General features: G+C 46.3%; 56 protein-coding genes and 1 pseudogene (2 of these 57 running past the window's edge). 45 read left to right on the top strand and 12 right to left on the bottom strand.

Annotated elements, in window-relative coordinates; all coding sequences use genetic code 11:
* The 6 genes from tuaD to ACW5MY_RS16920 all read left to right on the top strand — a co-directional run.
* Positions 1–824, top strand: the 3' portion of a protein-coding gene (tuaD, locus tag ACW5MY_RS16945; RefSeq protein ID WP_013353795.1) for a UDP-glucose 6-dehydrogenase TuaD. It extends 517 nt beyond the left edge of the window; the window shows 824 of its 1,341 coding nt (coding positions 518–1,341); its start codon lies off the left edge, out of view; its stop codon occupies positions 822–824.
* Between the two features lie 67 nt (positions 825–891).
* Positions 892–2,379, top strand: a complete 1,488-nt coding sequence (tuaE, locus tag ACW5MY_RS16940) for a teichuronic acid biosynthesis protein TuaE (RefSeq protein ID WP_013353794.1) — start codon at positions 892–894, stop codon at positions 2,377–2,379.
* Positions 2,376–3,056, top strand: coding sequence for a teichuronic acid biosynthesis protein TuaF (gene tuaF / locus ACW5MY_RS16935; protein WP_013353793.1), 681 nt, complete (start codon positions 2,376–2,378; stop codon positions 3,054–3,056). Before tuaE ends, tuaF begins: the two co-directional genes overlap by 4 nt.
* A gap of 23 nt (positions 3,057–3,079) precedes the next feature.
* Positions 3,080–3,838, top strand: a complete 759-nt coding sequence (tuaG, locus tag ACW5MY_RS16930) for a teichuronic acid biosynthesis protein TuaG (protein ID WP_013353792.1) — start codon at positions 3,080–3,082, stop codon at positions 3,836–3,838.
* Between the two features lie 19 nt (positions 3,839–3,857).
* A complete protein-coding gene (tuaH, locus tag ACW5MY_RS16925; protein WP_013353791.1) occupies positions 3,858–5,054 on the top strand; it encodes a teichuronic acid biosynthesis protein TuaH in 1,197 nt (398 codons plus the stop codon).
* Between the two features lie 132 nt (positions 5,055–5,186).
* On the top strand, positions 5,187–6,263 hold the full coding sequence (locus ACW5MY_RS16920; protein WP_013353790.1) for a glycosyltransferase family 4 protein: 1,077 nt from the start codon (positions 5,187–5,189) through the stop codon (positions 6,261–6,263).
* Positions 6,264–6,362: 99 nt separating this feature from the next.
* Here ACW5MY_RS16920 and ACW5MY_RS16915 read toward each other — a convergent pair whose 3' ends face one another.
* Both ACW5MY_RS16915 and ACW5MY_RS16910 read right to left on the bottom strand, forming a co-directional pair.
* Positions 6,363–7,637: an LCP family protein gene (locus ACW5MY_RS16915; RefSeq protein ID WP_013353789.1), complete on the bottom strand. Its 1,275-nt coding sequence runs from the start codon at positions 7,635–7,637 to the stop codon at positions 6,363–6,365.
* Positions 7,638–7,641: 4 nt separating this feature from the next.
* Entirely contained in the window at positions 7,642–8,289 is a 648-nt protein-coding gene (locus tag ACW5MY_RS16910; protein WP_013353788.1) for a YigZ family protein, read from the bottom strand.
* 222 nt (positions 8,290–8,511) lie between these two features.
* Between ACW5MY_RS16910 and degS the strand changes: the two genes are divergently transcribed.
* The 26 genes from degS to ftsX all read left to right on the top strand — a co-directional run bounded on the left by degS (position 8,512) and on the right by ftsX (position 30,905).
* Positions 8,512–9,675 (top strand): two-component sensor histidine kinase DegS, encoded by a 1,164-nt coding sequence (degS, locus tag ACW5MY_RS16905; protein WP_289393956.1) that lies wholly within the window; start codon positions 8,512–8,514, stop codon positions 9,673–9,675.
* 76 nt (positions 9,676–9,751) lie between these two features.
* Positions 9,752–10,441, top strand: a complete 690-nt coding sequence (gene degU / locus ACW5MY_RS16900) for a two-component system response regulator DegU (protein ID WP_003219701.1) — start codon at positions 9,752–9,754, stop codon at positions 10,439–10,441.
* Between the two features lie 96 nt (positions 10,442–10,537).
* Positions 10,538–11,386, top strand: a complete 849-nt coding sequence (locus ACW5MY_RS16895) for a DegV family protein (protein WP_013353786.1) — start codon at positions 10,538–10,540, stop codon at positions 11,384–11,386.
* Positions 11,387–11,492: 106 nt separating this feature from the next.
* The gene (locus ACW5MY_RS16890; RefSeq protein WP_289393955.1) at positions 11,493–12,878 is read left to right on the top strand and encodes a DEAD/DEAH box helicase; all 1,386 of its coding nucleotides are present in this window, start codon (positions 11,493–11,495) and stop codon (positions 12,876–12,878) included.
* Positions 12,879–12,936: 58 nt separating this feature from the next.
* Positions 12,937–13,221 carry a late competence protein ComFB gene (gene comFB, locus ACW5MY_RS16885; protein WP_013353784.1) on the top strand — a complete coding sequence of 95 codons (285 nt, stop codon included), beginning with the start codon at positions 12,937–12,939 and terminating at the stop codon, positions 13,219–13,221.
* Positions 13,222–13,226: 5 nt separating this feature from the next.
* Positions 13,227–13,916: a double zinc ribbon domain-containing protein gene (locus tag ACW5MY_RS16880; RefSeq protein ID WP_434534080.1), complete on the top strand. Its 690-nt coding sequence runs from the start codon at positions 13,227–13,229 to the stop codon at positions 13,914–13,916.
* Positions 13,917–13,989: 73 nt separating this feature from the next.
* Complete coding sequence (locus ACW5MY_RS16875) at positions 13,990–14,409, top strand: TIGR03826 family flagellar region protein (protein ID WP_013353782.1); 420 nt, start codon at positions 13,990–13,992, stop codon at positions 14,407–14,409.
* 69 nt (positions 14,410–14,478) lie between these two features.
* Positions 14,479–14,745 (top strand): flagellar biosynthesis anti-sigma factor FlgM, encoded by a 267-nt coding sequence (gene flgM / locus ACW5MY_RS16870; protein ID WP_013353781.1) that lies wholly within the window; start codon positions 14,479–14,481, stop codon positions 14,743–14,745.
* Positions 14,746–14,759: 14 nt separating this feature from the next.
* Positions 14,760–15,242: a flagellar protein FlgN gene (locus tag ACW5MY_RS16865; RefSeq protein WP_013353780.1), complete on the top strand. Its 483-nt coding sequence runs from the start codon at positions 14,760–14,762 to the stop codon at positions 15,240–15,242.
* A 15-nt stretch (positions 15,243–15,257) separates the two neighbouring features.
* Entirely contained in the window at positions 15,258–16,775 is a 1,518-nt protein-coding gene (flgK, locus tag ACW5MY_RS16860) for a flagellar hook-associated protein FlgK (protein WP_013353779.1), read from the top strand.
* Between the two features lie 11 nt (positions 16,776–16,786).
* Entirely contained in the window at positions 16,787–17,704 is a 918-nt protein-coding gene (gene flgL, locus ACW5MY_RS16855; protein WP_013353778.1) for a flagellar hook-associated protein FlgL, read from the top strand.
* Positions 17,705–17,795: 91 nt separating this feature from the next.
* Entirely contained in the window at positions 17,796–18,365 is a 570-nt protein-coding gene (locus ACW5MY_RS16850; protein WP_014471091.1) for a DUF6470 family protein, read from the top strand.
* A 29-nt stretch (positions 18,366–18,394) separates the two neighbouring features.
* Positions 18,395–18,826: a flagellar assembly protein FliW gene (gene fliW / locus ACW5MY_RS16845; protein ID WP_007407475.1), complete on the top strand. Its 432-nt coding sequence runs from the start codon at positions 18,395–18,397 to the stop codon at positions 18,824–18,826.
* Entirely contained in the window at positions 18,820–19,044 is a 225-nt protein-coding gene (gene csrA / locus ACW5MY_RS16840) for a carbon storage regulator CsrA (protein WP_003151402.1), read from the top strand. Before fliW ends, csrA begins: the two co-directional genes overlap by 7 nt.
* A gap of 143 nt (positions 19,045–19,187) precedes the next feature.
* A complete protein-coding gene (locus ACW5MY_RS16835; RefSeq protein WP_014471090.1) occupies positions 19,188–20,174 on the top strand; it encodes a flagellin N-terminal helical domain-containing protein in 987 nt (328 codons plus the stop codon).
* 246 nt (positions 20,175–20,420) lie between these two features.
* Positions 20,421–21,941 carry a flagellar hook-associated protein 2 gene (locus ACW5MY_RS16830; protein ID WP_289393954.1) on the top strand — a complete coding sequence of 507 codons (1,521 nt, stop codon included), beginning with the start codon at positions 20,421–20,423 and terminating at the stop codon, positions 21,939–21,941.
* A gap of 19 nt (positions 21,942–21,960) precedes the next feature.
* A complete protein-coding gene (gene fliS, locus ACW5MY_RS16825; RefSeq protein WP_013353774.1) occupies positions 21,961–22,362 on the top strand; it encodes a flagellar export chaperone FliS in 402 nt (133 codons plus the stop codon).
* Positions 22,362–22,706, top strand: a complete 345-nt coding sequence (locus ACW5MY_RS16820; RefSeq protein WP_013353773.1) for a flagellar protein FliT — start codon at positions 22,362–22,364, stop codon at positions 22,704–22,706. The genes fliS and ACW5MY_RS16820 overlap by 1 nt, the downstream gene beginning before the upstream one ends.
* A gap of 9 nt (positions 22,707–22,715) precedes the next feature.
* Positions 22,716–23,093 (top strand): hypothetical protein, encoded by a 378-nt coding sequence (locus ACW5MY_RS16815; RefSeq protein WP_013353772.1) that lies wholly within the window; start codon positions 22,716–22,718, stop codon positions 23,091–23,093.
* A 195-nt stretch (positions 23,094–23,288) separates the two neighbouring features.
* Entirely contained in the window at positions 23,289–23,852 is a 564-nt protein-coding gene (gene hpf / locus ACW5MY_RS16810; protein ID WP_013353771.1) for a ribosome hibernation-promoting factor, HPF/YfiA family, read from the top strand.
* A gap of 166 nt (positions 23,853–24,018) precedes the next feature.
* Complete coding sequence (gene secA / locus ACW5MY_RS16805) at positions 24,019–26,544, top strand: preprotein translocase subunit SecA (RefSeq protein WP_013353770.1); 2,526 nt, start codon at positions 24,019–24,021, stop codon at positions 26,542–26,544.
* A gap of 74 nt (positions 26,545–26,618) precedes the next feature.
* A protein-coding gene (gene prfB, locus ACW5MY_RS16800) for a peptide chain release factor 2 (RefSeq protein WP_115996803.1) occupies positions 26,619–27,720 on the top strand; the annotation gives its coding sequence in 2 pieces (ribosomal slippage) (positions 26,619–26,690 and positions 26,692–27,720; 1,101 coding nt in all).
* Between the two features lie 170 nt (positions 27,721–27,890).
* Positions 27,891–28,739 carry a YitT family protein gene (locus tag ACW5MY_RS16795; RefSeq protein WP_013353768.1) on the top strand — a complete coding sequence of 283 codons (849 nt, stop codon included), beginning with the start codon at positions 27,891–27,893 and terminating at the stop codon, positions 28,737–28,739.
* A 35-nt stretch (positions 28,740–28,774) separates the two neighbouring features.
* Positions 28,775–29,116 carry a cytochrome c551 gene (gene cccB / locus ACW5MY_RS16790; protein ID WP_013353767.1) on the top strand — a complete coding sequence of 114 codons (342 nt, stop codon included), beginning with the start codon at positions 28,775–28,777 and terminating at the stop codon, positions 29,114–29,116.
* Positions 29,117–29,335: 219 nt separating this feature from the next.
* Positions 29,336–30,022, top strand: coding sequence for a cell division ATP-binding protein FtsE (ftsE, locus tag ACW5MY_RS16785; RefSeq protein WP_003151418.1), 687 nt, complete (start codon positions 29,336–29,338; stop codon positions 30,020–30,022).
* Complete coding sequence (ftsX, locus tag ACW5MY_RS16780) at positions 30,015–30,905, top strand: permease-like cell division protein FtsX (protein ID WP_013353766.1); 891 nt, start codon at positions 30,015–30,017, stop codon at positions 30,903–30,905. The genes ftsE and ftsX overlap by 8 nt, the downstream gene beginning before the upstream one ends.
* Positions 30,906–30,953: 48 nt before the next feature.
* Here the strand turns inward: ftsX and ACW5MY_RS16775 are convergent, their stop codons facing one another.
* Positions 30,954–32,360 (bottom strand): right-handed parallel beta-helix repeat-containing protein, encoded by a 1,407-nt coding sequence (locus ACW5MY_RS16775; RefSeq protein WP_013353765.1) that lies wholly within the window; start codon positions 32,358–32,360, stop codon positions 30,954–30,956.
* Positions 32,361–32,567: 207 nt separating this feature from the next.
* Here ACW5MY_RS16775 and ctpB point away from each other — a divergent pair, with 207 nt between their 5' ends.
* The 3 genes from ctpB to ACW5MY_RS16760 all read left to right on the top strand — a co-directional run bounded on the left by ctpB (position 32,568) and on the right by ACW5MY_RS16760 (position 35,917).
* Entirely contained in the window at positions 32,568–33,926 is a 1,359-nt protein-coding gene (gene ctpB / locus ACW5MY_RS16770; protein WP_374107361.1) for a carboxy-terminal processing protease CtpB, read from the top strand.
* 372 nt (positions 33,927–34,298) lie between these two features.
* The gene (gene swrA, locus ACW5MY_RS16765; protein WP_013353763.1) at positions 34,299–34,652 is read left to right on the top strand and encodes a swarming motility protein SwrAA; all 354 of its coding nucleotides are present in this window, start codon (positions 34,299–34,301) and stop codon (positions 34,650–34,652) included.
* 74 nt (positions 34,653–34,726) lie between these two features.
* Entirely contained in the window at positions 34,727–35,917 is a 1,191-nt protein-coding gene (locus ACW5MY_RS16760; protein WP_013353762.1) for a S1C family serine protease, read from the top strand.
* 42 nt (positions 35,918–35,959) lie between these two features.
* Here the strand turns inward: ACW5MY_RS16760 and ACW5MY_RS16755 are convergent, their stop codons facing one another.
* The 5 genes and pseudogenes from ACW5MY_RS16755 to ACW5MY_RS16735 form a co-directional block, all read right to left on the bottom strand.
* Positions 35,960–36,703, bottom strand: coding sequence for a beta-propeller fold lactonase family protein (locus tag ACW5MY_RS16755; RefSeq protein WP_013353761.1), 744 nt, complete (start codon positions 36,701–36,703; stop codon positions 35,960–35,962).
* Between the two features lie 161 nt (positions 36,704–36,864).
* Positions 36,865–37,242, bottom strand: a pseudogene (locus ACW5MY_RS16750) (BslA/BslB family hydrophobin); the annotation flags it as partial.
* Between the two features lie 161 nt (positions 37,243–37,403).
* Positions 37,404–38,741 (bottom strand): MFS transporter, encoded by a 1,338-nt coding sequence (locus ACW5MY_RS16745; protein WP_013353760.1) that lies wholly within the window; start codon positions 38,739–38,741, stop codon positions 37,404–37,406.
* A gap of 27 nt (positions 38,742–38,768) precedes the next feature.
* Positions 38,769–39,338, bottom strand: a complete 570-nt coding sequence (locus ACW5MY_RS16740) for a TetR/AcrR family transcriptional regulator (protein ID WP_013353759.1) — start codon at positions 39,336–39,338, stop codon at positions 38,769–38,771.
* A 71-nt stretch (positions 39,339–39,409) separates the two neighbouring features.
* The gene (locus ACW5MY_RS16735; RefSeq protein ID WP_289393952.1) at positions 39,410–41,911 is read right to left on the bottom strand and encodes a PEP/pyruvate-binding domain-containing protein; all 2,502 of its coding nucleotides are present in this window, start codon (positions 41,909–41,911) and stop codon (positions 39,410–39,412) included.
* A 298-nt stretch (positions 41,912–42,209) separates the two neighbouring features.
* On the opposite strand from ACW5MY_RS16735, the gene ACW5MY_RS16730 reads away from it, so the two are divergent.
* The 3 genes from ACW5MY_RS16730 to uvrA all read left to right on the top strand — a co-directional run bounded on the left by ACW5MY_RS16730 (position 42,210) and on the right by uvrA (position 47,488).
* Positions 42,210–42,446 carry a CsbA family protein gene (locus ACW5MY_RS16730; protein WP_003151438.1) on the top strand — a complete coding sequence of 79 codons (237 nt, stop codon included), beginning with the start codon at positions 42,210–42,212 and terminating at the stop codon, positions 42,444–42,446.
* A 175-nt stretch (positions 42,447–42,621) separates the two neighbouring features.
* Entirely contained in the window at positions 42,622–44,607 is a 1,986-nt protein-coding gene (uvrB, locus tag ACW5MY_RS16725) for an excinuclease ABC subunit UvrB (protein WP_013353757.1), read from the top strand.
* 7 nt (positions 44,608–44,614) lie between these two features.
* Positions 44,615–47,488 carry an excinuclease ABC subunit UvrA gene (gene uvrA, locus ACW5MY_RS16720; RefSeq protein WP_289393951.1) on the top strand — a complete coding sequence of 958 codons (2,874 nt, stop codon included), beginning with the start codon at positions 44,615–44,617 and terminating at the stop codon, positions 47,486–47,488.
* A gap of 47 nt (positions 47,489–47,535) precedes the next feature.
* Here uvrA and ACW5MY_RS16715 read toward each other — a convergent pair whose 3' ends face one another.
* Entirely contained in the window at positions 47,536–47,775 is a 240-nt protein-coding gene (locus tag ACW5MY_RS16715) for a hypothetical protein (protein ID WP_014471080.1), read from the bottom strand.
* 197 nt (positions 47,776–47,972) lie between these two features.
* Here ACW5MY_RS16715 and ACW5MY_RS16710 point away from each other — a divergent pair, with 197 nt between their 5' ends.
* The 6 genes from ACW5MY_RS16710 (at position 47,973) to ACW5MY_RS16685 (ending at position 54,687) form a co-directional block, all read left to right on the top strand.
* The gene (locus ACW5MY_RS16710) at positions 47,973–48,299 is read left to right on the top strand and encodes a hypothetical protein (protein ID WP_025649342.1); all 327 of its coding nucleotides are present in this window, start codon (positions 47,973–47,975) and stop codon (positions 48,297–48,299) included.
* A gap of 24 nt (positions 48,300–48,323) precedes the next feature.
* On the top strand, positions 48,324–49,421 hold the full coding sequence (locus tag ACW5MY_RS16705) for a DUF4097 family beta strand repeat-containing protein (RefSeq protein WP_013353753.1): 1,098 nt from the start codon (positions 48,324–48,326) through the stop codon (positions 49,419–49,421).
* Between the two features lie 5 nt (positions 49,422–49,426).
* A complete protein-coding gene (locus ACW5MY_RS16700) occupies positions 49,427–49,621 on the top strand; it encodes a PspC domain-containing protein (protein WP_003151448.1) in 195 nt (64 codons plus the stop codon).
* Positions 49,622–49,981, top strand: a complete 360-nt coding sequence (locus ACW5MY_RS16695; protein WP_013353752.1) for a phage holin family protein — start codon at positions 49,622–49,624, stop codon at positions 49,979–49,981. It abuts the gene before it with no gap.
* 94 nt (positions 49,982–50,075) lie between these two features.
* Positions 50,076–53,945 carry a metallophosphoesterase gene (locus tag ACW5MY_RS16690; protein WP_289393950.1) on the top strand — a complete coding sequence of 1,290 codons (3,870 nt, stop codon included), beginning with the start codon at positions 50,076–50,078 and terminating at the stop codon, positions 53,943–53,945.
* A 166-nt stretch (positions 53,946–54,111) separates the two neighbouring features.
* Entirely contained in the window at positions 54,112–54,687 is a 576-nt protein-coding gene (locus tag ACW5MY_RS16685) for a TetR/AcrR family transcriptional regulator (RefSeq protein WP_013353750.1), read from the top strand.
* A gap of 133 nt (positions 54,688–54,820) precedes the next feature.
* Here ACW5MY_RS16685 and ACW5MY_RS16680 read toward each other — a convergent pair whose 3' ends face one another.
* Genes ACW5MY_RS16680 through nagA form a run of 3 tightly spaced genes read right to left on the bottom strand, consistent with a single transcriptional unit; the run spans position 54,821 to position 57,478 of the window.
* On the bottom strand, positions 54,821–55,552 hold the full coding sequence (locus tag ACW5MY_RS16680) for a GntR family transcriptional regulator (RefSeq protein WP_013353749.1): 732 nt from the start codon (positions 55,550–55,552) through the stop codon (positions 54,821–54,823).
* 13 nt (positions 55,553–55,565) lie between these two features.
* Complete coding sequence (gene nagB, locus ACW5MY_RS16675; protein ID WP_013353748.1) at positions 55,566–56,291, bottom strand: glucosamine-6-phosphate deaminase; 726 nt, start codon at positions 56,289–56,291, stop codon at positions 55,566–55,568.
* Entirely contained in the window at positions 56,288–57,478 is a 1,191-nt protein-coding gene (nagA, locus tag ACW5MY_RS16670; protein ID WP_014471078.1) for an N-acetylglucosamine-6-phosphate deacetylase, read from the bottom strand. The genes nagB and nagA overlap by 4 nt, the downstream gene beginning before the upstream one ends.
* A 169-nt stretch (positions 57,479–57,647) precedes the next feature.
* Here nagA and hprK point away from each other — a divergent pair, with 169 nt between their 5' ends.
* A protein-coding gene (hprK, locus tag ACW5MY_RS16665) for an HPr(Ser) kinase/phosphatase (RefSeq protein ID WP_013353746.1) crosses the window boundary here: on the top strand, positions 57,648–57,671 show its beginning. The gene runs 909 nt beyond the window's last position; only the first 24 of its 933 coding nucleotides appear in the window; its start codon is at positions 57,648–57,650; its stop codon lies off the right edge, out of view.

The raw sequence follows: 57,671 nt of genomic DNA, 5'->3' as shown, positions 1-57,671 counted from the left end.
CCACAAGCGAACATGCCGCTTCGGTTATTGAAGAGCTTCATAAGCCGTTCCGTACAAAAATCGTAAAGACCAATCTTGAAAGCGCGGAAATGATTAAGTATGCCGCAAATGCTTTTTTAGCCGCAAAAATATCCTTTATTAACGATATCGCCAATATTTGCGAACGTGTCGGGGCGGACATTTCTCACGTGTCAGAAGGCGTCGGCCTAGACAGCCGCATCGGGAATAAATTTCTGCAGGCGGGTATTGGGTTCGGAGGCTCCTGCTTTCCGAAAGATACAACCGCTTTATTGCATATCGCAAACGCCGCAGGCTATCCGTTTCAAATGATGGAAGCAGTCATTGAAACCAATCAAAAGCAGCGGCTACGCATTACGGAAAAATTGAACCGCGTCATCGGTCCGGTAAAGGGGAAAACCGTGGCCGTACTGGGGCTGGCTTTTAAACCGCACACAAATGACGTCCGCTCCGCCCCGGCTCTTGATATCATCTCAAGTCTTAAAGAGCAGGGCGCTCACGTGAAAGCGTATGATCCGATCGCGATTCCCGAAGCGTCTGCTGTATTAGGAGACGGCGGCATTGAATATCACACAGAGCTGTACAGTGCCATCGAAAACGCGGACGCATGCCTGATTACAACTGATTGGCCGGAAGTCAAGGAGATGGATCTTCAGAGGGCGAAGCAGCTGCTCAAACGGCCGGTCATCATTGACGGCAGAAATATATTCCCGCTGGAATATATGAGGGTTTCAGGATTCACTTATCATTCCGTCGGACGTCCCGCGGTTCATGCCGACCGGCAAATAAAAGAATTGGCAAGATAGAAAAAGATTTGTTTTCAGGCTCTCGGCAGCCCGGCTCGGCTGCCGGTTTTGGAAAGGGGTTTGCCATGTGAGTATCAAACGTTCAGCGGCACATGTTCTAGTGCTGCTTGCCGCTGTCATTACAGGAGTATTCATCATGCTGGAGGCGGTCAGAGCGGATGCCGGTTTTGGAAAATTCACCGTGCTGCTGCTTGCCGCCATGATCGGTATTGCCGGACTTGCTTTGATATCCGCCTTTACAACAAACGGCCGGATGTTTATGGGGCTCATTTATATACTGATCGCGTGTACATTTCTGAATCAGGCCTTCTTTGCCATCCATCTCGGTTTTTTCAGCTTATTTATATACCGGCTGTTATTAATCGGGGCGGGCGCCCTTCACATCGCCGGCATCCTGACAAACCGGCATCATATTGACAGATGGAATCGGGTGAATGTAAAAGGGGTTCTGATGTTTTTCGCCTTATGGTTTACATACGGTCTCATATCGCTATTGTGGGCAAAATCCGTGACGTACGGGATTAAATATTTAGCTTTAATGGCGATGGGCATGTTTTTGATTTATCTCGTCGTCATGTTTATTCAGCGCCTTGATCAGCTGATGGTTTTTTACGGCATATGGCTTGTGATGACCATTTTTGTGATGGCGATCGGCTTTTACAATCATTTTACACATCACCATCTGCCGAGCTCCACGCTTTATAACGGGCCGCAGTACAAACAGCATTATCCGACGTCCGTTTTCTTTAATCAAAATGATTTCGCGACGTTTTTATGCATCAGTTTCTTTCTGTACGCGGCGGCGGTGAAAAATATGAAAAACGGTTATGTGAAGGCCGTCAGCCTGCTCTTTGCGATCTGCGCTTTGTATTTAATCATTTTGACCGGTTCGCGCGCGAGTTTGCTGGGCATATGCGCGGGGGCGGCTGTATACGTCTTCATCCTGCTGCCTTCCCTGCTGAAAAAACTCGCGCTGTACGCTGCGGGGGCGGGTGCTGCGCTCTTTGCGCTTTTATTTGCGGGCCGTATCACCAATGCCTTCTTGAATCTCTTTTCAGCTCCGCAGGCGATGCCGGGACAGCACCCGCTTCCATCGAACCTCGCGCGGGCGAATCTTTTAAAGAACGCCTTTCACTACGTGATTGATTCCTGGGGGTTCGGAGTGGGTGCGGGAAACGTCTCGTACTATTTAAAAGCTGAGCCCGTGTATGATACGGGCGGCGTAGCTGAAGTGCACAACTGGCTCGTCGAGATTATGGCTAACTTCGGCGTGCTTACGATGCTCGGCTATCTGACAGTCTACTTGTTCCTTTTTTGGACACTTTATAAATGGCATGAAAGAAAAACGGAAAATCAGTCAAGACTGATCACAGAAGGACTTATCACGGCGATGGCCGGTTTTTTGGTAAGCAGCATCAGCCCAAGCTCCGTATCAAATTTATTTTTTCACTGGGTATTTCTCTCACTCGTGATTGCGGCGGTCAATATTCTGAGGCGTTTACAAAAGGAGCCTGCCGTTACGGCGTACTATGAAAAACAGGGAGATGCGAGATGAAGGATATGTTGACAAGATTAACCCGGCGTATCAAAAAGAATATCATTTGGATCATTGCGCTGCCCGTTGTCCTAGGGGCGGCCGGTTATCTATTGCCGTCAAAAATCACCGGAACCAGCAGTTTCACATCGGCAGCCGCGATCGCCGCGGGAAATTATGATCATCCGCTTTATAACAACACAAAAGAAATTCCGCTCCTTTTGACGAGCGATACTTTTTTAAAGCAGGCTCTGCCTGAAAAAACAGACGAAGAAAGAACAGCCGTAAAAAGTAAACTGACTGTCGAAACACAGTCAGATTCATTGATCACGGTCAGTTACAGCGACCAAGACAAACAGGAGGCCGAATCGGTGTTTCAGGCTGTCATAAAGACTTTTCTGAAGAATGATCAGGAGCTGTTTGAAAAACGGGCAAAAGTGGTTCGTCAGAGTATTGACGCGCTTCAGGGAGAAACCGTCAGCGCGGATGCCAAAGTGGATAAGGAAAGATTTTTATACGAATTGAAAAACACACAGCTGAACCTGAAAGCTGCCGGCGTCATTAATTCAGAGCCGGTGAGTGAAACGGCGGGACAGGGCATGCCGCCGAAAAAGAAAGCGGTTCTGGGCGTTTTGATCGGCATTGCAGTTGCATTTATGTTCATTGTCATTCCTGAGTTTTTTAGAGAGTCCTTTTAAAAATCTGCGATGGAGATGTGACCATGACAAACTGGAAACCTTTCGTATCTGTCATTACACCGTCTTATAATGCAAGTGAATATATCGAAGACACGATTCAATCCGTTTTACACCAAAGCCACCCGCATTGGGAGATGATTATCGCGGATGATTGTTCAACGGACGGAACGAGAGATATTTTACGGCAATATGAACAAAAGGATGAGCGGATCCGCGTCGTTTATTTAGACAAAAACCGGGGAGCCGCGGCTGCCAGAAATACAGCCCTCGAGCATGCCAAGGGGCGTTATGTCGCATTTTTGGACAGCGATGACAGATGGAAAAAGGAAAAGCTTCAAAAACAGCTGGCGTTTATGTCAGAGCGGTCCTGTGCATTTTCATTCACGGGCTACAGCGTCATGGAGCAGGACGGAACGCCGACGGACAAAACGATTCAAGCGCCTGAAAGCCTGTCCTATGATGAAGCTTTAAAAAACACGATTATCGGATGTTTAACGGTCATGATTGACAGAGAACAGACGGGGCAGATTCAAATGCCTGATATCAGAACGCGGCAGGATTTGGCGACATGGCTGTCCCTTCTGAAAAGGGGATTTACAGCTTACGGCCTGAATGAGTGCCTTTCAGAATACAGGCTTGTGCAGAATTCAATTTCAAGCAACAAGTGGAAAGCCGCCAAAAAAACATGGTTTGTTTATAGAGAAATTGAGCGCCTGCACTTTATCAAGGCTTCGTGGTGTTTTATGCAATATGCGAAAAACGCGGTCATGAAAAGACTGTAGGCGTTAGAGGAGCTGGGTGATGAAGGTGGAACCGATTATTCACGTAATCGTCGGAGCGGCGGAATGGGGTCATGACCGGCTGAGATACAGACGGCACCGGCTGGCTGAATTTCTCGCCAGGCAAAAAGAAACGAAAAGCGTCATTTGGGTATGTCCGTCCCCGCGCGCAAATGACGGGCAAATGACTGGGATTGCCGAGGGAATCCGGCAGTTCGCAGTAAAGGATCTCCTGAAGCAGAAAGCTTTCCGCTTCGGCAGGTATACAGATTTTTGCTACAGGAATAAGCTTTCACCATTGCTGAACGTGCTGAAGGAAGAAAGAGAAGGGGCCCGCTGCTGCTTATGGTACACCTTCCCCGGTTTTCCGCTTCTGTCAGAACTGTTTCCTTGGGATGAAGTGATTTACGATTGCAGTGATCTGTGGGCGGCTCCGATCAGCGGACGTGCCGGTGTGCTGTCAAATATCAGAAGAAATATCATAAAACAGGCGGAAATGAGAATCATTCAGCGTGCCGATTCCATTACGTGCACATCTGACTGTCTTCATCAGGAGGTCGGAAAAAAGCTGGAGAACCCGCGCCAGAAGGTCTTCACCATTGAAAACGGAGTGGAATATGACCTGTTTTCACAGGAAAATAAACACCCGGATGAAGACATTTTACAGGGAAGAAATGGGCCGGTTCTCGGTTTTATCGGCGGCATCAAACCGAAGCTCGATTTCGCGCTTTTAGCGGAAACGGCAGATTTACGGCCGGATTGGACGATTTTATTGGTAGGTCCGAACACGGCTGAGGATGAGCCGGATTTCAAGTCGCTTCTGAAGCGGCCGAATGTCATCTGGTCGGGACCTGCTGCGCCGAATGAAGTGCCGTCCTATATGCAGCTCGTCGACATCGGCATTATGCCTTATAAAAATTCGCCTTATAATGACGCGGTATTTCCGCTCAAGCTTTTTGAATTTTTAGCTGCCGGCAAACCGGTTGTCGGCTGCAACCTTGCTTCTACGGCCAAAATCAAAAGGCCTTATGTTTATGAATACGTTGAAGGCAGCGACCCCGCAGATTTCATCGCAGCCTGTGAATCGCTCTTGGCAGCGGATCGCGGCGGATCTTACGAGGCATTGCGCCGTGAATTGGCCCGAAGACGGGATTGGAATGTTTTATTCGGCCATATGCTCGAATGCACGGGAATCATGAAAAATGCGCACTCCCATTAAAAGGGAAAGCGCATTTTTTGATTTGCGTGTTTCTTTTTGATGATGCTTGTTATAATAACTAGTAAGAATTATAATGGAAGGAACGGTTCAATATCAGAAAAGACTTCATATAATTCCAAAGGAGACTTCTTTATGCTTGACGAACGCATGTTTCGCATAGTTGTTGCGTTTTTTGTCTCTCTGCTAACGGTTTTAATCCTAACTCCTATCGTAAAAAAAATTGCGATCAAAATAGGTGCAGTTGACCAGCCCAGCAACCGAAAAGTACATGATAAAATAATGCCCCGTATGGGCGGATTGGCCATTTTTATCGGCGTAGCGGCGGGTGTGCTCGCGGCCGGCATATATAATGAAACGAAGATGACCGCCATCACGGTGGGCGCGTTTATTATTGTTATTTTAGGAATTCTTGATGATAAATACCAATTAAGCGCAAAGGTAAAGTTTTTCGTCCAGTTAGCCGTAGCCATTATGATTGTGAGCACGGGACTGAAAATGGACTTTTTCTCCGTGCCGTTTTTAACGGAACGTTTAGAATTGGGATGGGTCGCTTACCCGCTGACTGTGTTATGGATCGTCGGTATCACGAACGCGATGAACCTGATTGACGGTTTGGACGGTCTCGCTGCCGGTCTGTCGGTCATCGGACTGTCCACCATCGCAGTAATGGCGTTATCCGGAGGCAAAATCCTTATCCTGTCACTTTCTCTCGTTGTGATAGGAAGCACACTCGGATTTTTATTTTATAATTTTCACCCGGCAAAAATATTTATGGGAGATACCGGATCGCTCTTTCTCGGATACGTCATTTCAGTACTCTCATTATTAGGTCTTTATAAAAGCGTGACTTTATTCAGTATCATCATTCCGATCATTATTTTGGGCGTGCCGATTTTTGATACGACGTTCGCTGTCATCAGACGGATACTAAACAAACAGCCGATTTCAGCGCCTGATAAGTCACATATACACCACCGGCTGATGGCCTTCGGGCTTTCACACCGCACGGCTGTCATCATCATTTATTTAATCGGCTTTATTTTCAGCATCAGTGCCATCCTGCTGAAAAGCGCGACCATATGGCTTTCGCTGTTTATTATTTTTGTATTGATTGTATTTATGCAAATCATAGCAGAGGTCACAGGGTTAGTAAATGAACAATTTAAACCATTTACCAAGTTTTACAAGAGATTGGTAAAGAAGAATTAAAAAGAGCAGATCATGCAAATGGTCTGCTTTTTCTTTGTTTCTGCTATTCTCTTAATTATATAGAAAAACCCGATCCTTCTCAAAGGATCGGGTTTTCTGTTAATAGCCTGTTGTGCCGCTTGAATTTGTGTTGCCGGGCTGTGTGCTGTCCGTTCCGTTTGCACCCGCAGTACCGTTGGTTGAATCGGTCGTGCCGCCGGTCCCTGTGCCGCCGGAATTCGAATCAGTGGTGCCGTCTGTTCCTGTGCCGCCGGAAGTTGAATCCGTCGTACCGTCTGCTCCTGTGCCGCCGGAAGTTGAATCCGTCGTACCGTCTGTTCCGGTGCTGTCAGAAGCAGGATCGGCCGCAGTGCTGCTTCCGGCCGGATAATCTAAATGCTTCTGCAAGGTTTGCCGTACTTTTTCGAGATTGGCGGGGTCCGGTTGGAAATAATACGTTCCGCCCGTAGACGCGGTTCCGCCTCCGCCTAAATATAAATCTGTTCCTGTTATGGTCAGTGTATCAATCTTTTTGCTGGTAAAGCCGCTGTAAATCTGCTGAAGGGCGAGTCCTTCAGTGATGCGGATATTCGTTTGTACGTTATTGCTCGCTGTTTCAGCGATTTTATCGATCTTAGCAATATTTCCAGCCTTAGACATTTGGTCGATCAGTGCGTTTAGGATCTGCTTTTGGCGGTCATTACGGCCGAAGTCTCCGCGCTTATCCTGCTTTCTCATCCGCGCGTAAGCCAGAGCCTGTTCACCGTTCAAATGCATGTTTCCTTTCTTGAAGTAGATCCGTTTCTTTTTACTGACGTCACTCATCTCGTCGAAATCAAATGGCACCTTTACATTGACTCCGCCGACTTCATCAATAACATCCTTAAAACCGTTAAAATCGACAGTGACATACTTATCAATCGGTATGCCTAATAAGTCTTCTACAGTTGAGACGGTTTCATCCGCTCCGCCTTTAGCAAAAGCCGCATTGATTTTTGACTTTTTACCGGTTGTATCGCCGGCAAGCGTCACCCGCGTATCACGCGGAATACTCAGCATTTTCATTGTTTTATTTCTCGGATCAAGGGTAACAACAATAAGAGAATCTGATCGTCCGCCTTTTCCGCTTGTGGCATAATTTTCGATCCCCATAAACAAAATGGAGAACGGTTTTTTCTTCATATCGATGACTTCATCCCGCAGTTTTGATTTATCTCCGCGGGAAAGGGCATCATATGCATTATCTGCCGCATTGATCGTTTTGTATACTTTGTACCCGCCAAACCCGGCAGCAACTAACAAAACGAGGGTAAGCAGCAGCAAAATCCGTTTGAAAATAATCTTTCGTTTGTTTTTCTTTTTCTTTCGAACACGTACTCTTACACGTTCAGCCATTACATTAGTCTCCTTTAGGGCTGACGTCTGTTTCTAAATACGTCAGTTCTCCCTCTGTATTAATACTTTTGCCGTTCGTCAGCTCTGTCATCCATTTTATAAACGCTTCTTTGTCTTTTTCTTCAACGTATGTTTCAAATTCGACATGATCCGCATAATGGATCTCCTTCAGTAAAAAAACTGATTCTCTCAGTTCATTCTCTATCTTGCCGAGCCACGTATAATCTGCCGATGTATGCATAATCCGCATCAGCTTCCGTTCCGTAACTCCTATATGATTTAACCCCTCAGAAACTGACTTCCCGTATGCGCGAATCAATCCGCCTGCTCCGAGCTTTATTCCGCCGAAATACCGGGTAACCACCGCGCAGGTATCTTTCAGGCCGCGTTTTTTCAGCACTTCCAGCATGGGTACGCCGGCTGTGCCGCTTGGTTCACCGTCATCATTCGCCTTTTGTATCTGATCCGTTTCTCCGATCAGATAAGCTGAGCAGTTATGAGTCGCATTCCAGTGCTGTTTTTTGATCTTTTGTATAAATTCCTGCGCTTCCGATTCAGAAGCGGCACGGCTCAGGTGGCAGATAAAACGTGATTTTTCGATCACAATCTCATGTTCACCTGTTTCTTTAACAGTTAAATAGCTGTGCAGCATGATTGCTGGACCCTCCTGACAAGCATTAAAAGACTTGTTTCTACAAATTCGAACAGACTTTAGAATTTTTGCGCATATTTTGGTATTATGAAAGAGTAAGATACTATATAAAAATGTTTTTTTCTAGAATATACGCATTCTTTCATTATAATTCGACACAAATTGCAGTTCAATTACATTTATAATAAAAATACATAACAACACCGTTACGGAGGGAGACTGATGAATAAATCGAAGATGGACTCCAAAGTTTTGGATTCTATACTTATGAAAATGCTGAAAACCGTGGACGGGAGTAAGGACGAGGTTTTTCAAATCGGAGAGCAGTCGCGCCAGCAATATGAGCAGCTGGTCGAAGAACTCAAACAGATCAAACAGCAGGTGTACGAAGTCATTGAGCTGGGCGACAAACTCGAAGTACATACCCGGCATGCAAGAAACCGCTTGTCGGAAGTAAGCGGAAATTTCCATAAGTTCAGCGAAGAAGAAATTCGCAACGCCTATGAAAAGGCGCACAAACTTCAAGTGGAACTGACGATGATCCAGCAGCGTGAAAAGCAGCTGCGGGAGCGCAGAGATGATTTAGAACGCCGCCTTTTGGGGCTTCAGGAAATCATTGAACGGTCAGAATCATTGGTCAGCCAAATAACCGTCGTTCTGAATTACCTGAATCAAGACCTTCGCCAAGTAGGGCTTCTGCTTGCCGATGCGCAGGCTAAACAAGATTTCGGTTTAAGAATTATCGAAGCCCAGGAGGAAGAAAGAAAAAGAGTTTCCAGAGAAATTCATGACGGTCCGGCTCAAATGCTGGCAAATGTTATGATGAGATCGGAATTGATAGAACGGATCTTCCGCGACCGCGGCACGGAGGACGGCTTTCAGGAAATCAGAAATCTTCGCCAGAATGTGCGGAATGCTCTTTACGAAGTCAGAAGGATTATATATGATTTAAGACCGATGGCATTGGACGATCTCGGGCTGATTCCGACACTGAGAAAATATCTTTATACAACTGAAGAATACAACGGAAAGGTGAAAATACATTTTCAGTGCATCGGAGACACGGAGAACAAAAGGCTTGCCCCGCAATTTGAAGTGGCGCTTTTCCGTCTCGCTCAGGAAGCCGTCACAAATGCGCTGAAGCATTCAGAATCAGAGGAAATTACAGTAAAAGTGGAAGTAACTGCTGATTTTGTGGTTCTTATTATTAAGGACAACGGAAAAGGCTTTGATATCAAGGAAGCTAAACAAAAGAAAAACAAGTCATTCGGCTTGCTGGGAATGAAAGAAAGAGTAGATCTGCTCGAAGGAACGATAACGATAGACTCTAAACTAGGTCTTGGGACATTTATCATGATTAAGGTTCCTTTATCTCTCGGCCTATAATTTGTTAAATAGAGCCAAAAGACATATTGACCGAACAGCGGCGTATATAGAACAATAGGATAAGGAGGCGTAGCGTGTGACTAAAGTAAATATTGTTATTATCGACGACCATCAACTATTCCGTGAGGGTGTAAAAAGAATATTGGATTTTGAACCTACCTTTGAAGTGGTAGCAGAAGGTGACGATGGAGATGAAGCGGCTCGTATCGTCGAGCATTATCATCCCGATGTCGTCATAATGGATATCAATATGCCGAATGTAAATGGAGTAGAGGCTACTAAGCAGCTTGTTGAGCTGTACCCTGAATCTAAGGTAATTATCCTCTCCATCCATGATGATGAAAACTATGTGACTCATGCTTTAAAAACAGGTGCAAGAGGCTATCTCCTGAAAGAGATGGACGCGGATACTTTAATCGAGGCAGTGAAAGTGGTAGCCGAGGGCGGTTCTTACCTTCACCCGAAAGTAACCCACAATCTTGTCAACGAATTCCGCCGTCTTGCGACAAGCGGAGTTTCTGCTCACCCTCAGCATGAGGTTTATCCGGAAATTCGGAGACCATTACATATATTAACGAGACGGGAATGTGAAGTGCTGCAAATGCTTGCAGACGGAAAAAGCAACCGCGGAATCGGTGAATCATTGTTTATCAGTGAGAAAACAGTGAAAAACCACGTGAGTAATATTTTGCAGAAAATGAACGTTAATGACCGGACACAAGCTGTTGTCGTAGCCATTAAAAACGGCTGGGTAGAGATGCGTTAGTCTGTGTGAGAAGACTTGCCTATTATGGCAAGTCTTTTTTTACGGCTACATATCTATTAAAATACGTATTAAGTACTTAATAAGGCAGGTAAAGTGATGAATATTGCAGTTGTAACAGACAGTACAGCATATATTCCGATAGAGATGAGAGAAGAACATCATATTCATATGATCCCTCTTCAAGTGGTTTTCGGTGAAAAAACATTCCGAGAAGAAACAGAACTCGACTGGAGAAGCTTTTATAAAGAAGTGAAAAATCATGATGAGCTGCCGACTACGTCCCAGCCTTCTTTCGGTGAATTAATCGCATTGTACGAAGAGCTGGGCAAAACATATGATGCAGTCATAAGCATACATTTGTCCAGCGGAATCAGCGGAACTTATAACAGCGCCGCTTCGGCAAACGCTATGGTTGATCATATTAAAGTTTATCCTTTTGATTCAGAAATCAGCTGTTTAGCGCAAGGTTTTTATGCATTAAAAGCTGCACAGCTTATTAAAGACGGAGTTGACTCTCCGGAAGAGATTATAAAAGAGCTGGAAGAAATGAAAAAAACAGTCCGTGCTTATTTTATGGTGGACGATTTATCACATCTGCAGCGGGGCGGGCGTCTAAGCAGTGCTCAGGCTTTTATCGGCGGTCTGTTAAAGGTAAAGCCTATTCTTCATTTTGACAATAAGCTAATTGTTCCTTTTGAGAAGATTCGGACACGCAAAAAAGCGATTTCTAGAATTTTGGAGCTGTTTGCCGAGGATGCAAGTAAAGGAATCCCGATGCGGGCCGCTGTCATTCATGCAAACAGGGAAGAAGAAGCTGCTGAAATTATTCAAGAATTAAGCGGTAAATATCCTCATGTCGAATTCTATAACAGCTATTTCGGAGCTGTGATCGGAACCCATTTGGGCGAAGGCGCCATCGGAATCGGCTGGTGTTTTAAAAACTAAGTGCAAATCTCCGTTTTCAAGGGCGGAGATTTTTTATTTTCTTATTTTCGTAATTCGACAAAAAGTTTCCCGGCAGGCATACTTTGAGCAGAAAGGAGGCTGAGAGATGTCCGTAGGTGCTTCAGAATTTTCGAAGGTGCGGGATTTCTTTTACGGCAGGCATTTATTGAGATCTGAGATTCCGTTTTCTGATCAGTGCATCAAGCGTTTTATAGAAAAAGAATATATAACGGCCGAGCCGTCAGTCATCCGCCGGAAAAACCGTTATGTCTGCCGCCGATGCGGCCAGTCTGACCAAGCCCGCTTTGCGGTATTTTGGGCGCCCTCTGCCAAAAGACATATTACCTATTGCCGTTCCTGTGTCGTAATGGGAAGGGCTGATGAACTGACGTCATTATACTCTTGGAATCTAGCGGCTGAAAACAGCTGGGAGCCTATCAAGCTTTCTTGGGAAGGAACACTGACAGACGGACAGAAGCAGGCGGCGGAAGCGCTTATAGAAGCGATAAAAGAGAAACAAGAGCTGCTGGTATGGGCGGTTTGCGGATCAGGGAAAACAGAGATGCTGTTTCCGGGTATAGAGTTTGCGCTGAATCACGGCTTGCGCGTCTGTGTCGCGACTCCGCGTACAGATGTCGTACTTGAACTGCTGCCGAGACTGAAAAAAGCATTTGAGAAAGTCGAAGTTTCTGCTTTGTACGGCGGCAGTGAGGACAAAGGCAGCTTGACTCCGCTAATGATCTCAACCGCTCACCAGCTGATGCGCTATCGAGATATTTTTGATGTAATGATAATAGATGAAGTAGATGCTTTTCCTTTTTCAGCTGATGAGACATTAAGATTTGCGGTTGATAAAGCCAGAAAGAAAAACAGCGCCCTAGTTTATGTAACGGCAACTCCTTCAGACACATTAAAAAAGAGGGCTGAGGCCGGTTTGCTGAAAAGCGTTCGCATACCGGCCAGATATCATCGGAAACCGCTCCCGGAGCCGCGTTTTTTGTGGTGCGGCAATTGGAAGAAGAAGCTTGAGAAAGGAAAACTGCCGCGTTCTGTAACGGATTGGGTCCGGCAAAAACTTCAATCACGACTGCCGGTTTTCTTATTCGTTCCGTCTGTACATATATTAAGAAAGACAACGGATTATTTTCAGAAATTAAACATCCGTGCAGAAGGCGTGCATGCGGAAGACACATGCAGAAAGGATAAAGTGAAACGGTTCAGAGAGGGACGGTTTGACCTGCTGGTAACGACTACGATTTTAGAAAGAGGGGTTACCGTACCTAAAGTCCAGACTTGTGTCCTCGGCGCAGAAGCACCTATCTTTACTGAGAGCGCACTCGTACAGATTGCAGGCAGAACGGGCAGGCATTATAAACATTTCAGCGGTGATGTCGTCATGTTTCATTTCGGAATGACAAACGGTATGAAGAAAGCAAAAAAACATATAGAATATATGAACAAATTGGCACAAAAAAATAAATTGTTGGACTAGTTAATTTCAGAAAACGTGATACAGTATACTCATACTTTTCCTATGAGGAGCTGTCAACATGCTTGTCAATTCTAAAGAAATCGTATTAAAGGAACTTCTCGACCGCTATATACCTCAGCTTCATATGAAATGCACATGCCGGGTATGCAAAAATGATGTACTGGCACTTTCATTAAACCGGGCTGAACCGGCATATGTTACTGATAAAAAGAAAGTTGCTTACGCAAAAGCAGAGATGGTTGATAAACAGAAAAATACGGCGCTGCTTGTCATTCTTGCTGAATCAGCGGCGATTGTTTCGGTTAATCCCAGCGAGTTCTGTGAGACTCGGGAAGGAGCGTAATTTCTCTGAATTGTTTATTGTGTGACTCACCAATGTCAAGATCACTGACTTGGAGTTCTCTATTTTCTCTGGCGCCGGAGCAAGAGGTATGCAGCGCATGCAGCAATCAATTTGAAAAAATCGAAGGCCCCGTGTGCAGTTTATGCGGAAGGCCTCAGCAGTCAAACAAAAAATGCGCTGACTGCATGGCGCGGGAATCAAAAACGGAACAGCGCTTTTTGTTGCGGCAGAACCGTTCGGTTTTTTTGTATAATGATGCAATGAAGGACTCATTGGCCCGGTTTAAATTCAGGGGTGATACGAAAATCATTCAAACATTTGAACGTGATTTTACTGCCGGCTTTAAAGCGGCATATCCGGCAAATACACATATCCTCGTCCCTATTCCGCTGAGCCCCGAACGGCTGGCGGAGCGCGGATTTAATCAATCCGAGCTGCTGGCCTCGCTGCTCGGAATGCCCGTCATTTCCCCCCTCATCCGACTGAACAATGAAAAACAATCCAAAAAGAGCAAAACAGAAAGGCTCTCCGCAGAAAAAAAGTTTTCAGCTGCCGAAAACTCCGCCGAAGGTATGAACGTCATTTTAATAGACGATATTTATACGACGGGCGCCACACTGCATCAAGCTGCCGGAGCTCTGCTGACAGCAGGCAAAGCGTTATCGGTCTCCTCTTTTACTTTAATCAGGAGCTAAATCATTCTTTTATCCTGCCGATATAATTGATAGAAATATAAGGCAGATAAAAGAAGGAATAGGAGTTAATACGATGGGTGAATTGGCGAATTGTCCAAAATGCAATGCTTTATTTTTTAAAACGAACCTGCAGACCGTATGTCAGGCATGTATTAAAGAAGAAGAAAAAGCATTTGAAACCGTCTATAAATTTTTAAGAAAGCAAGTCAACAGACAGTCGACGATGCAGCAGATTACTGAGGAAACAGGTGTTGAAGAAGAGCTGATCCTCAAGTTTATCAAACAAAAAAGGATTCAGATCAGCCAGCTTCCGAATTTGGCATACCCTTGTGAAAGGTGCGGAAATCCGATCAGGACGGGGAAATTTTGCAAGTCCTGTCAGACCGATATTGAGTCGCAATTAGACCATATGAATCAAAAAACAGCTGCTGAATTCAAAGAGAAAAATAGTTCAAATGACACATACTATGCCTATAATACCAAAAACACCTGATTCCCTAAACTAACTGATAACGCAGTCGATAAAAGAATTAGACTGCGAACAGAAAGCGAGAGGAATCCTATGAAAATCAATCAGTACGGAACACAATCCGTTAATCCATACCAAAAAAATTACGAAAAGCAAGCCGTACAAAAAGAGGCTGCAAAGCCGAAAGACAAAGTGGAAATTTCTTCTCATGCAAAAGAGCTTCAAAATGCGTCAGATGCGGTCACTAAAACACGTCAGGAAAAAATCGCTCAGCTGAAAGCGGATATAGAGAGCGGAACATATAAAATAGATTCAAACAGCATCGCTGAAAAAATAGTGAATTTCTATAAAAAGCAATAAAAAGGAGAAAGCCAATGTCAGCAAAGCCAATTATTGATCAACTGAAGCGACTTTGCGCACTGCATGAACATCTGCTCACGCTGTCTGAGGAGAAAACGGAAGCGCTGAAAGCAGGTAAAACAAAAGAGCTTTCCAACATATTGACTAAAGAGCAAAAGTATATTCAGGCAATCGGGCAGACTGAAGAAGAACGAATCAAGCTGACTTCTCAGTTTCTCAGCGGCAGTGAGGACAACACAATTGCTGCATGCATCTCCAGAACTTCAGGCAGCGAAAAACAGGAGCTTGAAGGGTTATTTCACTCTTTGTCTGCGCTTCTTGACCGTCTGAAAGAAGTGAACGAGATGAACAAACAGCTCACGATTCAGGCTTTGCAATTCATCTCCGGGGCATTCGATATGATAATGCCGGGTGAAAAAGAGAATATGAATTATAAAGAGCCGCAAACGGCACGCCAGCCTGTCAGCCGTTTGACATTATTCGATTCAAAAGCTTAGAACGGAGGATTTTCAATGCCATCGACTTTTATGGGGCTCGAAACAGCAAGGCGTGCACTGAGTGCGCAGCAGACTGCATTGAGCACCGTTTCAAATAACGTTGCAAATGCAAATACAGCAGGATATACAAGGCAGCGAGTCACGTTACAATCGACGAGTCCTTATCCCGCTGTATCAAAAAACAGTGATCTGACAGCCGGCCAAATCGGAACAGGTGTTAAAGCCGGTTCAGTGGAGCGCGTCAGAGACAGTTTTTTAGACTATCAGTACAGAACTGAAAATACAAAATTAGGCTACTATACAGCCCGTTCCAATTCATTATCGCAAATGGAAGGCGTCATGAAAGAGCTTGACGATAACGGTTTAAACGGATCGCTCAGTTCGTTTTGGAATGCCCTTCAGGATCTGGCGACGAATCCGGAAAATACGGGAGCGCGCTCAGTCTTGCAGGAGCAGGGGAAATCTCTTGCTGAAAGTTTTAACTATATATCTACCTCGTTGACTAACATTCAGGGTGATATTAAAAAGAATCTGGATAACACAGCGGACCAGGTCAATTCAATTCTCAATCAGCTGAATGACCTTAATACTCAAATAGCGGCAGTTGAACCGAGCGGTATGCTCCCTAATGATTTATATGACCAAAGAGACAGATTGATTGATCAATTATCTTCTATGGCAAATATAAAAGTTTCATATAATAAGTCGGGCGGGCATTCCTTGGCGACTGCTGAGGGCACGGTTAACGTGGAATTGCTGAACGGAAACAACAATTCTCTCGGAACGCTGCTGGATGGTAATACAAAAACCGTTTCAGAAATGAAAATCAACTACGACAAGGACAGCGGCCTTGTGTCGAGTGTGTCAATCGGCAGCAGCGAGGTCAATGCGGATGCATTTACCGGAAAAGGCTCACTTTTAGGTCTTATTGAGTCATACGGCTATATGTCGAATGGAGAAGAAAAAGGCCTCTACCCTGAAATGCTGACGGCTCTTGACAATATGGCGCTATCCTTTGCTGACGCGTTTAACGCAGTTCACGAAAAAGGAAAGACCTATACAGGCGAACAGGGCGCGGCATTTTTTGATTTCAGCGGTGATGAAGCGGTGCCGGCAAAAGGTGCGGCAGCGAAAATAAAAGTCAGTGACAAAATCCTCGCGTCTACTGACAATATCGCAGCGTCGTTAAACGGAGAAAAAAGTGACGGCACAAACGCGACTAACCTGGCAGCCGTGCAGAACAGCAAGCTGACTATTAACGGTGAAACCACTACAATTAATGACTTTTATGAATCCCTTATCGGCAAGCTGGGCGTTAATTCACAAAAAGCGGCCAATCTTATGAACAACTCTGAAAGCAACACTCTTTCAGCCGATCAAAGGAGACAATCAGTCAGCGCCGTGTCTTTAGATGAAGAAATGACAAATATGATTCAGTTTCAACACGCTTATAATGCCGCTGCGCGAATCATAACGATGCAGGATGAAATATTCGATAAAATTATTAACGGTATGGGCACCGGAGGAAGATAGGAGATAAGTAAATGAGAGTAACTCAAGGGATGATCGCAAAAAATTCTCTTCGATTTATCGGCTCAAGTTATGACAAGCTCGATCGGCTTCAGCAGCAAGTGTCTACGGGGAAAAAAATCACGAAAGCTTCTGATGACCCGGTCGTTGCAATGAAGGGAATGCAGTACCGTACTCAGCTTGCGCAGGTAAACCAATATCAGCGGAATGTTTCGCAAGGTTTTACATGGCTGGAAAACTCGGAATCAAGCGTAAACTCAGAAACCGATATTATGGGGAAAATCCGGGACTTGATGGTTCAGGCCAAAAGTGATTCGAACGGTGAAACGGAATTAAAAGCAATCGGTACAGAAATCGGCCAGCTGAAAAAGCAGCTCGTTTCTGTCGCGAATACTCAGGTGAACGGGCGTTACCTGTTTAACGGAACCAATTCAGACGTCCCGCCGATTACTGAAAATGCTGACGGTACATATACGTACAACTATGAAAATTACACTAGTGCTTCGGATGTTAACATCAACATCTCGAACGGGGCAGTGCTGAAAGTGAATTCTGACCCGAATTCAGCTTTCGGGGGCGTCGCTCAAAATGGGGATAATGTATTTGAATTTCTCAACTCCTTAGAAGCTTCTTTAAGCAAAGGTACGCTTTCCGAAGCAGATTCAAAACAGATTCTGTCAGATATCGACGGTTTTACTGACAAAATGAATGCTGAAAAATCCAATATCGGTGCACGTACAAACCGTTTGGAACTCATTCAGACAAGGCTGGAATCACAAGCTGCTACCGCTGAAAAAGTATTGTCAGATAATGAAGATGTAGAAATGGAAGATGTGATTGTTGATTATTTATCTCAGCAGACGGTTCATAAAGCTGCGCTGTCAGTAAATGCGAATATTATTCAGCCGTCACTGATCGACTTTCTGAAATAATATAACTGACCGTCTTCAATATATAAAAAAAGCGACTCACAACAGGGAGATCGCTTTTTTTACTAGAACATTCTAAAGAGGAGGGATTTCTATGCAGATGCCGAGATTGATTATTGACAGTGTGCCTGCTAAAATCGGTATTACCTTTCAGAAGGAAGAAATCGAAATGGAACAGCCGCCCGCTGACCTGGAAATTGAGCAGCCGCCGGCAGAGCTGAACATTGAAAGCACGCCGGCCAAACTGACGATTGATCAGACGAGGGCTTGGGAGAACTTGAATCTCAAATCATTTGAAAAGCTGAACGCGGAAGCCGCCCAGAAAGGCGCGGAAGCATGCAGTGAGTTTATTGCAAAAACAGTCAGAGAAGGGAAGGAAATGGCGGCTATCGAAAAGAAAACCGGCAATGTGATGGCCCGGCAGGCAGCGGATGTCAGCCCGCCCGAGCCATTCGGCGAATTCAGCGACTTTCTCCCTGCACAGTTTCTCGTCGACATTGACTGCATTCCTTCAAAGCTGACGATTGATATTGAAGCCCGCAAACCTTCAATTGAAGCAGCCGCCCATAAACCGGTATGGAATTACACGCCGGGAAAAGTTCAGATTGATATGATGCAAGACCCTAAGGTGACGATTTCGGTTGACGACGGTAACACAGAATAAAAGATGAAAGTGGTAAAGGATTGTGAAGCATGATTATTAAAACAAAATATCATGGAGAAATCAGAATAGACGAAGGGCAGATCATCTCATTTGAAAACGGCCTGCCGGGATTTAATGACGAGACTCAATTTGTTGTTCTTCCTTTGTCGGAAGATTCACCGTTTTTGGCGCTGCAATCTGTCAAACAGGAGCACATCGCCTTTATTGTCGCCAGCCCGTTTATTTTCTTTAAAGGGTACGAATTTGACATTGACCATGCGACGCTTGAGCTTTTGCATATTGAAGATATAGAGGACGTCGAAGTGATGGCGATTTTAACGCTGGAAGAGCCTTTTGAAAACACGACCGCCAATTTAAAAGCGCCGATTATCGTCAATAAAAAGGAAATGAAGGCGAAACAAATCATTTTACATGATGCTTCCTATGAAACAAAACATCTGATAGGAGGAGGATCATGCTAGTTCTCTCAAGAAAAGTGAATGAGTCAATTCAGATCGGACCCGATATTGAAATAAAGGTGATTGCCATCGAAGGAGAGCAAGTGAAGCTGGGAATTGAAGCGCCTCAGCATGTGGATATTCACCGGAAAGAAATATACTTGTCGATCCTGGAAGAGAACAACAGAGCCGTATCTTTTAATACCGATTTATTACTTAATTTATCCTCACAAAAAAAGTGAGGATTTTTTTATTTTCATATAAACAATAGAAGCGGCCGTCCGATATATATAGTGTAGCCAATGAGAGGAAAAATTTTCTTCAGAATGACGCTGCGAAAAATGCACAAGGACGTGCGAAAAACAATTCAGGGAGGAAATACAAAATGAGAATCAACCACAATATCGCGGCTCTTAACACTAGCCGTCAGCTGAATGCAGGTTCAAACGCTGCTTCTAAAAACATGGAAAAATTATCTTCAGGTCTTCGCATCAACCGCGCTGGTGATGACGCTGCGGGTCTTGCGATCTCTGAAAAAATGCGTTCTCAAATCCGCGGTTTAGACATGGCGTCTAAAAACGCTCAAGACGGAATCTCTCTTATCCAAACATCTGAGGGTGCATTGAACGAAACTCACAGCATTCTTCAGCGTATGAGCGAGCTTGCTACACAAGCGGCTAACGATACAAACACAGATTCTGACCGTTCTGAGCTTCAAAAAGAGATGGACCAATTAGCGTCTGAAGTAACAAGAATCTCTACTGACACTGAGTTCAACACGAAAAAACTTCTTGACGGAACTGCAAAAGACCTTACGTTCCAAATCGGAGCTAACGAAGGCCAAACAATGAGCCTGTCTATCAATAAAATGGACTCTGAAAGCCTGAAAGTTGGTACGACTTATACAGCAAATACTGACGGGTCTAAGCTTGTAACTGCAGACGGAAAAGAAGCAACTCTCGTAACTGATGGTTCTAAAGGACCGAATGGCTACTATGACACTGATGATAAACTAGTTTATCAAGCTGACAGCGCATTGGCTGCAGATACAAAAGTAACCAAAGGTATCGACATCTCATCTTCTGCTAAAGCTGCGTCTTCAGCTCTTACAACAATCAAAACAGCTATCGACACAGTATCTAGCGAGCGCGCTAAACTTGGTGCGGTTCAAAACCGTTTAGAGCACACAATCAACAACCTTGGTACTTCTTCTGAGAACCTGACTTCTGCTGAATCACGTATCCGTGACGTAGACATGGCTTCTGAGATGATGGAGTACACGAAAAACAACATTCTTACTCAGGCTTCTCAAGCAATGCTTGCGCAAGCTAACCAACAGCCTCAGCAAGTTCTTCAATTGCTTAAAGGTTAATGACGGAAAGATCCTGGCTCTCCAGGGTCTTTTTTTATTTCCTCCGCTTTTTCCCTCATCATGCCAAGGAAACCCTATTGACAAAATGAAACATTATAATTTCAGTTAAAATATTGAAAACCTTTTAATATGACCGATATAAGAATAAGATCATACATTTATGGAGCTGCGATATGATAAACAGTCGGAAACTCACTGTTGTCATAGAGCCGTCTACGACTAAACGCTGAAAAGGAGAGGGTACATATGGTCACAAGAATCACAGGCCTTAATTCCGGTCTTGATGTAGATTCTCTGGTGAAAAAACTGATGGATGCCGAAAAGCAGCCGCTTAATAAATTGAACCAGCAAAAGCAGACGCTTGAATGGAAGCGCGATGCTTATCGGGAAATGAATACCCAGATTACCGACATGTATTCCACTACATTTAATAATATGCTGATGTCCACAAACTGGAATAAAAAAACAGTAACAAGTTCGGATTCCAGTGTCAGCGCGGTGGCCGTCAGTGCTGAGCAAAATATTTCAACAAGCATGTCCGTTCAGCAGCTGGCCACGCCGACGACGTATAAATCCTCAGGCGCCATCAATTTTACATCAGGCCAGAGCCAAACATTGAAATTCAATGTCACAAATCCGGGTGACACGAAGCCGACTGAGGTAAACGTCACGATCGCCGCGACTGATACGATTGATGATGTGATTTCCAAACTGAACAGCTCGGGCCTCGGGATGACGGCTTTAAGAGAGAAAATTTCCAATGGCACGGATTATGCGGACACGATTGCGTTCACTTCCAATAAAACGGGGGAAGGGTTTACCCTTGCCGCAGGTGATGACGCAACCAAAAGCTTTCTGAAAGATCAGCTCGGTTTTGCCGTTGATGATACAACGAATGAACTTACGGCCAATGCCGAAGGGAAAAACGCGAAGTTTACGTTCAACGGCCTTGAAATGACCAAAACGTCAAATAACTTTACGATCAACGGCATTAAATATACGCTGAACAGCGTGACGGATAGCAATAAAACGGTTACGATTCACAGCACGACTGATACGGACGGCATCTTTAACAACATTAAAGATTTTGTTGATAAATATAACACGTTAATTAAAAACGTAAACGCGAAGGTGACGGAATCAAAATACCGGGATTATACGCCGTTAACTGATGATCAAAGAGAAGCGATGACTGATAAGCAGGTTGAGCAGTGGGAGGCTAAAGCCAAAAGCGGTTTATTACGGAGCGACAGCACGCTGCAGAACGGTTTGGCGGAGATGCGGATTGATCTGTACTCAACGGTTACGATTGACGGGAAAAAATATCAGCTCGCGGATTTCGGAATTGAAACGTCTGATAACTACGCCGATCAAGGAAAGCTTGTCATTAAAGACGAAGCGAAACTGAAGCAGAAAATTACCGAGAATCCGTCTCTCGTGGCTAAGCTGTTTAATGCGGACAGCCCTGATACAGCGAAAACCAAAAACCCGGAAGAGCAGGGGATTGCCCGGAGATTAAAAGACACATTAAACAAAATGCAGACTCAAATTTCAAAACAAGCGGGCACGGAAAGCTCGGTATCAACCAGCTTTGCCATCGGAAAAAGCCTGAACGAAGTAGAAACAAATATTACTAATATGAAAACGAAGCTGGATGACATCGAAACGAGATATTATAAAAAGTTCAGCGCGTTGGATACGGCATTGGAGAAATTGAACAGCCAATCTTCATATCTCACGACAATGTTAGGATCTTCAACATCATAATCTTGGAGGTTTCACAAAAATGGCAATAAATAATCCTTTTGCTGCTTATCAGCAGACATCCGTCTTTACAGCCGCTCCGGAAGAGCTGACCCTTATGCTTTATAACGGCTGCCTGCGATTTATTAAGCTGGCCAGGCAGGCGATGAAGCAAAACAACCCTGAAGCCAAAAATGAAAATATCGTAAAGGCGCAAAACATCATTCAAGAGCTCAGCATCACGTTAAACCGGGAGATTGAGATTTCTGAGCAGATGTCATCAATCTATGATTACATCCGCCGCCGCCTGATCGAAGCGAACGTGCAGAATAACGAAGGATTTTTAGATGAAGCGGAAAAGCTCGTTACTGAATTTCGCGATACGTGGAAGCAGGCCATGCAGAGCGAACGGAAAAACAGCCATGGCACAGGCGGCCTTGCCTGATGAACAGCAATGTCTTTTCCTTGTATAACGAAACGAAGAACATGTACACCGAACTGAAGGATGCTCCGGAAAGCGACGGTCTCATCAGCAGCGTTACGGCATTTACGGAGAAAAGGGAAGAGATGCTTGCGGGCATAAAACCGCCTTTTTCCGAAGAAGAACAAACGCTGCTTCAGCAGGTGACCGCGCTTGACCGCCTGATTACCGGAGAAGTGAAACGGATCCAGGACGGCATCCGAAATGAAATAAAAACGCTCAAGAAAAAACGGGTGTACCATAATACGTATTTTAATCCGTATCATCAAACGACAAGTGACGGCCGTTATTACGACAAACGCAAATAGGTGAGTGTTTTGAGAAGTTTGAACGATTACCATTTGGTGTCAGCATACTACCAGCTTCTTTTTACGATTGATGAGGGGCTTTGCTACCTATTGGATACGCAGGATGATTTTTTTAAGACGGAGGGCGAACGGATTTACAACGATTTGATTCAGGCTTTTTTTCATCTCGACTCCTCTCATGCGCTTCTTTTGTCTATCGTTGAGTGCCGATGCGTGGAGACTGCGATTCGGTCATTTGACGAGATTTTTCAGGATTTCAGCATGTTAAATGATTATGATTTCCCGTCCGCTCCATTTCAGGAGTTTTTAAAAACCATCTTTCTGCCGCATTATAAGCTGTGGATGGAGCAGACGCACGACTGCATCAAACCGTATGTTCTTCATTAGACCTGCTGCAAGCGGCAGGTCTTTTGCCTGCGTTCTTTGCATATACTTTAATCCTGCCGGAAGCTGCCGGATAAAAAGCCGACACCATTCGTCATCGTTCACTGATTTTACACATTATTTTAACGTTTCAGCAGGGATCAGAAGGGGTAAAAGAGAAATAGATACATATCCTTAGATAAAGGGAGGCGTTCTTTGATGAACTACAATATCAGAGGAGAAAACATTGAGGTTACACCTGCGTTAAAGGATCATGTGGAGAGAAAAATCGGCAAGCTGGAACGATATTTCGAGCAGAGCGTCAATGCCGATGTGAACGTCAACTTAAAATTCTATAATGATAAGGAATCAAAAGTTGAGGTCACCATTCCGATGACTGATCTGGCGCTTCGTTCCGAAGTGCATAACGAGGATATGTACAATGCAATTGATCTCGCAACAAACAAGCTGGAACGTCAAATCCGAAAGCATAAAACAAAGGTCAACCGGAAATTCCGTGAGCAGGGTCTGCCGAAACATTACTTCGAGAACGGGAGCGCTGCTGACACGGTAGCGGTTCAGGATGAAATTGAAGATGACAGCCCGGAAATTGTCCGCCAAAAGCGTTTTAATTTAAAACCGATGGATAATGAAGAAGCGATTCTCCAAATGAATATGCTCGGACATAATTTCTTCGTATTCACCAATGCGGAGACGAATCTCACAAATGTCGTTTACCGCAGAAATGACGGCAAATACGGATTAATTGAACCGACTGAATAAACCCATCCAGCCTTCCGTGAACGCGCGGAAGGTTTTTCTCTATCTTTATCTGCAAATTCTTTGGAAATAACAAAAGGTATGTTATGATAATGAGAGGTATACATGGACAGAAAATTATCATTTATTCCATGCGAAATTTGCATGTGAACATAGAGGAGCGTTATAGATGCTTGGGATTTTAAATAAAATGTTTGATCCGACCAAACGTGCGCTGAACAAATACGAAAAAATTGCAAATGACATTGATGCTGTAAAAGGAGATTATGAAAATCTCTCTGACGATGCGCTTAAACATAAAACGGAAGAATTCAGAGAGCGGCTTGAAAAAGGAGAAACGACGGATGACCTTCTTGTCGAAGCGTTTGCCGTCGTTCGTGAAGCTTCCCGCCGCGTAACCGGCATGTTCCCGTTTAAAGTGCAGCTGATGGGGGGCCTTGCCCTTCATGAGGGGAATATCGCCGAAATGAAAACAGGGGAAGGGAAAACGCTGACGTCCACGCTTCCCGTATATTTAAATGCTTTGACGGGAAAAGGCGTTCACGTCGTAACAGTCAACGAATATCTGGCAAGCCGTGATGCTGAGCAAATGGGAGAAATTTTTACGTTTCTCGGGCTTACGGTCGGCCTGAACCTGAATTCGATGTCAAAAGACGAAAAACGCGAAGCTTACGCAGCCGATATCACGTATTCCACGAATAATGAACTCGGCTTTGATTATTTGCGTGACAATATGGTGCTTTATAAAGAACAAATGGTGCAGCGTCCGCTTCATTTTGCCGTTATTGATGAAGTCGATTCCATTTTAGTCGATGAAGCGAGAACGCCATTGATTATTTCCGGACAAGCTCAGAAGTCCACAAAACTGTACGTGCAGGCAAATGCGTTTGTCCGCACACTCAAGAAGGATCAGGATTATACGTATGACGTCAAAACGAAGGGCGTTCAGCTGACGGAAGAAGGAATGACGAAGGCTGAAAAAGCGTTCGGCATCGACAACCTGTTCGATGTCAAAAACGTCGCCTTAAACCACCATATCAACCAGGCTTTAAAAGCCCATGCAGCGATGCAGAAAGACGTGGATTATGTTGTTGAGGACGGCCAGGTCGTCATCGTTGATTCCTTCACCGGCCGTCTGATGAAAGGACGCCGCTACAGCGAAGGCCTTCACCAGGCGATTGAAGCAAAAGAAGGCTTGGAGATTCAAAATGAAAGCATGACGTTGGCTACGATTACGTTCCAAAACTATTTCCGTATGTACGAAAAGCTGGCCGGTATGACCGGTACCGCAAAAACGGAAGAGGAAGAATTCCGCAATATTTATAACATGCAGGTTGTGTCCATCCCGACCAACCAGCCGGTTATCCGTGACGACCGTCCGGACTTGATCTACCGCTCAATGGAAGGGAAATTCAAGGCGGTGGCGGAGGATGTCGCCCAGCGCTACATGACCGGACAGCCGGTTCTTGTCGGTACGGTTGCCGTTGAAACGTCTGAATTGATTTCAAAACTTCTGAAAAACAAAGGAATTCCGCATCAGGTGCTGAACGCGAAAAACCATGAGCGTGAAGCTCAGATCATTGAAGAAGCGGGACAAAAAGGCGCTGTCACGATTGCGACCAACATGGCAGGACGCGGAACCGACATTAAACTCGGCGAAGGCGTAAAAGAGCTTGGCGGCCTTGCAGTCGTCGGTACGGAACGCCACGAATCCCGCCGGATTGACAACCAGCTCCGCGGACGTTCAGGACGTCAGGGAGACCCGGGCATCACACAATTTTATCTTTCAATGGAAGATGAATTGATGCGCCGTTTCGGAGCTGAACGGACGATGGCGATGCTTGACCGGTTTGGTATGGATGACACCACGCCGATCCAGAGCAAAATGGTGTCACGCGCCGTGGAATCGTCTCAAAAACGCGTTGAAGGAAACAACTTCGATTCACGTAAACAGCTTCTTCAATATGACGACGTGCTCCGTCAGCAGCGCGAAGTCATTTACAAGCAGCGTTTTGAAGTCATTGATTCTGAAAACCTGCGTGACATTGTGGAAGGCATGATCAAGTCTTCTCTGGAGCGTGCGATTGCCGCTTATACACCGAGCGAGGAGCTTCCGGAAGAATGGAATCTTGACGGACTCGTGGAGCTGGTCAATACAACGTATCTTGATGAAGGCGCGCTTGAAAAGAGCGATATCTTCGGAAAAGAACCTGATGAAATGCATGAGATGATCATGGACCGCATCATGACGAAATATAATGAAAAAGAAGAGAATTTCGGCGCAGAGCAGATGCGTGAATTTGAAAAAGTAATCGTATTGCGTGCCGTCGATTCAAAATGGATGGATCATATTGATGCGATGGATCAGCTGCGTCAAGGGATTCACCTTCGCGCTTATGCGCAGACAAATCCGCTGCGTGAATACCAAATGGAAGGTTTCGCAATGTTTGAGCACATGATTGAGTCCATTGAGGACGAGGTCGCAAAATTCGTCATGAAGGCCGAGATTGAAAGCAATCTGGAACGCGAAGAAGTTGTTCAGGGCCAAACGACGGCTCATCAGCAGCAGGACGGCGATGAAGCCAAACAAGCGAAAAAAGCGCCGGTGCGCAAAGTCGTGGATATCGGACGCAACGCGCCTTGCCATTGCGGAAGCGGAAAAAAATATAAAAATTGCTGCGGCCGGACAGAATAGTCACGACTGCAGGAAGCGAACATGACCGGGTCTGCGTCTTATGACGCCCCGGATCTTTTAATGAGGTGAATGGAATGGAATTATCAGAAATCAGGGCAGAGCTCGAAAATATGGCTTCTCGTTTAGCGGACTTCAGGGGGTCTCTTTGACCTCGAATCAAAGGAAGCCCGCATTGCAGAATTAGATGAACAGATGGCGGAACCGGAATTCTGGAATGACCAGCAGAAGGCCCAAACCGTCATCAACGAAGCGAACGGTCTGAAAGACTACGTGAACTCCTATCATCAGCTGAGCGAGTCTCACGAAGAGCTGCAAATGACATATGAGCTTTTAAAAGAAGAACCTGATCAGGAACTTCAGCAAGAGCTTGAGAAAGAGCTGAAGTCATTAACGAAGGAATTGAATGAATTTGAGCTTCAGCTGCTGCTCAGTGAACCATATGACAAAAATAACGCGATTTTAGAGCTTCACCCGGGAGCCGGCGGTACGGAATCCCAAGACTGGGGTTCCATGCTGCTCAGAATGTATACCCGCTGGGCGGAAAGACGCGGATGCAAAGTTGAAACACTTGATTATCTGCCTGGGGATGAAGCCGGAATTAAGTCGGTCACACTGCTTATTAAAGGCCACAATGCATACGGCTATTTAAAAGCGGAAAAAGGCGTACACCGTCTCGTGCGGATTTCTCCATTTGATTCATCAGGCCGCCGTCACACGTCATTCGTGTCATGTGAAGTCATGCCTGAATTCAATGAAGAAATCGATATCGAAATCCGGACCGAAGACATTAAAGTTGATACGTACCGGGCAAGCGGCGCCGGCGGACAGCATGTCAATACGACTGATTCAGCCGTTCGGATCACCCACCTGCCGACAAATGTAGTCGTCACATGCCAGACGGAACGTTCACAAATCAAAAACCGCGACAGAGCGATGAAAATGCTCAAAGCGAAGCTGTATCAGCGCAGAATTGAAGAACAGCAGGCGGAGCTTGACGAAATCCGCGGCGAACAGAAAGAAATTGGCTGGGGCAGCCAAATCCGCTCGTACGTATTCCATCCGTACTCCATGGTGAAAGATCACCGGACAAATACGGAAATGGGGAACGTGCAGGCGGTCATGGACGGAGATATTGATATCTTCATTGATGCCTATTTACGCTCCAAACTGTCATAATCCGGGAACACACCTGCCAATGGCATGGTGTGTTTTTTTTATCGCTTCTCTTTTTCCGTTTTTCACAATAGCGCTTTAGCAAATTAATACGGTATTTGGCTGTTATTTACTTCTAAGCCGGGAAGACTTAAAATGCTATCGAGAGAAAATCGGAGAACGGAGGATTTTGCATGGATGTGAATCACAATAAACCGCTCCGTCTGATCAAAGATTACATATATATCATGATCGGCGCGGCGATTACAGGGGTCGTGTTTAACGTATTTTTGCTGCCGAACCGTATAGCAGCGGGAGGAGTAAGCGGAATCAGCACCATTTTAGAAACATTTGGTTTTGAACCGGCTTACGTGCAGTGGATTATTAACATTCCTTTGTTTATCGCTGGAGTGATCATTCTCGGCGGGAAATTCGGAATGAAGACGCTTGTCGGTTCCATCGTTCTGCCGCTTGCCGTCTTTTTAACAAGAGATCTCCCTGCCGCGACGACCCATGAATTGCTGGCGGCGATTTTCGGAGGCGTGGGGATCGGTACGGGGATCGGCATCGTTTATCTCGGCAAAGGCTCCACGGGAGGAACGGCTCTGGCGGCGCAGATCATTCACAAATACACGGGGCTTTCGTTAGGGACGTGTCTTGCCATCATGGACGGATTAATTGTGCTGAGCGCGATGCTCGTTTTCGGAGTGGAACAGGGACTGTATGCGATGCTCGGGGTATTTATTTCAAGCAAAACGATTGATGTCGTACAGGTCGGGTTCAACCGTTCCAAAATGGCTTTAATCATTACGCAGCATGAAGAAGCCGTCAGGTCGGCTGTGTTTACGCAAATCGACAGGGGTGTGACGAAGATTTCCGCAGTCGGCGGGTATACGGAACATGACCGGCCGATCTTAATGTGTGTCGTCGGCCAGACCGAATTCACAAAACTGAAACAAATCGTCAAACAAATTGATGAGTCAGCTTTTGTCATTGTCGCAGACGCAAGCGAGGTGCTCGGCGAGGGTTTCAAACGCGCATAAACGGAGTTATAATAGCGAAGGGGTGCATCTTACATATGAAATCAAAATGGGCGCTGCTGGCGCTGGTTCTGACCATGTCCGTCCTGCTGGCGGCATGCGGCGGATCCAATGAATCAAAAAAAGAAAGCTCTGACAGCTCAGGCGGATCAAAAGCTTCCGCGTCAGCAGGCGAAGAGCTTTATCAGCAAAGCTGTATCGGCTGCCACGGAAAAGACTTAGAAGGCGGCGGAGGTCCCAATCTGCAGGAAGTCGGCGGGAAATATGATGAAGCTAAAATTGAAAGCATCATTAAAAACGGCCGCGGCAATATGCCGAGCCATCTTGTAAGTGATGAGGACGCCACAAAGATCGCCAAATGGCTGTCACAGAAAAAATAACAGAAAAACCTTGCCTGTTATAAGGGGCAAGGTTTTTTCACGGCCTGGGAATGAAAAGAAACTGTAATAGTAATATGTCTAAATTTGACGTATAATGAAGTGTACTGAGGAAAAGGAACTTTCAGATTTTTCATCTGTTTCCTGGTAAATCGGCCATAAACCGCAGTATTTTTGCGAACCCTATGGCTGCAAGACATAAATAAAAGATTAGGTGATTTCATGATAGAGATGAAAGAAGTATATAAATCCTATCCGAACGGTGTAAAAGCGATTAACGGGCTGTCAGTCATGATTCATCCCGGAGAATTTGTATATGTCGTAGGACCGAGCGGAGCCGGTAAATCTACTTTTATCAAAATGATTTACAGAGAAGAAAAACCGACAAAAGGGCAAATATTGATTAATCATAAAGATCTCGCGGCTGTAAAAGAAAAAGAGATTCCTTTCGTGCGGCGTAAAATAGGTGTTGTTTTCCAAGATTTCAAACTCCTTCCGAAATTGACGGTATTTGAAAACGTTGCGTTTGCGCTTGAGGTTATCGGAGAGCAGCAGTCAGTCATTAAAAAACGCGTGCTTGAAGTGCTCGATCTGGTGCAGCTGAAGCATAAAGCGCGGCAGTTTCCCGACCAGCTTTCCGGAGGAGAACAGCAGCGTGTTTCCATCGCAAGATCCATCGTCAACAATCCTGACGTCGTTATAGCTGACGAACCGACGGGCAACCTTGATCCGGTAACATCATGGGAAGTCATGAAGACGCTGGAAGAGATTAACAACCGCGGAACGACTGTCGTGATGGCGACACACAATAAAGAAATAGTAAACACCATGAAGAAACGGGTCATCGCGATCGAAGACGGAATTATTGTGCGTGATGAGTCAAGAGGGGAGTATGGTTCTTATGATTAAAATTCTCGGGCGCCATTTGCGTGAGAGTTTTAAATCTCTCGGAAGAAACACATGGATGACATTTGCATCCATCAGTGCCGTTACCGTTACATTGATATTGGTCGGCGTGTTTTTAGTCATTATGCTGAACTTAAACAACATGGCTAAAAATGCTGAAAAAGAAGTGGAGATTAAAGTATTAATTGATTTGACGTCGAATAAGAAAACGCAGGATACGCTGCAGAATGAGATTAAGGACATCTCGGGAATCCAAAGCGTAGAGTTTTCATCTAAAGATAAAGAGCTTGATCAATTGGTCAAAAGCTTCGGCGACAGCGGAAAGGCCATGAAAATGCAAGATCAGGAAAACCCGCTGAACAACGCGTTTATCGTCAAAACGACAGATCCGCATGATACGCCGAAAGTCGCGAAAAAAATTGAGAAGCTTGATCATGTGTATAAAGTGACATACGGAAAAGAAGAAGTCAGCCGTCTGTTTAAGATCGTCGGCGTGTCACGCAACATCGGGATTGCGTTAATCATCGGCCTTCTGTTCACGGCGATGTTCTTAATTTCAAATACGATTAAAATCACGATTTTCGCAAGAAGAAAAGAGATTGAAATCATGAAGCTTGTCGGTGCGACAAACTGGTTTATCCGCTGGCCGTTTTTCCTTGAAGGTCTGCTGCTCGGGGTATTCGGTTCAGTCATACCGATCGCACTCGTGCTCAGTACGTACCAGTCGATGGTCGCTTGGGTGGCTCCGAAAGTTCAGGGTTCATTTGTTTCACTTCTGCCGTACAGTCCGTTTGTGTTCCAAGTATCACTTGTGCTCATTCTGATCGGCGCGGTTATCGGAGTATGGGGAAGCCTGACTTCCATCCGAAAATTCCTTCGTGTATAAATAAAAAAAGGCCAGTCTGATAAAGACTGGCTTTTTTTGATGGTTCCGTTACTGAATGACGGGCAGGGCCGGTGATCCGGGCTTTAATGTAAAGTCATAAGACGATTCGTCACGGTACATCGGGTCCGCATAAATCGAATTTGAATCGTTTGCCGTTCCTTTTTGGTAAGCTGTGAATGAGCGGTATTCTTTGTTTTTCCAATTCCAAATGCCGTCTTTTCCTGTTTCTTTGTGATAGACGTTATGGTTAACGGTATTGCTTTCGTTTTTCGTAAAATCATTTGCGATAAAAATCCGGGAACGGCTTGCCGTCATGATGTTTTTTTCGATGGTGTTCCCTTTTGTGTCGTACTGCAGCAGCAGCTGGCCGCCGTCAAGGTTCTTCGTGTCATTTCGGTACATGATGTTGTGAGCGATCACGGAATTAATTGTGCCGCCGCGCTTCGTGTCATAGCCCCCGATTGAAATACCCGTGTAAGCATTGTTATACACCTTGTTATCCGTAATCCGGATATCTTGTGCGTATTTCCCTTTATGCTCAGAAGTGGCTTCAATGCCGAGGTCATTGTTGTAAACGGTGTTTTTCCTAATGTCCACATGTTCTGCGCCGTCAACGTAAATACCGCCCGCTGAGTATTCATTGCCGTAGGCGGGATTTCCGTAAGAGGAATTATGGCTCACTGTATTGTTTTCAATGACGCCGTTTCGCGCATAATCATTTTCTTTGGACGTTCCTTCGTAGCCGATCACGTCAATCCCGATATTGTTATTGTCCCGGATGGTATTGCCGGCGATGTTAAATCCGTCAATATTTCCGTTCAGAACTACCGCCTCGCTTGCGCCCAGCGTCTGTTTTTCAACCGTATTATTTGTGATGCTGACATCCTTCATCGCGCCTGTGCCGTAAAACGCGATGCCGTGTGCATTTCCGTCATCAGCCGTTGTTTTAATGTTTTGGATGTGGTTGCCGTCAATGGTAATATGGCTGCTTGATCCGGTGACGTAGATTCCCATCGCTGTCGCATCTTCTGATGAAACGGAGAGATTTTCAAGCGTAATGCCGTGAATGGTAATGTACTGTTTATTGAGGATTTGAATTAATGGTGTTTCAGAATCGCCGTCTGACACAGATTTGCCGCTGATGGCGACATGCTCATTCTGATAGTTCTGAAATGTAATCGGCTTCTCAGACGTGCCGCTGTGCTTGACCTCAAATGTTTCATCGTACGTTCCTTCCCGAATCAATACGGTTGTTCCGGCCTCAGCCTTTTCCGCCGCATGCTTCAATGTGCGGAAAGGCTTTTCTTTCGTTCCATCATTTTGATCGCTGCCTGCGGGAGAAACATACAGGGCATCCGTCTGCGTTTTTTCATTGGCCTCTGTTTTTTGCCAGAAAAAGGCGGTTATGCCTGCGGCCAGCACCGCTGCGGATAAAATTGATAATTTTATTTTCATATCGTATTCTCCTGTATATTTAATGAATTATATACAGAATATTATACGTTACCCATTTATATGAAACAATTGCGTATTCATTTTTTTGTTGCCATTACATGAATTCTTTCCGGTTTACACATACTATCTCCAGGTTTTCGTAAAAGGACTAAGAGGAGGTAAACGATGAAACAGAAAATTATCACAGCGATAGCGGCCGTCAGCATCATGTGCGGCGGCGCCCATATTGCCGGGGCGGCACAGCCGAATTCATCAGAAGCAGAAAGAAGCCAGGCAATGGAAAAAATCGAAAAAGCATATGAGCTGATCTCGAACGAATACGTAGAAAATGTAGATAAAGAAAAGCTTCTTGAAGGAGCGATTCAGGGGATGCTGTCTACATTAAACGACCCTTATTCCGTTTATATGGACAAGCAGACCGCCAAGCAGTTTTCCGATTCTCTTGATTCTTCTTTTGAAGGTATCGGCGCTGAAGTCGGTATGGAAGATAATAAAATCATTATCGTTTCACCGTTTAAGCAATCTCCGGCTGAAAAAGCAGGCCTCAAGCCGAATGATGAAATCATCAGTATAAACGGCGAGTCAATGAACGGGAAAGATTTAAACGAAGCCGTGCTGAAAATCAGGGGGAAAAAAGGATCGAAAGTTTCTATTAAAATACAGCGTCCGGGCACTGAAAAACAGCTGTCATTCCGGATTAAAAGAGCGGAAATTCCGCTGGAAACCGTATTTGCTTCCCGCAAAGAATCAGGCGGGCATCATGTCGGCTATATCGGCATATCCACATTTTCCGAGCATACCGCTCAGGACTTCGCAGCGGCGCTGAAAAAGCTTGAGAAACAAGGGATTGACGGGCTCGTTCTTGACGTAAGGGGAAATCCCGGCGGATACCTTCAAAGCGTCGAACAAATTTTAAAGCATTTCGTCACAAAAGACATGCCGTATATTCAAATCGCGGAACGTAACGGGAATAAAAAACAATATTTCTCAACCTTAAAACATAAAAAGCCGTATCCTATCAATGTCATCACAGATAAAGGAAGCGCCTCCGCTTCGGAAATTCTTGCGGGCGCATTGAAAGAGGCGGGACATTATGACGTTGTCGGTGATACCTCCTTCGGTAAAGGAACGGTTCAGCAGGCCGTACCTATGGGAGACGGCAGCAACATTAAATTGACGCTGTACAAATGGCTCACACCGAAAGGCAATTGGATTCACAAAAAAGGCATTACCCCGACAATCGCCGTGAGCCAGCCGGATTATTTTGCAGCGGGGCCGCTTCAGCTGAAACAGCCGCTTCAGCCTGATATGAACAGTGCGGATGTCAAACACGCCCAAATCCTGCTGAAAGGCTTGGGCTTCGACCCGGGCAGGGCGGACGGCTATTTCAGCAAAACAATGAAAAAAGCCGTTCTGGCGTTTCAAGACCGGAACAAGCTTGATAAAACAGCTGTCATTGATAAAAAAACAGCGGAAAAAATGAATCAGCTGATGAACGAGAAGAAATCTGACGAAAAAAATGATTTACAGCTGCAAATGGCGTTAAAATCATTATTTGTAAAATAAATGAAAAGGAGGCGTTTTTTTCGCCTCCTGTTTCTTTTGTCCTTCGTCAAAAATGAATCGAAAGATATATAATTATGACGTTTTTGACAAGATATTTAAAAAATTTTCACATTTAAACATTTATAAAGGACAAACATTACCCGATATTTATAGGGAAGAGAGACTTTATGCCGAGTTAATATGTATTCAAAATGAAACTTTTGAAAGTTGCCTCAGTCAGTTTTAGTTCTTACAATAAAAGAAGGTTCTAATAGAGAACAGTTTTAGTCTGGCAGCTGCATTTCAGTATTGAAAGCAGAAGTGTTTGCGGCGCTTCAGCACGGCAGCTGTAATCACCCGTGCTTATCTGGATAAAAAAATGGGGGTTCACAATTGAAGAGGGCAAGTATTGTGCGTGAAAAAAAATATTATGAATTAGTGGAACAACTAAAAGACAGAACAAAAGACGTCACATTTTCATCAACAAAAGCACTAAGTCTTCTCATGCTGTTCAGCAGATACCTGGTCAATTACACAAATGTTGAAAGTGTTCACGAAATCAATGAAGAGTGTGCAAAGCATTATTTCACTTACTTAATGAAAAACCATAAACGTTTAGGAATCAATCTGACGGATATTAAGCGGTCCATGCTTCTGATCAGCGGCGTGATCGAGGTGGAGGTCGACCACTATCTGAAAGATTTCTCTCTCTCAAATGTAACACTGTGGATGACGGAAGAGAGATAGACGTTTGAGATATTCAAGCCAATGATTATTTGGTAGAATAGAATTAAAATGTTTGGCTTGAGGCGGTGAAAGCAGTGTCTGTTCAATGGGGAATTGAACTTCTGAAAAGTATCGGTCTGTTTTTTTTGCACCCGATGTTTTGGTTTTTTATCATCATAAGTCTCGCATGCGGATATTTGCGGATTAAACGTGAACGCCATACGTTTCATACAAAAATCGCAGATATGTATGACGAGCTTATCTTTACATACATAAAAGGGCTTATACCGGGGATTCTTCTCTCCATATTATTTTTTGGACTGGGAATTTCGATTCCATTCGGTCTTCTCGGCATCATTGCGGCCGTGACGGCTTTGGCTTCGCTGACGTTCCGTATGAATTGGCTGTCATCAGCTTATATTGTCAGCGCCGGTATGTTCATTGTGTTTGTCCTTCAATATACCCACACATTGCCGTTTGCGGATCGGTTTCCGCAGGCATTCGGCGTGAATTGGGCATCGGCGGCCGTGTTCATGGGCCTTTTGATCATCACAGAGGGAGCGGCTGCTTACCGTTCAGCGCATGAAAAAACATCTCCGGCGCTTGTCGTCAGCAGCAGAGGCCTGCCCATCGGCCGTCAATTGGCGAATCGCGCATGGCTGCTTCCGCTTTTCTTATTGGTGCCGGGCAGCGGGCTTGAAACACACCTTTCTTGGTGGCCTGTCTTTACCGTGCCGGGCGGCTCTTTCCATTTGATCTGGATTCCTTATATCGCGGGCTTCGGACAGCGTGTGCAGGGATCCCTTCCGGAGGTCAGCATAAGGATAACGGCGAAACGTGTCATGTATCTCGGAATGATCGTTACCGCGTTCGGGGCAGCGGCCCTTTGGTGGACTCCGCTTGCCGGTGCTGCCGTTTGTATCGCGGTGCTCGGACGCTTGTTTTTATCATTGAGACAGCGGTTGAACGATAATGCGGCTCCGTTTTATTTCTCTAAGCGGGATCAGGGCTTAATGGTGCTCGGTATCATTCCGAATACGCCCGCGGAAGATCTTAATCTGAAGATCGGTGAGATTATTACGAAAGTAAACGGCATACCCGTGAAGCATGTATCGGATTTTTATGAAGCACTTCAAAAAAATCGCGCATTTGTAAAAATGGAGATCATCGGCCTGAACGGTGAGATCCGGTTTGATCAGCGCGCGTCCTATGAAGGCGAACATCATGAATTAGGTATTTTATTCGTGCAGGATGAACATGAGCAAGAAGAAATGACAGCATTATAAAAAAAGCCCGGTGCCGTTAGAAACACGGCGGCCGGGCTTTTTTTACGGCCGGATTACAATGTCAGCCGGATACAATTCTGAGGTAATGGTGCCGACGACGGTATCGGACGCCGTGTCAATGACGGAAATCAGATTGCTGAAAAAGTTCGTGACGAAGATACGTGTTCCGTCAGTATCCGGTTTGGCGCCGTACGGATACTGACCGACAGGAATAATCGCTGTGATCGTGTTTGCAGCTGTATTGAGCACAGATACGGTGCCGCTGCTTGAATTTAAAATATACACTTTCGCTCCGTCAGGCGTTATCGTGACACCGAGCGGATTCAGCTCCGTGTTGACGGTAGCAATGATGGTGTTTGTGCCGGTATCAATAATGGAGAGATTGTTGCTGTTAAGGTTTGTAATATAAGCCTTGCTTCCGTCCGGCGAAAAGACGAGATCGGAAGGAGAACTGTACGGCAGAATAATGGTTGCCGTCACTGTATTGTCTGCCGTGCGGATGATGGAAACGGTGTTGGTATTGGTATTCAGCACATATACAAGCTGTCCGTTCGGCGATACGGCGATGCCTGTCGGCAGAAGGCCGACGGGAATGACTGAGATGACGGTATTGGTTTGTGTGTTAATCACATAAACATTGCTGCTTTGCTGGTTGGTGACGTATATAAAGTTTCCGTTTGGCGAAGCTGCGATTTTATAAGGAGACGCGCCTGTCGGAATTCTCTTGACCTCGCTGCTTGTCTCGGTTGAGATAACGGATACGCTGTTTTCTCCCGAATTACACACGTACAAAAATCTGCCGTCGGGCTTATTGTGATGCCAAGCGGCGCAGCCTCAACCGGAATGACACTGGAAACCGTGCCGGTGATTCTGTTGATAGCGCCGACATGGTTGCTCAAATAGTTGGTCACATAAGCAAAAGCTGCCGGATTCACAGTGAGATCAGCGGAGGCCGGCAGCAGAGAACCGATGATCAGCACCGTATTTTCTGCGGAAAAGGTATACGTGCCTGCCGCCGGGAGTGTTTTGTTTGTCAGCACAAGCGTGAACTGGGCAAGTCCGAGAAGATCGAGCGTCAATGGCAACGTGACTTTTCTGCCGCCTTCTGATATTTGTGAAGAAGTTAAATTATTGTTGTTGATGGTGTCATTCGTCGTTGCGGTAAACCCTTCAGGCAGCCGGAATACGACTCCGCCTAACGAAAGCACGGAATTCGGCGAATAGGTAAGAACGAGATCTGACGCTGTTCCTTCTGTGCTGTTTTGAACGGCGCTGACTGTAAGAGACGGCGCCAGCGGCCTAACTTGGTCTGAACTCTTAGCCATTTACATTCCCCTTTTCTCTTTTAACGAAAAGATTCTCATAGAGCAAACGGCGTTGCGATACTCTATGCATCGGGGGAGTGCGGTGACACTTTGAAAGAGAAAATGAAGAAGAAAAACTAGAAAAGGTTCCGGAAAGCAGATGCTTACGGAACCTTTTTCGTTTACGCCGAATGGCTTTTTTTCGTATGAACGGTTTCCCCGGACTTAATTCCAAGTGATACGAACATGCCGATCACAGAAACGCCGATCAATATGATAAACAGAATATGAAATCCGGAGATTAACCCGATCAGTGCTGAAGAAATAATGCTTCCGAAATAACGGAAGGTGGAAAAAATCCCGGACGCGATGCCTGACATGCCCGGTTCTACCGTCGCAAGAGAAGACACCTGCATGCTCGTCAGCCCCGCACCGGATGCGATGCCGCCGACAATAAGCGATGCCATAAGGAACGGGACGGAATGGGAATAAACCAAAAGCAGAAATAAGAGATTGGCTCCGGCCATCAGCATGAAGGACAGAAAAATCATTCTTCGCGCGCCCCATTTATGATGCAGCTGAGCCCCGCCCCAGTTGCTGGCGGACATAAAAATCGAAAAGACGGACAGCGCCATGCCGCTGTGCGACGTATTCATGCTGAAGTGGCCGGTCATAAAGAGCGGCATAATCAATAGCACGGCGTACATCATTAGATTGCTTAACAGAACCGACAAATTGGCGCTTGTAAATGTCGAGCTTTTAAACAGGTCAAAATCAATAATCGGATGTTTCGTGCGCAGCTCCCGCCTGAAAAATAACGGAACAAATACAAGAATGAGCAGCGCGTATACCCAATAGCCCATAGAGCTTTCGTTTTTCGTCAGAAGAATAATAGATACAATGCTTCCGGCAAGCAAAACAGATCCGATGATATCAAGCGGCGCGTCAGAAGTTTCTTCTTTATATTTAGGAAACATCATCAATGCCGTCCCGAGTGCGATCGCAAGAAACGGAATGTTGACCCAAAAGATAGAATGCCAGCTGAAGCTCTCGATTAGAAGAGAGCCGATAAACGGGCCGAGAGCCGCGCCCAGTCCGGCACCGAGGCCGAAAAAACCGAATACTTTCGGAAGCCGTTTTTCAGACACGACATGGCGGATGATGGCGATGCTGTTTGGCGTAAGCAAAGCGCCGCCGGCGGCCTGAAGCGCCCGGAAGAAAATCAATAAGAAAAGACTTGGCGAGAGGGCGCACCCCAATGATGCGATAAGAAAAAGGCCGACGCCCCATAAATACATTTTTTTGTTCCCGTACATATCACCGAGCTTGCCGGCAATGGGCTGTGTCACGGCCATCACGATTAAATACACCGTCACTACCCATGTGATGCTGGCAATTGATTCGCTGAATGAGCGGGAAATGGATGAAAGGGCGACTGCGATCATCGTAGAATTGATGGGAACGAGTATGGCTCCCAGCAAAAGCGAAACGATCAGCGCCCATTCTTTCTTTGAACCCATCCTTCATCCTCCTAGGAGCCGGAAAAATTACCGGCTGACGATTCCTTTGATAAAAATCTCAGTGCTGTGTTTCAGCATCGTTTCCTCAGAAAGAGTAATGACCCTTTTCCCCAGCTGCAGACGGTGCATAAAATAACCGAAGACCATTGTCATAAAGACGTCTGCATTTGCTTCTTCACTGCCGGGGCTTATGATGTTTTTCTTGGTCAGCTCCTTAAAGTAAACGATTAAATCCTTTTTCACAGATTGCGGATATACGATGATATCCTGCAGGACGTCTTCGAATAGTTCCGGTTCGCGCAGGCAAATACGGAACACCTCTTTTTTTTGTTCCAATTGCTGCAAAAGGGCCGTGGCGAAATGAAGAAGATCTTCATACAGGTCGCCTTCCGCCTTGGCGATCATGTTTTCCGGTGCGGGCGCCTGCTGCTCAATCATTGCTTTCATTAGTCCTTGTTTGTTTTTAAAATTACGGAAAATCGTTGCTTCGCTTACATTCGCTTTTTCTGCGATTTCCTTTGTTGTCGCGGCGCGGTATCCTTTTTGGATAATAAGATTCATCGCAGCGTCAAGAATTCTCTTGTTCGTCGTTCTCAACATGTTTCACCTCGCGAAAATACTGGCAGGACAAGTATACACCCGCCCTGCCCGTCAATAAAGAGGGAAACCTAGCATGAAGCGCGTTTGACAATCGTAATCTTGCCGTTTGTGCCGTCTACCGAGACGATATCTCCGTCGTTGAGCCTGTCAGTCGCGGCGCGAGTGCCGAGAACGGCGGGAAGCCCGTATTCTCTAGCTATGATGGCCGCGTGTGACAGGATGCCGCCCGTGTCCGTAATGACGGCTTTTGCGTCTTGAAACAGACTGGTCCAAAGCGGTGTCGTCATTTTGCAGACAAGCACATCTCCTGATGAAAAAAGGGAAAATTCACTTGCGTCACGAATGACTTTCACAGGGCCGCTTGCGATTCCGCTTGAAGCCGCAAGTCCGTATATATGATGTTCAGTGTTTTTTTCATCTTCTGTGATGGAACCGGTAATCTGCTCAGCCGCTTGCAGCTGTTCTGGAGTCGGAGTGCCGAGATAAGCGGGCGCTTCAAGAAGCTGATATTGCTGGAACAGCTGTTTACGTTCAGCCGCTTTTTCCTGCATCGGAACAGGCGACGCCAGCGCTTTCTCGACTTCATCGCTGTATAAGTACCACATATCCTCCCGGTCATCGATCACGCCTTGTTTTTCAAGCAGCTCGCCGATTTTCAAGAGGCAAAGGCGCGCTTTGGCGTCCAGCATCGCATCAATATAAAAATGGTGATCATCTTTGATGACGGAGGAAGACAGCGTCCACTGATAATAGCGGTCAAACTTCTCCCGGAAGCCGTCATCTTCGATTTTCTCCATGAAGGCGGCGTAAAGCTGTTTTCGTTTTTCTATCGTTTTATGAAACTCACTGTCAAAATCGTAGCCGTTCCGGACATAGTTCTGAATGTTAGCCAAAGCGAAATAAGGATTTTCCGCCCATGTTTCTTCGAGCAGGTCGTGGCTTTTCACGGATCTCCAGCCGTATTCCTGTAAAAATTCACCGACTTGTTCAAGAAAGCGCTTTCCTTCATTTGATTGCAGAAGCGTCTGATGAAGCTCATCGGCAGGAGAAACCGTAAAAACACGCCGCAGCTCAGGACTGTCTTTTACTTGTCCGGAAAGCAGCCAAAGCTGTCTGTCTGTTTCTAATGATTTATTCATGACACCCGCCAGCATTTCGTACAAGAGGGAGGTGTTTTCTTTCTCAATCTGTCCGTACATCGATTCCAGCATCATGTTTAACGCAACCTGCGGAAAGACAATGTTGAAATGTTCTTCGTATCCTTTCAAATAGAAGTCTTGCAGGTTTCGGAACGCATCGAGGGCAGTCTCCCGTGTATGGTTTGTATGCGCCAGTTCGTCCAGCTTTTGATAAAAAGGCAGAAAGGTTTCCTGAATAATATCGTACATGCGGTCAGCCAAGATGGGAAATAGCGCTTCTAACTGTTCTGCGGGCAGCTTGTCGTCCGTCTTATGCTGTCTGGAAAAAACACGGCCTTGATGAAGCTTGACACGCTCGATTTCGATGCCCATTACTGGGAATGTCTTTGTGCTCTCTTTGAGGCCGTATTCTAAAGCCGGCACAATGAGCGAGGCGAATAACGGGCTCACGGGGCCTTCTATATTGGACTCCATATTAAGCCAAAAATCTTTCTGATCCCGGGGCGTCATGATAAATTCCCGTTCTTCGTCCGACGCTTTCTGATCCTGCACGATCGTTGTAATCGGTCTGGCCTGAAGCAGATACAGCTTATTTTCGGCAAATCCGAATTCAAGATCCACGGGATAACCGTACAGTTCTTCTGTCTTGATCGTCAGCATGGCAAGCTCTTTGATATTCTCATCATCAAGGCAGAAGCGGTTTCTCATGTCAGCGGACGTCTCTTTTTCCGTCACGCCTTCCTCTTGAGAAACGATATATATTTCTTTTAAGCCGATTTCTTTGTCAATCTGAAATGTGCCTTTATTGACGATAAATGTGTCGGGCGTCACGCTGCCGGAAACGATTGCTTCTCCGAGGCCGTAGCTCGCGCTGATCATCAGTTCTCCGTCATCGTGTGTGACCGGGTTGCGGCTGAAAATGACCCCCGAAACCTCAGAATTGATCAGCCCTTGCACGACAACACCCATTAACGGCTCTGCGGTATCGTTGTTCATTTTCTCTTTATAGCCGCTGACCCGCGCCGAGAAGAAGGAAGCCCAGCATTCTTTCACTTTTCCTAGAAACTCTTCTTCTGTTTTGATATTTAAATAGGTTTCGTACTGGCCCGCGAAAGAAGCGCCTTCAAGATCTTCGGACGCGGATGAGGAACGTACGGCGACAGAGGCGTATGATTCTCTCAATTCATAAAATGACGCGGCCAGCTCATCTCGGAGCTCTTTTGAAAACGTGCCGTTCATAATGGCGCGCTCCATATGTGCGTCTGCTGCTTGAAGCCGGTTGTCTTCTATAAAACGTGTCAGAGCGTTCGTCTGAATGACAAAACCGTCGGGAACGGGCAGGCCGTTTTTCGTCAGTTTAATCAGGTTCATTCCTTTTGCTCCCGCTGAGCGGCTTGATTCTTCCGCTTTTTGAAATCGTACTGAATACATGAGTGATGCCCCCTTTTTTCTTCATCCAAGAAAATGATAGTGAACACTATCATTACATTGTAAAGAGGGAGGAAGAAACTGTCAAAGACACAAAGACCTAATCGTTCTCCGCCTTTCGGCTGAAGAAAGGCAATTTGATTCATTTTGTTAACGGTTCAATGGATTTACTTTTACATTTTTTCTGACAGATGATTGAAGAATGGTGAAAAAGGGTATTGTGATAGCAGGGGAACGATTGTCCGATTCTTCATTTTTTACTATAATCAGATGAGATGAAGAATTCCCGAGGAGGGTTTTTGTGATTACAAAAGCCGTTTTTGCATTATGTTTCCCTTTTATGCTGGTCGTCCTTTTTACGAGGGTCACTTTTAACCACTATGTGGCGATCGCTCTCACAGCCGCGCTGCTTTTCGCATCCTATTTAAAAGGCTACACCGAAACGTATTTTATCGTTGGATTGGATGTCGTCTCTCTGGTAGCCGGCGGGCTGTACATGGCTAAAAAAGAAGCAGACAAAAAGAAAGACAATGCCTGACATGGTGAATATGAAATAGAATGCCTGCTTTTACGCCATAAAAGCAGGTTTTTTATACAAAAATTGACTTGGTAAAAATAAACCATCGAACTTTAGTTCGTATTTTTAGTGATTTTGCCCGTCATTGTGTTACTATATCAATAGGAAGATTTCGTAAAGAAACGGAGGCTTTTTTGTGAAAGATCGTTTTGAGTTAGTCTCGAAATATCAGCCCCAGGGAGATCAGCCGCAAGCGATTGAGAAGCTTGTCAAAGGCATACAGGAAGGCAGAAAACACCAGACTCTCCTGGGCGCGACAGGGACGGGCAAAACCTTTACCGTGTCCAATTTGATTAAAGAAGTCAACAAGCCGACACTGGTCATTGCCCATAACAAAACCCTTGCCGGACAGCTGTACAGCGAGTTTAAGGAGTTTTTTCCGAACAACGCTGTCGAATACTTTGTCAGCTACTACGATTACTATCAGCCGGAGGCGTATGTGCCTCAGACGGATACATTTATAGAGAAAGACGCAAGCATTAACGATGAAATTGATAAACTGAGACACTCCGCCACATCCTCTCTGTTTGAACGGAGAGATGTCATTATTATCGCGAGTGTATCATGCATATACGGTCTCGGTTCGCCTGAAGAATACCGGGAAATGGTCGTGTCGCTCAGACCGGAAATGGAGATTGAGCGAAATGAGCTGCTGAGAAAGCTTGTGGATATCCAGTATGCCCGCAATGATATCGACTTTCAGCGGGGGACGTTCCGCGTGCGCGGAGACGTTGTGGAAATCTTCCCGGCTTCCCGTGACGAACATTGTATCAGAGTGGAATTTTTCGGTGATGAAATTGAGCGGATCAGAGAGGTTGACGCTTTGACCGGAGAAATTCTCGGCGACCGCGATCATGTCGCGATTTTCCCGGCTTCCCACTTCGTCACACGGGCGGAAAAGATGGAAAAAGCGATTCTGAATATTGAACAGGAGCTTGAGGAGCGCTTAAAAGTCATGCGCGAAAACGGCAAGCTTCTGGAAGCCCAGCGCCTTGAGCAGCGTACGAGATATGATCTTGAAATGATGCGGGAAATGGGTTTCTGCTCGGGGATCGAGAACTATTCAAGACACTTGACGCTCCGTCCTCCGGGCTCCACGCCGTATACGCTGCTTGATTATTTTCCGGATGATTTTATGATTGTCGTTGATGAATCACACGTGACGATTCCGCAGGTGCGCGGCATGTTCAACGGTGACCAGGCAAGAAAACAGGTGCTTGTCGATCACGGGTTCCGCCTGCCGTCAGCGCTTGACAACCGTCCGCTTCGATTCGAGGAATTTGAAAAGCACATGCACAATATCGTGTACGTCTCTGCTACCCCGGGACCGTATGAAATTGAGCATACGCCGGAAATGATCGAGCAGATCATCAGGCCGACGGGACTTCTCGATCCTCTCATTGATGTCCGTCCGATCGAAGGGCAGATTGATGATCTGATCGGTGAGATTCAGGCGAGGATTGAACGTAATGAACGCGTGCTCGTGACGACTTTAACAAAAAAAATGTCAGAGGACCTGACCGATTATCTGAAGGAAATCGGTATCAAGGTCAATTATCTTCATTCAGAGATTAAGACGCTTGAACGGATTGAAATCATCCGTGACCTCCGCCTCGGGAAACATGATGTGTTAATCGGCATCAACCTGCTGAGGGAAGGGCTTGATATTCCGGAAGTGTCACTTGTCGCCATTCTGGATGCGGATAAAGAAGGCTTCCTTCGTTCCGAGCGGTCGCTGATTCAGACGATCGGACGGGCGGCCCGGAACGCAGAGGGACGCGTCATCATGTATGCCGATAAAATCACGCATTCGATGGAAATTGCGATTAATGAAACGAAGCGCCGGCGGGAACAGCAGGAGCGCTTTAACGAAATCCACGGCATTACGCCGCAAACGATCAATAAGGAAATCCGCGATGTGATCCGCGCGACGCAGGCCGCTGAGGATAAAGAAGAATATAAAACAAAAGCCGCTCCTAAGCTGGCGAAGATGACGAAGAAAGAACGCCAGAAAGTCGTTGAGCAAATGGAGCACGAAATGAAAGAAGCGGCCAGAGCGCTTGATTTCGAACGGGCGGCAGAGCTTCGTGATTTACTGTTAGAGCTAAAAGCGGAAGGATGATGAACACATGGCAATTGACCGGATTGAGGTGAAAGGGGCAAGGGCGCATAATTTAAAAAACATTGATGTAACGATTCCGCGGGATCAGCTCGTCGTCGTGACGGGTCTGTCCGGATCGGGAAAATCATCCCTTGCTTTTGACACCATTTACGCGGAAGGACAGAGGCGGTATGTTGAATCGCTTTCCGCCTATGCGCGCCAATTTTTAGGGCAGATGGATAAGCCGGACGTTGATGCGATTGAAGGGCTTTCTCCGGCCATCAGCATTGACCAGAAAACGACAAGCCGCAATCCGCGGTCAACCGTCGGAACGGTAACGGAGATTTATGATTATCTGCGGCTGTTATACGCGAGAGTCGGGAAGCCGCACTGCCCGGAGCACGGGATCGAAATTACGTCTCAAACGATTGAACAGATGGTTGACCGGATTCTTGAATATCCGGAGCGGACGAAGCTTCAAGTGCTTGCGCCGATTATCTCCGGCAGAAAAGGCGCCCATGTCAAAGTGCTTGACCAAATCAGAAAGCAAGGTTACGTAAGAGTCCGGATTGACGGAGAAATGGCCGAGCTTTCCGACGAGATCGAACTTGAAAAAAATAAAAAGCATTCCATTGAAGTAGTCATTGACCGGATTGTCGTCAAGGAAGGTGTTGCCGCCCGGCTTTCCGACTCACTGGAAACCGCGCTCCGCTTAGGAGAAGGCCGAGTCATGATTGATGTCATCGGCCAGGAAGAGCTGATGTTCAGCGAGCATCACGCCTGTCCGATGTGCGGTTTTTCAATCGGTGAGCTTGAGCCCCGGCTGTTTTCGTTTAACTGCCCGTTCGGCGCCTGTCCGACTTGCGACGGTCTTGGCTTGAAGCTGGAAGTGGACCCTGAACTCGTCATTCCAAATCCTGAACTGTCATTAAAGGAACACGCCATCGCGCCGTGGACGCCGATCAGTTCACAATATTATCCGCAGCTGCTTCAGGCGGTCTGCACTCATTACGGCATTGATATGGAGACTCCGGTCAAAGACCTGCCGAATCATCAGCTTGATAAAGTGCTTTATGGCAGCGGCAATGAACGGATCTACTTTAAATACGAGAATGATTTCGGGCAAGTGCGGGAAAATGAAATTGAGTTTGAAGGTGTGCTGCGCAATATTGAGAGACGGTATAAAGAGACAAGCTCCGATTATATCCGTGAACAGATGGAGCAGTACATGTCACAGAAGCCGTGCCCGACGTGCAAAGGCTACCGGCTGAAGAAAGAAGCGCTGGCCGTTTTGGTCAACGGACGCCACATCGGAACCATTACCGAGCTTTCCGTCGGCAATGCGCTGGAATTTTTCAAAAACCTGACGCTGTCTGAGAAAGATATGCAGATTGCCGATTTAATTTTAAGAGAAATTGTGGAGCGGCTCAGTTTCTTAGATAAAGTCGGTCTAGATTATCTGACGCTTAGCCGGGCGGCAGGGACGCTGTCAGGCGGAGAAGCCCAGCGTATCAGGCTTGCGACGCAGATCGGCTCCCGTTTGTCAGGCGTCCTGTACATTTTGGATGAGCCGTCCATCGGCCTTCACCAGCGTGACAATGACCGTCTGATCAGCGCGCTGAAAAACATGAGAGATCTCGGGAATACACTGATCGTCGTTGAGCATGATGAAGATACGATGATGGCTGCCGATTATTTGATAGACATCGGCCCCGGCGCCGGCATTCACGGCGGCCGTGTCATATCCGCGGGCACGCCTGAAGAGGTGATGAATGATGCGGACTCTCTGACCGGACGTTATTTATCAGGGGCTCAATTCATCCCGATGCCTCCGGAGAGAAGAAAGCCTGACGGCCGATTCATTGAAATTAAAGGCGCTTCAGAAAACAACCTGAAAAAAGCGAACGCCAAATTCCCGCTCGGCACTTTTACGGCGGTGACAGGTGTGTCCGGTTCCGGAAAAAGCACGCTTGTGAACGAAATTCTGCATAAGGCGCTTGCGCAAAAACTTCATAAAGCCAAAGCGAAACCGGGAAGCCATAAAGAGATCAAAGGCCTCGATCATCTTGATAAGGTGATCGACATCGATCAGGCGCCGATCGGCCGGACACCGAGATCAAATCCGGCAACTTACACAGGCGTATTTGATGATATCCGCGATGTGTTCGCGCAGACAAATGAAGCGAAGGTGCGCGGCTACAAAAAAGGCCGATTCAGCTTTAATGTAAAAGGCGGGCGCTGTGAAGCCTGCCGCGGCGACGGCATCATCAAAATTGAGATGCACTTTCTTCCCGACGTGTACGTCCCGTGCGAAGTGTGCCACGGCAAACGTTACAACCGGGAGACGCTTGAGGTCACATACAAAGGAAAAAGCATTTCTGACGTTCTGGATATGACGGTGGAAGATGCTCTGTCTTTCTTTGAAAATATCCCGAAAATCAAACGCAAGCTTCAAACGCTTGCCGATGTCGGACTCGGGTATGTGACGCTCGGCCAGCCGGCGACGACGCTGTCAGGCGGAGAAGCGCAGCGCGTGAAGCTTGCTTCCGAACTGCATAAGCGCTCCACCGGACGGACGCTGTATATTTTGGACGAACCGACGACAGGCCTCCACGTCGATGATATCGCACGGCTTTTGGTCGTGCTTCAAAGACTCGTTGATAACGGGGATACCGTTTTGGTCATTGAACACAATCTCGATATCATAAAAACGGCGGACTACATCGTAGATCTGGGACCTGAAGGCGGCGCGGGCGGCGGCACGATCGTAGCCTCCGGGACACCTGAAGAAGTTGTTGAAGTGAAGGAATCATATACGGGCCGCTATCTGAAACCGGTAATGGAACGTGATAAAAAACGGATGAAAACATTGCTGGCCGAAAAAGAAACGGCAGCCACGTAATAGATCAATAAAAACAGCCCAAAACGTATCGGTTTTGGGCTGTTTTGTTACAGGCTTTTTTTCTGTCGGGGAAGCTGTTTGCTTAAATGCATCAAGTCCTGCAGAATATGGGTGCTGCTGCTGTCCAGCAGCACTTTTATATATTGAATATCATGGGAAATGGGAAGTGGGGCTGCCTTGATCTGTTCCAATTCAGCCAGCATTTCACTGTTCATTCTTTTCTGTTCGCGAATTAATTTTCGCAGACTTTCTTCCGTCACTTGGTCGTTTCCGGGATCTTTCTCCATTGTATGTCCTCCTTGCATACGGTCAGGCTTTGTTACATATTGTAATGGGTTCGGGGAAAAGATTCTATAGTGAGATCCCGGAAATCCAAAATTATGTATAACGAAGCATGTCCTTAGCATGAAAATGAAACCCGCCCATTCGTCATACGTATGTATAAGGAATGGTTTTTTACATGACAGCACAGGGAGTGTTTTTATTGAATCGAAACCAAGCGATTATCGCATCAATCTGTTATTTCAGCGTGTTTCTCGCGCCGCTCATTCTTCCGATTGTGGCTTACTTTGTCGTTGATGAAAAAGAGACGAAGCGGCATGCCATGCGCGCCCTGATTTCTCACATCATTCCGTTTGCGGGATTGTTGATTGTGATCGCCGGCGTTGTCGGCGGAGTGATTACGGCTCAGGGGGAGAGTATGGTTCCGTTTTTTGTTATGATAACAGGAGCTGCTGTTTATTTTCTGATCCTCATCGCAATGGTCATTTGGAATATCGTGCAGGGAATTAAGGTATTACGCCAGGTGTAAGAAAAGTCGGGGGAGGAGTTTTGTATGAAGCAGGAAAAAGAACGGATTTTAAAGCTTGTGGAAGAAGGCAGGCTGACGGCGCAGGAAGCTCTGACGCTCATTGAAAAACTTGATCACGAATATAAAGAAAAAGAAGAACAGATCACCGCATTATCAACAGAGGTCCAGGAACCCGCGGAAGATTTCGAAAGCGGGACAAAAGGAAGCCAAAAACCCTCGATCGGGGCTAAGCTGTTCGATTGGATTGATTCGGCCGTCAAAAAAGTGAAGGAAGCGGATCTCGATCTGAATTTCGGCCATGCACACGAAGTCCAGCATATTTTTCAATTTAAAGACAGTGAGTTCTCGGCCATTGATATGCAGATCGCAAACGGCAGCGTCAATATCGTGCCTTGGGCGGATGAAGATATCAGAGCCGAATGCCAGGCGAAAGTGTACCGGGCGGACAGTCAGGAGGCGGCACGCACCGCATTTCTTCAGCACATTGAATGTGAAGTGAAGGGCAATAAGTTTTTTGTCCGCACAGAAAAGAAAACGATGAAAACCAATGTGACGCTTTATGTTCCTCAGAAAGAGTACGATAAGATAAGAGTGAAGCTGTTTAACGGACCGATCAGAGGGGAACATTTACATGTAAAAGAATTCTCAGCGAAAACGACAAACGGCGTTCTGTCATTCTCTCATTTGACGGCTGAGAAAGCGTCGGCGGAAACGGCTAACGGACAAATCAAGCTGGCCGGACACCAATGCGGCACGATTGAAGCGGAAACGATTAACGGCTTGATTGATTTGCGCGGATCGAGTGAATCCATTGACGTCCAAAGTTTTAACGGCAATATCATGCTTACCGTGACTGCGCCGCATTGCCGCTCCATCTACACGAAAACGACTACCGGAAACGTGGAAATCGCCCTGCCTGATGACGCGGCGGTGAAAGCGGAGCTGAAAAGCAATCTCGGCTCTCTCAGCCATGAGCTGATTGATGCGGAGATTTTAAAGGAAAAGAATGATACCATTCAAAAAGAACTGATGCTGGCATCAAATCAAGGCCATGATCAGCATCTCTCGATTTTCTCAGAATCGTTAACAGGGGCCATTAAGCTCAAGCATACTCAGAGGTGATTTGGATGAAAAGACTTTACCGTTCAGAAAAAAACCGTAAAATCGCCGGTGTCGTCGGCGGGTTGGCGGAGTACATCAATATGGATGCATCGCTTTTGCGCATCATAACCGTTGTATTAGCGCTTGTCACGAGCGGAATCGTGCCGATTGTATATATTATCTGGTGTTTTGTTGTACCTTTAGAAGGAGATTTGAAATAAATGATCAAATGGGCAGTCAGCATTTTAGTAAATGCTTTATTATTAATCGTTATTGCGGGATATTTTGATTCCGTTCATATCAGCAGTATCGGCGCGGCTGTCATCGCAAGTGTGATTCTTTCTGTGTTAAATGTGCTGATCAAGCCGATCATCATTATATTGACATTGCCCGTCACGGTTGTAACCCTCGGCCTCTTTCTGTTTGTCATCAACGCCATCACGCTGATGATGACCGCTGCCTTGATGGGAGACAGCTTTCAGATTGACGGGTTCGGCACCGCCATTTGGGCATCCGTCGTGCTGTCCGTTTTCCACTTGCTGATTCAAAAAGGCATATTGGAGCCGCTTAGAAAAAGATAAAAAAAGAAGCTGTCCCCAAGGGGGGCAGCTTTTTTATGTGCGGTACATAAGCGGCCGCCTCCTGACGCAACATAATGCATAGGGAGGTAATGAGATGAAACTTGTGATGACGCTCTTTTTTCTGATTGGTTTGCTTTGTGTGAGTCCTTCTGCGGATGCGGCGCGCAAAGAATCGGCAATCCCCGTGAATCAGCAGGAATTCGGACAGCCGCCTCATTACATACCGCTTCTGGAGAATCCTCCCCAAATAGAAGTAAAGGCGGAAATGAAAAGAAACCTGTTCATACAGGCTCATGTAAAGAATGCCGACTATCAAGCATTTTCGGCGTTTCTTTTTTATAAACAAAGTAATGAGCTGGGATTTAAGATGGTGCCGATGGAGCCCGCTCCAGGTTCAATCCAGCTGTTTACGGCACAGGTTTCAAAACGGGATATCTGGAATGGAGAATTGGAATATTACCTCGTTTTCACCAATGGCAGACAGAGGGCGGAATCGGAGAAAAAGCGGCTGAAGCTTGACGGCTATCAAGCCGATTTGAATCATATTCCCGAGCTGATGATTACGGAACTTGCCGTTGATACGAAAAATGAAGACGGCGCGGATGCCTATGAATTTATCGAGGTGTATAACACGACGGACAGACCCATCCATTTTAAGGATTATCACATCCGCTACCGCTATCCGAAGGAAGGGCCGGAGTCAGATATGATATGGAGGCCGAAAGAAGATACGGTCATTCCGTCAGGCGGCGCTTATGTGTTTTGGCTGAGACGCGCCGCATCAGAACTGACGATAGATGATTTCAACCGCTACTACGGAACACAGCTGAAGGAGGGAAAACATCTCGCCGTCATCGAGGGGACGGACGGAATGTCCAACGACCGGCCGAGGACGGTGGTGCTGTCGGCAAATACCGGAAAAACCATCGCCTCAGCGCACTATCGAAAACACGCGTTCCGCCGGCTGACTTCTTTGCTTTATAAATATCCGCTGAACGGAACGGGAGAATTGCTGAAGATTTCCACGAGCGAACATAAGCCGTCACCGGGATTCGTTTTTCAGGCGCAGATTCCGCAGCAGAAAAGGGTGATCAAACCGGACAAGGAAAAACCGGTCATTGAAGACCTTACAGACAGAAAGCCGGTCCGGCCCGCTGAAAGCATCGAATTAAAGGCTGACATACGGGACAAAAACCTTGTCAAAACAGCCGCGTTTTATTACAGAACCAATGAGAAAAAACCATTTAAACGAATTCTGGCTGAAAAAGACCGCAACGACAGGTTATATCGTCACATTCTTTATTCCCCGGAACTGCTCGGCCAGGATCAGCTTGAGTATTACATCGCAGCCGGTGACGGAGAAAATGAAGCAAAAACGCCCGTCAAGATGATTGACATTAAACAGACGAGCAAATCACACGGACTCAGGATGAACATTGAACCCGAAGATACGATATCCGGCACCTATCTCCTCAAAGCGACATCCGACGTCAGCGCTGATAAGATCAAGCTGTGGATTGACGGCAAGCTGCAGGAGACCCGGCCTGCGCTGGAAAAAGAAGTTTACTTCGCTTTCGATGCCCGGAAAACGAATCTTTATTTCCAAAACACCGTCATGATGGAAAACGAGGTGCTGCACATTTTTGACGATCCGGCACACCGCTACAGAACGTACTCGGTGCTGCTGCCGGAACGTCTGCTGCAAAAAGGGGGCAAAACACAGAAAGTCTCCATCCGTTCGGGCTCCAAGGTTTCTCCGTATGACACAGGGGAGAATCGGGATGATTTTATCGTGAAAAATGCCCGCCTGGTGCTTTCAGACGGAACGGTGATCAAAAACGGGGAGCGGGATCCGGCTGAGCAGCTGTTTATCGGTGACGGCAAGCGGGCGAATCAGCGCATGACCTTCTCATTCAGCCTGCCGGATCATTTGTTTACGTCGCGGCTTCTGCCATGGAATACGGTGAAGCTTTCTGAAGGGCATCACCACATTTTTGTGAGCGACGGTGAAGAGCAGCTCAGTCAGTCTGTGCTGGTGGACAATACGGGGCCGAAGATTGTTCCGGGAATCAAAGAAGGCGCGACACTGAAAGGTAACTTTGAGCTGAAAGCGGACATCCGTGATAAATGGAGCAAAGTAGAAGAAGTGAAAGCGTTTTTGGACGGAGAAAGCATCACGCTCCCGCATCATACGTCATCAGCCGATCTTAAGCCCGGAAAGCACACCCTTACCATCACTGCGGCAGACCTTGCGGGAAATGAAACAACATCCGTCCGCACCTTCCACATCAAACGGGAGGAGCCGAATCAGCCGGAGTTTACCGGCCAAAAAACCGGCGCCCATAAAGCGAAGCTGTCCGTCCGGGTAAAAGATCCGACGAAGGATGAAATGAATTTATCATTTTACCGGGGCTTCCGTTATACCGCGCGGAATCCGGGCAGCGTGAAAGTGTATCAGCACGCCTCATTGACAGAACCGCCGAGAGGCATGAAAGAAAATGAAATGCCGTTTACACTGCCGGAAATGAACCGCATCTCGGCAAATGACGGAAAAACCGTCTCGACGGAAAACATGGAGCGTTTCCCTTATCACCGGTTTGAAGTGTCCGTTGACCCGTCTATTGACGAAACGGATCTGGCCGAGGCGGTCTGGAAAGGAAGCTCTCTGCCCGGCCGGAAGGTAACCATGTATATTTGGAATTACCGGACAAGCCGCTGGCAGGAGGCGGACAGCGTCCTTGCCAAAAATAAAAAGCCGTTTACGTTAAAAGCCGCCGTGTCCGCAGCCGATGCGGTGAAGAACTCAAAAATGAATGTCATCGTGCAGGATCAAATACCGGCGAAAGGCAATTACTCATTTGTCTGGATGTCGGATACACAGTATTACGCACAAGGTCACCCGAACATTTTTGACAAAATGACGGAGTGGATCAAAGAAAATAAGGAAAAGCACAATATTAAATATGTCTTTCATACCGGTGATATTGTCGATGATTCGATGGTTATGAAACAGTGGAAAAACGCCGATCACTCCATGCGGACACTCGACAAGGCGGGGATTCCGTACGGAGTGCTTGCCGGAAATCATGACGTCGGCCATAAAGACGGCACATACCGAACCTTCGGGGATTTCTTCGGGAGCCGCCGTTTTGAAAAGAAAATGCATTATGGCGGGTCATACAAAAATAACCGCGGGCATTATGATCTGCTGTCGGCAAGCGGGAACGATTTTATTATGATTTATATGGGCTGGGGCATTACGGATCAAGAGATTGACTGGATCAATCAAGTGCTAAAGCGGTATCCGGACCGAACCGCCATATTATGCTTTCATGAGTATTTGCTTGTAAGCGGAAACCGAAGCCCGATCGGGGAGACGATCTATCAAAAAGTCGTCAAGCCGAATCGCAATGTGGCGATGGTATTAAGCGGCCATTACCATAATGCCATGAAAAAAAACGATGCCCTTGACGATGACGGAGACGGAAAACCGGACCGCCTCGTTCATCAAATTCTGACCGATTATCAGGACGGCCCTGAAGGGGGGCAAGGCTATATGCGCATTATGCAATTCGATCAGGCCGCCAATCAGGTTCACATGTTCTCCTACTCGCCGTATACGGATGACATCAATTACTATGACACCGATCTGTTCGCGGATAAAGATGAATTCTCGGCTGAAATGGATTTACAGCCGAAAATGAAAAAGGTAGCGACCGATTATTTTGAATGCAACGTCTATACGAATGAACTGCTCGGTCATAAAAAACACGTGAAAAGCGGAAAAACCGCGCATTGGGTCTGGGACGGCCTGCAGCCAGATTCCGTTTATTACTGGTACACCGTCGTCAAGGATCCGTACAACGGAAAAACAATATCGCCGATCTGGATGTTCAAAACGGGAAAAACGCCGTATCACCCGGCTCCGGATCAATTTGATTTTAAGCATGCTTCCAGCCCATAATGCGAATACCGCCTGCTGATTGCTCAGAACAAAATCTGACGGTCAGCAGGATTTTTTCTGTAACGCGAATGGCGGCGCACAACGGTGATAAGTGTTTTTGACTTTTTTATGTCCCTTTTCTATACTTAAAACCGATTGGTTTTCTTAATATGCAGGAGGAAACATAATGAACAGCAAAACCGGGACAAAAGAAAGAATTATTCAAGCCTCTGCATACCTTTTTCAAATTCAGGGATACCATGCGACAGGTTTGAATCAAATCATAAAAGAGAGCGGAGCGCCCAGAGGGTCTGTATATCATCACTTTCCGAACGGAAAAGAAGAACTCGCCATTGCAGCGATCAAACATACGGGAAGGTGCGTTGAAAAGCAAATACAGAATAGTATGACTCAATTCGCGGATCCTGTCGAAGCCATTCAGCACTTTATTCATGTAACGGCTGAACAGTTTAATGATCCGCAGAATATTGAGGGAGTGCCGGTTGGTTTGTTAGCGGGTGAGACAGCTCTGATAAATGAAACGTTAAGATGCACATGTGTTGAGGTGTTTAAACAGTGGACGGATGTGTTCGCGGAAAAATTTCTTCAGCACGGATTTGAGCAAGAGGAAGCGGAGAAGCTTGGAATGACAATCAACTCGATGATTGAAGGCGGGATTATGTTTTCACTGGCTCACAAAAACAAAGAACCGCTGCTGCTGATTTCAAAGCAGGTTCCATATCTTGTCCGAAACAGAGGGTAGCATTTTGTTACCCTTTTCTTTATAAAAATAGATACCAGAACCCCAGCCTCTCCGTTTTGACAGAGTCATAGAGAATTGATTTGAAAATGGCAGATCAAAAAAACATCTCCAACCCGAAACGGTTGGAGATGTTTCATTTCACCCTGTCCATATAATGCACGAATGTGTAGCGGTCGCCTCTGTATGCGGATTTGACGTGCTCAAAGGCAGTGCCGTCCTGCAGATAAGTGGTCCGCTTTATATAGAGGACGGGCGCGCCGGGCTGGATGCCGAGCAGTTCCGCTTCTTCTTCGGAAGCGGCACCCGGTTCAAGCTCTTGTTTGGCGCGTGAGATCGGCATCTGATTGTACGCTTCGATATGCTCATACATGGATGACTGAAAATGGGAGGCGTCCAGTTTTCCTGCCTTGTCAAACGGGATGTACGAGGCTTCAATCGCCATCGGGATATCATTCGCCAGCCGGACGCGGATGATTTTATGAAGCGTTGCCTGATGGCCGCATCCTAAAATAGAAGACAATTCTTCAGTCGCCTGAATCAGCTGGTATTCGGCAAGTCTGCTCCCCGGCTTCATGCCTCGGCTCCTCATATCTTCCGTAAAGCTTGTCAGCCCTTGGAGCGGCTGTTCCATCTTCAGTTTGCTGACGAACGTTCCCCGGCCTTTCTGCCTGTATAAAAATCCTTCATTCACCAAATTGGAAAGCGCCTGGCGCACCGTCATTCGGCTGATGCCGAATTGTTCAGCGTATTCCCGCTCCGACGGAAGCAGCGCATCCGCTTTCAGCTCGCCGTTTTTGATTTGTGTTTTCAACTGTTCCATAATCTGAAAATAAATCGGAACCGGAGATTGTTTATCAATCTGCATAGGTCAAATCCTTTCAATCGCCGCCCGCAGCCTCTTCATCAATCAAGACCGTCACATCCGGGTGTGCGTGCAGGGCAGAGGCGGGGAATGCTTCACTGACGCGTCCGTCCAGAAGCTGTTTCACCGCTTGGGCCTTGCTTTTTCCGGATGCCATGATCAAAATGCGTTTGCCGGACAAGATAGTCCCGATCCCCATTGTCACAGCTTTTTCAGGGACTTGATCGATTGACGGAAAGTACCGCGCATTCGCCTGTCTTGTCTCTTCATTCAGCTCAACGACATGGGTTCTGGATTCAAATGGCGTCCCGGGCTCATTAAAGCCGATATGGCCGTTGTGTCCGATGCCTAAAAGCTGAATATCCGCTCCGCCGAGTGTTTGAATTAATCGGTCATAGCGTTCGCATTCAGCATCAAGATCGTCTGCCCGTCCGTCAGGGAGAAAGTGGCGGTCCTTTCGGCTGTCGATATGTGCAAAAAAATGTGTATTCATATAATAATGATAGCTGTTTTTGTCCTCGGGAGAAAGTCCGGCGTATTCATCAAGATTGATCGTCGTGATATCCCGGAATGACAAACCTTCGGAGCGGTGCCTCCGCACAAGTTCTTTGTATACGCCTTCGGGGGTGCCTCCCGTCGCAAGGCCCAGGACGGCATCCGGCTTTTGTTTGACTGTTTCAGCGATAATCGCTGCGGCTTTTTCACTTAATTCTTCATAATGTCTGCATGTGATGATGTTCATGCCCAATCAGCCTCCTTTGAAATATATGCGGTGTTTCCGCGGCAAATGGATGCCAGCACGCCGCACTGTCCGTCCGTCAGTATAACGTCGGCGTCTTTTCCTTCCGCAATGCTTCCTTTGCGGTCAAATATGCCGAGGCGGCGGGCTGCATTTGCCGACGTCATATTTGCTATATCCAGCCATGAACAGTTTGTAAACCTGCGCATGAGCGCTGCGCCTTCATTCATTTTTAAAATGGAACCGGCCAGCGTCCCGTCAGGAAGAAGCGCCGTGTTCCCGCGAACGGTGACTTTTTGTCCGCCGAATTCGTATTCTCCGTCCTTCAGCCCTTTTGCCCGCATGGAGTCTGTAATCATCACCAGGTTTTGGCTTCCTTTCGCCAAAAAGGCAAGCTTTACGGCTAAAGGATGGGAATGAATACCGTCAGTGATCAGCTCCGCCGTGATGCGGCCGCAGGCGAGAGCCGTACCGATGCCCCCCGGCTCACGGTGATGAAAGCAGCTCATGGCGTTGAAGAGATGCGTCATATGCAGCGCTCCGGCATCCGCCGCTTTTTCTAAAAGATCGGCTCCCGCGTTTGTATGTCCCATTGAGGGGATGATGTTCCGGTCTTTTAAATAACGGATCAGGCTGAAATCAGGATCTTCTTCCGGCGCAAGCGTCACAATTTTGATCAGCCCTCCAGAAAGATGTTCCCATTTCTGAAAGAGCCCGGTATCGGCCGGGGTAATCCATTGTTTCGGCTGTGCTCCCGCCTTTTCCGGAGAGACGAAAGGCCCTTCTAAATGAATCCCGATCAACTCAGCGCCTTTATGCGCCTGAGGTGAAGATGCCGTCCATTCTTTGGCGTTTTCGAGCGCTTTTTCAATATTTTCGTGCTGCTGTGTAATTGTTGTCGCTAAAAAAGAGGTTGTTCCTTCTTCGGGCAGCCGGGCGGCCATTGTATCAAGCGCCGCGAAATCGGCATCCATCGTATCCGCGCCGTATCCGCCGTGAATATGGATATCAATCATTCCGGGAAGCGCATACGTGCCCTCGGGCGCCTTCCATTCCTTCTCATACGTTTCTTGCGGTCTTGTTTTACCCGCGTAAGAAATGATGCCGTCTTTTATGCCGAGAAATCCGTTTTGGATGATTTCATCTTCTGTTACGATGTCCGCACCGCTGATTAACAAGCTTTCAGCCACTTTAAAACACGCCTTTCTGGTTAGTTGTTAGTTTTATTTTACTCCTTTTCAGACTAGTTATCTAGACCAGTTATCCCGGAATTGTATAAATCTGTTTTGGTTCAGACGGTAAAGTGATAAAATATAACTGTTCAAAGCTCGGAACATCCCAGAACAGGAGGAACATATCTTGGCAAAGGTTCGGACCAAAGAC

The organism is Bacillus sp. Bwzl_19 (assembly GCF_054900515.1).
This window is presented reverse-complemented; position numbering and strand designations above follow the sequence as displayed.

Bases quoted from the DNA above. Each gene is read 5' to 3' on its own strand.
- secA (WP_013353770.1), top strand. From the start codon at position 24,019: ATGCTTGGGATTTTAAATAAAATGTTTGATCCGACCAAACGTGCGCTG.
- ACW5MY_RS16875 (WP_013353782.1), top strand. From the start codon at position 13,990: ATGGGTGAATTGGCGAATTGTCCAAAATGCAATGCTTTATTTTTTAAA.
- ACW5MY_RS16795 (WP_013353768.1), top strand. From the start codon at position 27,891: ATGGATGTGAATCACAATAAACCGCTCCGTCTGATCAAAGATTACATA.
- ACW5MY_RS16735 (WP_289393952.1), bottom strand. From the start codon at position 41,911: ATGTATTCAGTACGATTTCAAAAAGCGGAAGAATCAAGCCGCTCAGCG.
- ACW5MY_RS16895 (WP_013353786.1), top strand. From the start codon at position 10,538: ATGAATATTGCAGTTGTAACAGACAGTACAGCATATATTCCGATAGAG.
- ctpB (WP_374107361.1), top strand. From the start codon at position 32,568: ATGTGCGGCGGCGCCCATATTGCCGGGGCGGCACAGCCGAATTCATCA.
- ACW5MY_RS16695 (WP_013353752.1), top strand. From the start codon at position 49,622: ATGATCAAATGGGCAGTCAGCATTTTAGTAAATGCTTTATTATTAATC.
- ACW5MY_RS16910 (WP_013353788.1), bottom strand. From the start codon at position 8,289: ATGCTGCACAGCTATTTAACTGTTAAAGAAACAGGTGAACATGAGATT.
- fliS (WP_013353774.1), top strand. From the start codon at position 21,961: ATGGCAATAAATAATCCTTTTGCTGCTTATCAGCAGACATCCGTCTTT.
- csrA (WP_003151402.1), top strand. From the start codon at position 18,820: ATGCTAGTTCTCTCAAGAAAAGTGAATGAGTCAATTCAGATCGGACCC.
- flgL (WP_013353778.1), top strand. From the start codon at position 16,787: ATGAGAGTAACTCAAGGGATGATCGCAAAAAATTCTCTTCGATTTATC.
- ftsE (WP_003151418.1), top strand. From the start codon at position 29,336: ATGATAGAGATGAAAGAAGTATATAAATCCTATCCGAACGGTGTAAAA.
- ACW5MY_RS16835 (WP_014471090.1), top strand. From the start codon at position 19,188: ATGAGAATCAACCACAATATCGCGGCTCTTAACACTAGCCGTCAGCTG.
- ACW5MY_RS16890 (WP_289393955.1), top strand. From the start codon at position 11,493: ATGTCCGTAGGTGCTTCAGAATTTTCGAAGGTGCGGGATTTCTTTTAC.
- ACW5MY_RS16685 (WP_013353750.1), top strand. From the start codon at position 54,112: ATGAACAGCAAAACCGGGACAAAAGAAAGAATTATTCAAGCCTCTGCA.
- comFB (WP_013353784.1), top strand. From the start codon at position 12,937: ATGCTTGTCAATTCTAAAGAAATCGTATTAAAGGAACTTCTCGACCGC.
- ACW5MY_RS16775 (WP_013353765.1), bottom strand. From the start codon at position 32,360: ATGAAAATAAAATTATCAATTTTATCCGCAGCGGTGCTGGCCGCAGGC.
- tuaG (WP_013353792.1), top strand. From the start codon at position 3,080: ATGACAAACTGGAAACCTTTCGTATCTGTCATTACACCGTCTTATAAT.
- ACW5MY_RS16700 (WP_003151448.1), top strand. From the start codon at position 49,427: ATGAAAAGACTTTACCGTTCAGAAAAAAACCGTAAAATCGCCGGTGTC.
- ACW5MY_RS16850 (WP_014471091.1), top strand. From the start codon at position 17,796: ATGCAGATGCCGAGATTGATTATTGACAGTGTGCCTGCTAAAATCGGT.
- fliW (WP_007407475.1), top strand. From the start codon at position 18,395: ATGATTATTAAAACAAAATATCATGGAGAAATCAGAATAGACGAAGGG.
- ACW5MY_RS16915 (WP_013353789.1), bottom strand. From the start codon at position 7,637: ATGGCTGAACGTGTAAGAGTACGTGTTCGAAAGAAAAAGAAAAACAAA.
- ACW5MY_RS16920 (WP_013353790.1), top strand. From the start codon at position 5,187: ATGCTTGACGAACGCATGTTTCGCATAGTTGTTGCGTTTTTTGTCTCT.
- tuaH (WP_013353791.1), top strand. From the start codon at position 3,858: ATGAAGGTGGAACCGATTATTCACGTAATCGTCGGAGCGGCGGAATGG.
- tuaF (WP_013353793.1), top strand. From the start codon at position 2,376: ATGAAGGATATGTTGACAAGATTAACCCGGCGTATCAAAAAGAATATC.
- ACW5MY_RS16830 (WP_289393954.1), top strand. From the start codon at position 20,421: ATGGTCACAAGAATCACAGGCCTTAATTCCGGTCTTGATGTAGATTCT.
- degS (WP_289393956.1), top strand. From the start codon at position 8,512: ATGAATAAATCGAAGATGGACTCCAAAGTTTTGGATTCTATACTTATG.
- flgM (WP_013353781.1), top strand. From the start codon at position 14,479: ATGAAAATCAATCAGTACGGAACACAATCCGTTAATCCATACCAAAAA.
- cccB (WP_013353767.1), top strand. From the start codon at position 28,775: ATGAAATCAAAATGGGCGCTGCTGGCGCTGGTTCTGACCATGTCCGTC.
- hpf (WP_013353771.1), top strand. From the start codon at position 23,289: ATGAACTACAATATCAGAGGAGAAAACATTGAGGTTACACCTGCGTTA.
- ACW5MY_RS16680 (WP_013353749.1), bottom strand. From the start codon at position 55,552: ATGCAGATTGATAAACAATCTCCGGTTCCGATTTATTTTCAGATTATG.
- ACW5MY_RS16690 (WP_289393950.1), top strand. From the start codon at position 50,076: ATGAAACTTGTGATGACGCTCTTTTTTCTGATTGGTTTGCTTTGTGTG.
- ACW5MY_RS16865 (WP_013353780.1), top strand. From the start codon at position 14,760: ATGTCAGCAAAGCCAATTATTGATCAACTGAAGCGACTTTGCGCACTG.
- ftsX (WP_013353766.1), top strand. From the start codon at position 30,015: ATGATTAAAATTCTCGGGCGCCATTTGCGTGAGAGTTTTAAATCTCTC.
- ACW5MY_RS16705 (WP_013353753.1), top strand. From the start codon at position 48,324: ATGAAGCAGGAAAAAGAACGGATTTTAAAGCTTGTGGAAGAAGGCAGG.
- ACW5MY_RS16715 (WP_014471080.1), bottom strand. From the start codon at position 47,775: ATGGAGAAAGATCCCGGAAACGACCAAGTGACGGAAGAAAGTCTGCGA.
- ACW5MY_RS16745 (WP_013353760.1), bottom strand. From the start codon at position 38,741: ATGGGTTCAAAGAAAGAATGGGCGCTGATCGTTTCGCTTTTGCTGGGA.
- uvrA (WP_289393951.1), top strand. From the start codon at position 44,615: ATGGCAATTGACCGGATTGAGGTGAAAGGGGCAAGGGCGCATAATTTA.
- flgK (WP_013353779.1), top strand. From the start codon at position 15,258: ATGCCATCGACTTTTATGGGGCTCGAAACAGCAAGGCGTGCACTGAGT.
- nagB (WP_013353748.1), bottom strand. From the start codon at position 56,291: ATGAACATCATCACATGCAGACATTATGAAGAATTAAGTGAAAAAGCC.
- ACW5MY_RS16820 (WP_013353773.1), top strand. From the start codon at position 22,362: ATGAACAGCAATGTCTTTTCCTTGTATAACGAAACGAAGAACATGTAC.